The sequence below is a fragment of the Hyphomicrobiales bacterium genome (assembly GCA_016710435.1).
Lineage (GTDB): Bacteria > Pseudomonadota > Alphaproteobacteria > Rhizobiales > Aestuariivirgaceae > Aestuariivirga.
The window spans coordinates 1-44,546 of sequence record JADJVV010000010.1 but is presented as its reverse complement, the minus strand read 5'-3'; the positions used below and the strand labels follow the sequence as shown (position 1 = coordinate 44,546).

Annotated in this window: 60 protein-coding genes and 1 pseudogene; 46 read left to right on the top strand and 15 right to left on the bottom strand. The window is 58.1% G+C overall.

Annotation, left to right across the window (positions count from 1 at the left end):
* The first annotated feature begins 1,497 nt into the window (after nt 1–1,497).
* From IPM06_18285 to IPM06_18250, 8 genes are all read left to right on the top strand, one after another.
* Nucleotides 1,498–1,980 (top strand): hypothetical protein, encoded by a 483-nt coding sequence (locus IPM06_18285; protein ID MBK8772351.1) that lies wholly within the window; start codon nt 1,498–1,500, stop codon nt 1,978–1,980.
* Between the two features lie 215 nt (nt 1,981–2,195).
* Nucleotides 2,196–2,582, top strand: a complete 387-nt coding sequence (locus IPM06_18280; GenBank protein MBK8772350.1) for a hypothetical protein — start codon at nt 2,196–2,198, stop codon at nt 2,580–2,582.
* A gap of 315 nt (nt 2,583–2,897) precedes the next feature.
* Nucleotides 2,898–3,686 carry a hypothetical protein gene (locus tag IPM06_18275; protein ID MBK8772349.1) on the top strand — a complete coding sequence of 263 codons (789 nt, stop codon included), beginning with the start codon at nt 2,898–2,900 and terminating at the stop codon, nt 3,684–3,686.
* Between the two features lie 419 nt (nt 3,687–4,105).
* Entirely contained in the window at nt 4,106–4,642 is a 537-nt protein-coding gene (locus IPM06_18270) for a hypothetical protein (protein ID MBK8772348.1), read from the top strand.
* A gap of 220 nt (nt 4,643–4,862) precedes the next feature.
* Nucleotides 4,863–5,462: a hypothetical protein gene (locus IPM06_18265; protein ID MBK8772347.1), complete on the top strand. Its 600-nt coding sequence runs from the start codon at nt 4,863–4,865 to the stop codon at nt 5,460–5,462.
* A 4-nt stretch (nt 5,463–5,466) separates the two neighbouring features.
* Nucleotides 5,467–5,706, top strand: a complete 240-nt coding sequence (locus IPM06_18260) for a hypothetical protein (protein ID MBK8772346.1) — start codon at nt 5,467–5,469, stop codon at nt 5,704–5,706.
* A 383-nt stretch (nt 5,707–6,089) separates the two neighbouring features.
* Nucleotides 6,090–7,178 (top strand): hypothetical protein, encoded by a 1,089-nt coding sequence (locus IPM06_18255; GenBank protein ID MBK8772345.1) that lies wholly within the window; start codon nt 6,090–6,092, stop codon nt 7,176–7,178.
* 51 nt (nt 7,179–7,229) lie between these two features.
* Complete coding sequence (locus tag IPM06_18250; protein ID MBK8772344.1) at nt 7,230–7,511, top strand: hypothetical protein; 282 nt, start codon at nt 7,230–7,232, stop codon at nt 7,509–7,511.
* Nucleotides 7,512–7,740: 229 nt separating this feature from the next.
* Here IPM06_18250 and IPM06_18245 read toward each other — a convergent pair whose 3' ends face one another.
* The 3 genes from IPM06_18245 to IPM06_18235 are packed head-to-tail and all read right to left on the bottom strand — an operon-like array spanning nt 7,741 to nt 8,782.
* Nucleotides 7,741–8,244, bottom strand: a complete 504-nt coding sequence (locus IPM06_18245) for a hypothetical protein (GenBank protein MBK8772343.1) — start codon at nt 8,242–8,244, stop codon at nt 7,741–7,743.
* A 13-nt stretch (nt 8,245–8,257) separates the two neighbouring features.
* Entirely contained in the window at nt 8,258–8,482 is a 225-nt protein-coding gene (locus tag IPM06_18240) for a hypothetical protein (GenBank protein ID MBK8772342.1), read from the bottom strand.
* 18 nt (nt 8,483–8,500) lie between these two features.
* Complete coding sequence (locus tag IPM06_18235) at nt 8,501–8,782, bottom strand: hypothetical protein (GenBank protein MBK8772341.1); 282 nt, start codon at nt 8,780–8,782, stop codon at nt 8,501–8,503.
* Nucleotides 8,783–9,155: 373 nt separating this feature from the next.
* Here IPM06_18235 and IPM06_18230 point away from each other — a divergent pair, with 373 nt between their 5' ends.
* From IPM06_18230 to IPM06_18220, 3 genes are all read left to right on the top strand, one after another.
* Complete coding sequence (locus IPM06_18230; protein ID MBK8772340.1) at nt 9,156–9,770, top strand: recombinase family protein; 615 nt, start codon at nt 9,156–9,158, stop codon at nt 9,768–9,770.
* Nucleotides 9,771–9,916: 146 nt separating this feature from the next.
* Nucleotides 9,917–10,588: a site-specific DNA-methyltransferase gene (locus IPM06_18225; protein MBK8772339.1), complete on the top strand. Its 672-nt coding sequence runs from the start codon at nt 9,917–9,919 to the stop codon at nt 10,586–10,588.
* A 37-nt stretch (nt 10,589–10,625) separates the two neighbouring features.
* Nucleotides 10,626–10,934, top strand: a complete 309-nt coding sequence (locus tag IPM06_18220; GenBank protein MBK8772338.1) for a transposase — start codon at nt 10,626–10,628, stop codon at nt 10,932–10,934.
* 177 nt (nt 10,935–11,111) lie between these two features.
* Here IPM06_18220 and IPM06_18215 read toward each other — a convergent pair whose 3' ends face one another.
* The 9 genes from IPM06_18215 to IPM06_18175 all read right to left on the bottom strand — a co-directional run bounded on the left by IPM06_18215 (nt 11,112) and on the right by IPM06_18175 (nt 14,865).
* Complete coding sequence (locus IPM06_18215) at nt 11,112–11,477, bottom strand: HNH endonuclease (GenBank protein ID MBK8772337.1); 366 nt, start codon at nt 11,475–11,477, stop codon at nt 11,112–11,114.
* The gene (locus IPM06_18210) at nt 11,474–11,695 is read right to left on the bottom strand and encodes a hypothetical protein (protein ID MBK8772336.1); all 222 of its coding nucleotides are present in this window, start codon (nt 11,693–11,695) and stop codon (nt 11,474–11,476) included. Before IPM06_18210 ends, IPM06_18215 begins: the two co-directional genes overlap by 4 nt.
* Nucleotides 11,692–12,219 (bottom strand): hypothetical protein, encoded by a 528-nt coding sequence (locus tag IPM06_18205; GenBank protein ID MBK8772335.1) that lies wholly within the window; start codon nt 12,217–12,219, stop codon nt 11,692–11,694. Before IPM06_18205 ends, IPM06_18210 begins: the two co-directional genes overlap by 4 nt.
* Before the next feature lie 40 nt (nt 12,220–12,259).
* Nucleotides 12,260–12,982 carry an ERF family protein gene (locus IPM06_18200; GenBank protein ID MBK8772334.1) on the bottom strand — a complete coding sequence of 241 codons (723 nt, stop codon included), beginning with the start codon at nt 12,980–12,982 and terminating at the stop codon, nt 12,260–12,262.
* Between the two features lie 262 nt (nt 12,983–13,244).
* A complete protein-coding gene (locus IPM06_18195) occupies nt 13,245–13,394 on the bottom strand; it encodes a hypothetical protein (GenBank protein ID MBK8772333.1) in 150 nt (49 codons plus the stop codon).
* A gap of 201 nt (nt 13,395–13,595) precedes the next feature.
* The gene (locus IPM06_18190) at nt 13,596–13,910 is read right to left on the bottom strand and encodes a hypothetical protein (protein MBK8772332.1); all 315 of its coding nucleotides are present in this window, start codon (nt 13,908–13,910) and stop codon (nt 13,596–13,598) included.
* The gene (locus IPM06_18185) at nt 13,910–14,095 is read right to left on the bottom strand and encodes a hypothetical protein (protein MBK8772331.1); all 186 of its coding nucleotides are present in this window, start codon (nt 14,093–14,095) and stop codon (nt 13,910–13,912) included. Before IPM06_18185 ends, IPM06_18190 begins: the two co-directional genes overlap by 1 nt.
* Nucleotides 14,092–14,328: a hypothetical protein gene (locus IPM06_18180; GenBank protein ID MBK8772330.1), complete on the bottom strand. Its 237-nt coding sequence runs from the start codon at nt 14,326–14,328 to the stop codon at nt 14,092–14,094. Before IPM06_18180 ends, IPM06_18185 begins: the two co-directional genes overlap by 4 nt.
* 99 nt (nt 14,329–14,427) lie before the next feature.
* Nucleotides 14,428–14,865, bottom strand: a complete 438-nt coding sequence (locus tag IPM06_18175; protein ID MBK8772329.1) for a hypothetical protein — start codon at nt 14,863–14,865, stop codon at nt 14,428–14,430.
* Between the two features lie 508 nt (nt 14,866–15,373).
* Here IPM06_18175 and IPM06_18170 point away from each other — a divergent pair.
* From IPM06_18170 to IPM06_18125, 10 genes are all read left to right on the top strand, one after another.
* Complete coding sequence (locus IPM06_18170) at nt 15,374–15,658, top strand: hypothetical protein (GenBank protein ID MBK8772328.1); 285 nt, start codon at nt 15,374–15,376, stop codon at nt 15,656–15,658.
* Nucleotides 15,659–16,069: 411 nt separating this feature from the next.
* Nucleotides 16,070–16,786: a hypothetical protein gene (locus IPM06_18165; GenBank protein MBK8772327.1), complete on the top strand. Its 717-nt coding sequence runs from the start codon at nt 16,070–16,072 to the stop codon at nt 16,784–16,786.
* Nucleotides 16,783–17,268, top strand: coding sequence for a hypothetical protein (locus IPM06_18160; GenBank protein ID MBK8772326.1), 486 nt, complete (start codon nt 16,783–16,785; stop codon nt 17,266–17,268). Before IPM06_18165 ends, IPM06_18160 begins: the two co-directional genes overlap by 4 nt.
* Entirely contained in the window at nt 17,265–17,471 is a 207-nt protein-coding gene (locus tag IPM06_18155) for a hypothetical protein (protein ID MBK8772325.1), read from the top strand. Before IPM06_18160 ends, IPM06_18155 begins: the two co-directional genes overlap by 4 nt.
* Nucleotides 17,468–17,656 (top strand): hypothetical protein, encoded by a 189-nt coding sequence (locus IPM06_18150; protein MBK8772324.1) that lies wholly within the window; start codon nt 17,468–17,470, stop codon nt 17,654–17,656. Before IPM06_18155 ends, IPM06_18150 begins: the two co-directional genes overlap by 4 nt.
* A gap of 14 nt (nt 17,657–17,670) precedes the next feature.
* The gene (locus IPM06_18145) at nt 17,671–17,895 is read left to right on the top strand and encodes a hypothetical protein (GenBank protein MBK8772323.1); all 225 of its coding nucleotides are present in this window, start codon (nt 17,671–17,673) and stop codon (nt 17,893–17,895) included.
* A 111-nt stretch (nt 17,896–18,006) separates the two neighbouring features.
* Nucleotides 18,007–18,207 carry a DUF2158 domain-containing protein gene (locus tag IPM06_18140; GenBank protein MBK8772322.1) on the top strand — a complete coding sequence of 67 codons (201 nt, stop codon included), beginning with the start codon at nt 18,007–18,009 and terminating at the stop codon, nt 18,205–18,207.
* Entirely contained in the window at nt 18,204–18,347 is a 144-nt protein-coding gene (locus IPM06_18135; protein ID MBK8772321.1) for a hypothetical protein, read from the top strand. The genes IPM06_18140 and IPM06_18135 overlap by 4 nt, the downstream gene beginning before the upstream one ends.
* A complete protein-coding gene (locus IPM06_18130; protein ID MBK8772320.1) occupies nt 18,344–18,859 on the top strand; it encodes a hypothetical protein in 516 nt (171 codons plus the stop codon). Before IPM06_18135 ends, IPM06_18130 begins: the two co-directional genes overlap by 4 nt.
* Entirely contained in the window at nt 18,859–19,380 is a 522-nt protein-coding gene (locus tag IPM06_18125) for an HNH endonuclease (GenBank protein MBK8772319.1), read from the top strand. The genes IPM06_18130 and IPM06_18125 overlap by 1 nt, the downstream gene beginning before the upstream one ends.
* Before the next feature lie 16 nt (nt 19,381–19,396).
* Here the strand turns inward: IPM06_18125 and IPM06_18120 are convergent, their stop codons facing one another.
* Nucleotides 19,397–20,341 carry a hypothetical protein gene (locus IPM06_18120; protein ID MBK8772318.1) on the bottom strand — a complete coding sequence of 315 codons (945 nt, stop codon included), beginning with the start codon at nt 20,339–20,341 and terminating at the stop codon, nt 19,397–19,399.
* 1,020 nt (nt 20,342–21,361) lie between these two features.
* Nucleotides 21,362–21,508 (bottom strand): annotated as a pseudogene (locus tag IPM06_18115) (IS1595 family transposase).
* Nucleotides 21,509–21,859: 351 nt separating this feature from the next.
* Here IPM06_18115 and IPM06_18110 point away from each other — a divergent pair.
* The 19 genes from IPM06_18110 (at nt 21,860) to IPM06_18020 (ending at nt 39,919) form a co-directional block, all read left to right on the top strand.
* The gene (locus IPM06_18110) at nt 21,860–22,027 is read left to right on the top strand and encodes a hypothetical protein (protein ID MBK8772317.1); all 168 of its coding nucleotides are present in this window, start codon (nt 21,860–21,862) and stop codon (nt 22,025–22,027) included.
* A gap of 29 nt (nt 22,028–22,056) precedes the next feature.
* Nucleotides 22,057–23,094 carry a hypothetical protein gene (locus IPM06_18105; GenBank protein MBK8772316.1) on the top strand — a complete coding sequence of 346 codons (1,038 nt, stop codon included), beginning with the start codon at nt 22,057–22,059 and terminating at the stop codon, nt 23,092–23,094.
* Between the two features lie 3 nt (nt 23,095–23,097).
* Nucleotides 23,098–23,526: a hypothetical protein gene (locus IPM06_18100; GenBank protein MBK8772315.1), complete on the top strand. Its 429-nt coding sequence runs from the start codon at nt 23,098–23,100 to the stop codon at nt 23,524–23,526.
* On the top strand, nt 23,526–24,776 hold the full coding sequence (locus tag IPM06_18095) for a hypothetical protein (GenBank protein ID MBK8772314.1): 1,251 nt from the start codon (nt 23,526–23,528) through the stop codon (nt 24,774–24,776). The genes IPM06_18100 and IPM06_18095 overlap by 1 nt, the downstream gene beginning before the upstream one ends.
* On the top strand, nt 24,776–25,045 hold the full coding sequence (locus tag IPM06_18090) for a hypothetical protein (protein ID MBK8772313.1): 270 nt from the start codon (nt 24,776–24,778) through the stop codon (nt 25,043–25,045). Before IPM06_18095 ends, IPM06_18090 begins: the two co-directional genes overlap by 1 nt.
* Before the next feature lie 670 nt (nt 25,046–25,715).
* On the top strand, nt 25,716–26,045 hold the full coding sequence (locus tag IPM06_18085) for a hypothetical protein (GenBank protein MBK8772312.1): 330 nt from the start codon (nt 25,716–25,718) through the stop codon (nt 26,043–26,045).
* Nucleotides 26,042–26,443: a hypothetical protein gene (locus tag IPM06_18080; GenBank protein MBK8772311.1), complete on the top strand. Its 402-nt coding sequence runs from the start codon at nt 26,042–26,044 to the stop codon at nt 26,441–26,443. The genes IPM06_18085 and IPM06_18080 overlap by 4 nt, the downstream gene beginning before the upstream one ends.
* A gap of 100 nt (nt 26,444–26,543) precedes the next feature.
* Complete coding sequence (gene terL / locus IPM06_18075; GenBank protein MBK8772310.1) at nt 26,544–27,809, top strand: phage terminase large subunit; 1,266 nt, start codon at nt 26,544–26,546, stop codon at nt 27,807–27,809.
* A gap of 26 nt (nt 27,810–27,835) precedes the next feature.
* Nucleotides 27,836–29,614: a hypothetical protein gene (locus IPM06_18070; GenBank protein MBK8772309.1), complete on the top strand. Its 1,779-nt coding sequence runs from the start codon at nt 27,836–27,838 to the stop codon at nt 29,612–29,614.
* A gap of 254 nt (nt 29,615–29,868) precedes the next feature.
* Nucleotides 29,869–30,741 carry a hypothetical protein gene (locus IPM06_18065; GenBank protein ID MBK8772308.1) on the top strand — a complete coding sequence of 291 codons (873 nt, stop codon included), beginning with the start codon at nt 29,869–29,871 and terminating at the stop codon, nt 30,739–30,741.
* Between the two features lie 44 nt (nt 30,742–30,785).
* Entirely contained in the window at nt 30,786–31,910 is a 1,125-nt protein-coding gene (locus tag IPM06_18060; GenBank protein MBK8772307.1) for a DUF4043 family protein, read from the top strand.
* Between the two features lie 57 nt (nt 31,911–31,967).
* Nucleotides 31,968–32,222, top strand: a complete 255-nt coding sequence (locus tag IPM06_18055) for a hypothetical protein (GenBank protein ID MBK8772306.1) — start codon at nt 31,968–31,970, stop codon at nt 32,220–32,222.
* Nucleotides 32,161–32,514 carry a hypothetical protein gene (locus tag IPM06_18050; protein ID MBK8772305.1) on the top strand — a complete coding sequence of 118 codons (354 nt, stop codon included), beginning with the start codon at nt 32,161–32,163 and terminating at the stop codon, nt 32,512–32,514. Before IPM06_18055 ends, IPM06_18050 begins: the two co-directional genes overlap by 62 nt.
* Before the next feature lie 83 nt (nt 32,515–32,597).
* The gene (locus IPM06_18045) at nt 32,598–33,935 is read left to right on the top strand and encodes a hypothetical protein (GenBank protein MBK8772304.1); all 1,338 of its coding nucleotides are present in this window, start codon (nt 32,598–32,600) and stop codon (nt 33,933–33,935) included.
* Nucleotides 33,935–34,549 carry a hypothetical protein gene (locus IPM06_18040; GenBank protein MBK8772303.1) on the top strand — a complete coding sequence of 205 codons (615 nt, stop codon included), beginning with the start codon at nt 33,935–33,937 and terminating at the stop codon, nt 34,547–34,549. Before IPM06_18045 ends, IPM06_18040 begins: the two co-directional genes overlap by 1 nt.
* Nucleotides 34,550–34,560: 11 nt before the next feature.
* Entirely contained in the window at nt 34,561–35,196 is a 636-nt protein-coding gene (locus IPM06_18035; GenBank protein MBK8772302.1) for a hypothetical protein, read from the top strand.
* A gap of 35 nt (nt 35,197–35,231) precedes the next feature.
* A complete protein-coding gene (locus IPM06_18030; GenBank protein ID MBK8772301.1) occupies nt 35,232–36,062 on the top strand; it encodes a hypothetical protein in 831 nt (276 codons plus the stop codon).
* Nucleotides 36,063–36,065: 3 nt separating this feature from the next.
* The gene (locus IPM06_18025) at nt 36,066–37,511 is read left to right on the top strand and encodes a hypothetical protein (GenBank protein MBK8772300.1); all 1,446 of its coding nucleotides are present in this window, start codon (nt 36,066–36,068) and stop codon (nt 37,509–37,511) included.
* Nucleotides 37,511–39,919, top strand: a complete 2,409-nt coding sequence (locus IPM06_18020; protein ID MBK8772299.1) for a hypothetical protein — start codon at nt 37,511–37,513, stop codon at nt 39,917–39,919. The genes IPM06_18025 and IPM06_18020 overlap by 1 nt, the downstream gene beginning before the upstream one ends.
* On the opposite strand, the gene IPM06_18015 is transcribed toward IPM06_18020, so the two are convergent.
* On the bottom strand, nt 39,898–40,083 hold the full coding sequence (locus IPM06_18015; protein ID MBK8772298.1) for a hypothetical protein: 186 nt from the start codon (nt 40,081–40,083) through the stop codon (nt 39,898–39,900). The two genes, IPM06_18020 and IPM06_18015, sit on opposite strands and share 22 nt — an antisense overlap.
* A 31-nt stretch (nt 40,084–40,114) precedes the next feature.
* Between IPM06_18015 and IPM06_18010 the strand changes: the two genes are divergently transcribed.
* From IPM06_18010 to IPM06_17985, 6 genes are all read left to right on the top strand, one after another.
* Nucleotides 40,115–41,032: a hypothetical protein gene (locus IPM06_18010; GenBank protein MBK8772297.1), complete on the top strand. Its 918-nt coding sequence runs from the start codon at nt 40,115–40,117 to the stop codon at nt 41,030–41,032.
* Nucleotides 41,029–41,352, top strand: coding sequence for a hypothetical protein (locus IPM06_18005; GenBank protein ID MBK8772296.1), 324 nt, complete (start codon nt 41,029–41,031; stop codon nt 41,350–41,352). Before IPM06_18010 ends, IPM06_18005 begins: the two co-directional genes overlap by 4 nt.
* A complete protein-coding gene (locus IPM06_18000; protein ID MBK8772295.1) occupies nt 41,349–41,858 on the top strand; it encodes a hypothetical protein in 510 nt (169 codons plus the stop codon). The genes IPM06_18005 and IPM06_18000 overlap by 4 nt, the downstream gene beginning before the upstream one ends.
* Before the next feature lie 82 nt (nt 41,859–41,940).
* Nucleotides 41,941–42,378, top strand: a complete 438-nt coding sequence (locus tag IPM06_17995; GenBank protein ID MBK8772294.1) for a hypothetical protein — start codon at nt 41,941–41,943, stop codon at nt 42,376–42,378.
* 249 nt (nt 42,379–42,627) lie between these two features.
* Nucleotides 42,628–42,888, top strand: coding sequence for a hypothetical protein (locus tag IPM06_17990; protein ID MBK8772293.1), 261 nt, complete (start codon nt 42,628–42,630; stop codon nt 42,886–42,888).
* 410 nt (nt 42,889–43,298) lie between these two features.
* Complete coding sequence (locus IPM06_17985) at nt 43,299–43,691, top strand: hypothetical protein (GenBank protein MBK8772292.1); 393 nt, start codon at nt 43,299–43,301, stop codon at nt 43,689–43,691.
* The last annotated feature ends 855 nt before the right edge of the window (nt 43,692–44,546 follow it).

Below are 44,546 nucleotides of genomic sequence, written 5' to 3'. Positions count from 1 at the left end.
GGGGATGCCCGATCCCGAGAAGGATAGCCCGGCACAGTTCGAGGCCAAGACGAGAACGCCGTTGGGCAGTCCAAGCTGGCCTTGGCGCGCGCCGCAATTACCTGGAAGCGCACCGCCGCGATGACCGCAAATTCATTCAGACGCTGGCAAAGTCCGGATCGGATCGGCGCCATGGTGCCGCTGTCGGACAAGCGTAGGCATCATCAACCAGCGGCTTGATCAGGCGGCCTTGTGAAACAAGAGCCGCAATCCGCTCGCTCGTTCCGCAGTCTTCAAACAGCAGCTTTCGCGTCATTCAGCGGCGGGAGTTCGGAATCTGATGGATTGTCTCCGCAGATCACCACACCGCGCCATCTTGATTGACCGACCCGAAGCGGCAAGAGCTCGACGGCCCGCCGGCCTGGTCGTTGCGCCGCGAGCTCAGGCCCAGCAGCCCGCCACCGGCCAGGTTGCGGCCGAGCTGCCTGCACCGGCTGCACTGGCTCCCAGCTGCGCCGCCACGCAGACTTCGGACTGGTTCTCCGAGCTGAACGGCGTCGCCTCGCCCCAGAGCGCGCCGCCGCAGGAGGCCAGAGGGCTAAATGGCTGGTCAATCTCCGTCCGCGTCTGTCAGGACCTGGCGCCGAGGCGGGAACACGCACGGTCTTTGAGCAGTACCCGCTGAACTCGAAACCCTACGGCCAACGCCGTTATTCTCGGTGCCGACGACGCCGGTACGGGTGACGCTATTCAGAAGAACCTTGTGATCGGTTCGTGCGCCGCGAGAAGGATGCCAACGGATACGAGGTCGTCGTCACGCGCGGGCCGGATGGTCAGGAACAGCGCGGCTATGTGAATTGGGCCGGCCTCGACACGCGGGACGTGTCGAGGGCGATCTACGGCTCACTGCCCTACATCGCGACGGGCGGAGCTAGGAGCGGCGCTGAAAGGGGCCGGTGTTGGCCTTCAGGCTTGGAGGCAGTCCGCGGCCAGGTGGGGCGACTAGCCTGGGCGTGACATTGCGGCGGGCGTCCAGGGTTCGGAACAGGGCGCGTTGATCCTCTAGGCCGGCGTCATGGCCGGATTCGGTGCGGCTGGACCTGCTGCTGGGATGGCAGCAGGAGCGCTATGGCGCAAGTTCGTGACCGTGCCGGGGCTGGCTGACAAGGCGACGGGCAATCTGACGGCTAGGGGCCCCGAAGCGGGCCAAGTGGGCGGGTGTCGATCCTAATGACGTGACGCCGGATTTCGCCAAGTCGTTTGCAAAGACGTTCGCAGAAACAGGCAATCCGCAGGAGGCTGCGGTCAGAGCCGACGCCAACAAGTTCGGTATCCGGGTGTCACCGGGGCAGGCGACAAAGCGCAAAGACCTTCTTCATACCGAGGAGGCCATGTCAGGGCAAGTACGGCGACAAGGCGCGCTCTGGAAAAAGAAGCCTTTGACATTCTTCAGAAAGATGAGTTGCGCAAAGCGGCTATGGGGGCAACCTGTCGGCAAGCCAGCCGAGCATTGGGGCCATGGTCGCCCCGCATCGAAAGGCGGGCGATAGCCTGATAGGGGCCGATCCAAAACCCATTGGAGAAGATATTCAGGCTACGTTGCAAGGCGCGCGCAAATCGGCTGAGAGCTTGGAAGACGACGCTGAGGGGGCGACAAGCCTTGAGATAACGCCGGAGGCTGCCAAAGAGCTGCCGGACATTCTCAACAATAAGCTTGGCGGACGGATGATCAACGAACGGGCGAATCCGGCCGCATTCGAAATGGCCCAAGAGGTTCAGCGCATCATAGCCGGGGAGGCGCCGGAGAAGGCCGCCGATGGGTCGCGAACCGCCGACCAAGAACGTCGACCAGATGCGCCGCAATCTGTTCGAACTCTGTGCAAATCCGCGGCTAACACCGCCGACAAAGCAGCCAGCAAGGTCATTTATGAAGGGTTTAACGACTGGATCACGGTCTCGCTGAAAAGAAGCTTTTGGCTGGTGATCCGGAAGCGGCTTTGAAACTCGTCAAGGCGCGCGGGTTTACAAAGGACGTGCATGGCATCTTCGAGCCTAGGCCGCAGATGGTGCGAAGACACAGCCGCGCGGCGCATCGGGGCCATTCTTGACCCTGGCCAAAGCTGATAGCGGCGAGTCTGTCATTCAGGAGCTGTTCGGCTCGGAAAGGGTCCCGTACCATAACGCAGAACAGCGTAGCGACGCTGAAGAATATCAAGATGGCGTTGACCGGTTTTTCCAAAAGAGGAAGCCACCTGGCCTGGAACGATGTCCGGCTTGCCTGCTGGTCGCGCCTCGTGACCGGCAAGAACGGGGAAACCATGAACCCGTTGCAGTTGTCGAGCACCATGAAAGAAGCCATGACGCAGCAGCGGTCTGTGATGGCCACGTTGTTTTCGCCTGAGGAATTCACCGAAATCCGGCGGTTTGCGCGGGCCGTTGATGCCATCGCCTACAAGCCGCCGAACGCATCAGGATCGAGCTACGGCGTTGATAGTTTCGCGCGAAGCCATCGGCAGAATCACCAACCTGCTTATGACCAATCGGGCGGCCGGACCTCGTTTGCCAACGCTGCCGCGAGCAAGCTTGGGCTGGTGGATTCTTAGGGGGCTGTCGCCGCCCGCCGCGCTCTTGCACGAGGTATCAAACCATCCTGCCCCAACGTGACGCCGGCCATTACCGGCTCGGGGCAGGCGCTCTACAATGGTCAAAGAGGCGGCGGCCGATAGTCACAATACTTACAGATCAGGAAGCCGATGATCAGGCAGTCTACCGCGAAGTAATCCAGCGTTCCGTCTCTCGTACCCATTTGAGCCATAAGCCGAGCACGGCCATGGCGAGGGTCGTTGCCGTGATGACGAATACCTGTCCCCAGCGTTCCGGGTTTCCCACGTCGCAATCCATCTAGGAACGCCTAGCACATGGCCAATGCAACCGCCGTTTTCACTCCAGGTCAACGCATCTCCGACCTGTCGTCCTACGCGTCGTCTGGAGCCTACGCTGAATTCTTCGTGGCAGGCAGCACGATACCGAAGGAAGTCTTCGCCGATGCAGAACTCTCTGTATCGCTTGGGACGACGGTCTACACGGATTCGCTAGGATACCCTGTTACATCATACGGGGGAACCACAAAGACGCTCGTCTACACAAATGACAAGTCTTACAAGGTCACGATCAAGACTTCTGCCGGCGTGACGATTGCCGAGCACGACAACTGCAAGGGCGCGGTGATCGCGTCATCAGGCGGCGGCGGGTCGTTTCTCACCCAAGACGCAGCCGACGTGCGTTATACCCGCAACGCCAACGCCCTATCAGCCATAACAAACCTTGCCTCTGGCGACACGTTTGCGCATTGGAGTGCGGCGAACGCCGGAAATCGCGGCATAACATGGGCGGACTTGCAGACCGATATGCTGTCCGAATGGAGGACTGCCGGGTATGTGTTTTCGGCCGGCGCAAGGGTTCTATTCCAGGGCACTCCTCCGACAGGATGGACGCTCGAAACCGGGGCGGCCTACAACGATGCGGCGTTGAGGTTCACGACCGGCACGCCGGCGACAGGCGGCAGCGTGGCCTTCTCAACCCTGTTCGCATCACAGACATTGACCGGCACGGTTGGAAGCTCGGGGCTTTCGATCGCAAATCTTGCCGTCCATGATCACAGCGATTCCAGTGCGGCCGGGTCTGTGACTGTAGCTTGCAGGTTCTGATGTGACGATCTTGCCGAATACCGGCACGACGGGCTCTGCCGGTTCGAGCACGGGTCACGCTCATTCCCTCATCATGAACGCTTTCAACATGGCGGTGAAATACGCCAGCGTGAACATAGGGCAGAAGGCATGACGGATATGTTTCCTCCGAAAGAAAAGCTGTGCCGGTTTTCCGGTTTTGAGAAAAGCTGCCGGCAGCTTGTTGTGGACGGCAAGTGCACCGACGCTTGACCAACATTCAAGGGACACATCCACAGAGCGGGGCCCCCATGGACAAGTGGGGCTGTTGCTTCGAGCTTTCCTATCTTCTGACGCTGGAAGCCTCCGCAAGGCGCACCATGCCGCTGCCGACGTTGAACGGCTCGGCAGCATGATTTTCGATCCAGACGTGAGCGCGCGAACTCGCCAAGGCTAACGAAATGAAAACCATCGAGGCCCCGGAAACAATGACACAGATCATCACCATCAATGTTCCCGATAAGACCGTTTATGCCGATGGAACCGGCATCAGGCTTCCCGATCTCGATTGGTCTGTGTTCGATGGCGATCCGTCCACGCCTTGGGACGATGTTAACTTCGTCGAGTTCAACCCTGAGACGGGGCAGGGCTACATCGAATATCGTGAGATCATCACGCAGCCGTTCAGCCGTCCGAACATCAAGCCGGGCAATAAGCTGATCTCCAAAGCCGACTTCGAAGCCGATTACGGGTGGGTTTTGCCGGTGTTCTTTGAGGAAAAGGCGAGGCTTGAGACTGAGGCGGCCCGGCGCGCCGCTGAAATTAAAGCCGCTCCTGCACGCGAACGACCGGCGCAGCAGGGCGCGGCGCTTTCAAACGAGGAAGTAGCCGCCTTGAACGAGCGGATGGCCGCAATCGAGGCTGAGAACGCAGAAAGCAAGGCGAAGATCGACGATATGCTGAAAGCGGCGGCAAAGATCGAAAGCGGCGGGGTGTGAGATGATTCCAGCATCAATCCGAACGAACAACCCCGAAGCGATGTATCCGGGACCGAGCGCGAAAAAAGTTCGGGGCGGTAAAGATGGAGAAACTGACAAGCAAAGGACGGTGTGCATAAGATAGCTTGCTTCGATGATCCAGTGAAGGGCGCCGCCGCTCAGTTCCATTGCTTTCGTCTCCGAATTACACCGGCCGCACGATCCGCAAGGCCATCGAAAAATGGTGCGGCGGATACTATGCCTCAACCTACATCAAAGTGCTGGAAAAAACGGCGGCGTCACGGCCGACACGATGTTGACGGCCGATCTTTTGAAAAATCCACAGGTTGCCATCGCAATCGCCAAGGCCATGGCGTTGCAAGAGGCTGGCAGACCATACCCCATGACCGATGAGCAGTGGGCCGCAGCTCACGCTTTGTGCTTTGGGCCGGTTGCCACTGTTGCGGTGGCGGAACCCGCCGAACTCAAGGAAGAACCGGCAGCGTTCGCGCCGGACAACCCGCTGCCGTCGCCCAAGCCTGAAACACGGGTTGAGACGATGAAAACGCAGTCTCGAAAATGGAGCATCATAAGCTTCATCAAGAGATGGCTTGTTGGTGTCCCTGCCATCGGTCTTGCTTCAAACGAGGCGGGTCTTTCCATGCCTGACATTCCAGCCTTACAGGAGAACCTCAGTGCAGCTCAATCGATATTTTCCAGCCTTGGCAGACTGGGCATTGTGGGCTGGCTCATGGTCCTTTTTGTCGGTCTCCAACTGGTCCAGGGCTACATGGTCGAAGATGCGGCTGAAGGCCGTTCAACTCCGAGCGGGGGGGCCTAAAGGGATGTGGCTTCTGCTGCGTGGGATTCTTATGTCACGCGCCGGGGTTTTCGCCATGGCGGCGCTTGCTGCTGTTTCGTGGCTGAAGATGCACGATTATAATCTGCGAAAAGACGAACGGTCTCGCGTTGCCGCCAAAATCGAACAGAAGGCCAACGCCAATGCCGAAAAAGCTGATGCTGCCCGCAAGTCTGTTGACGCTCTCCCTGCTGACCGGCTGCGCGACAAATACTTTCGTGACTGACGCGTCGTGCAAGGTGTTCAAGCCGATCGGTGCCAGCAAGGCCGACACCGAGCCGACGAAACGGCAAGTGGTCGGCCACAACCGCGCCTATGATGCGATCTGCCCAGCGAAGGGTTAGACCATGGCAGGAACTTTCAGAGGCCACACCTTCAACGCTTTGATGCAGCCAAACGCGGTCGATGACCGGCCGCTGGCGTTCAGGTCAACGCTGGCACCGTTTGGCACCTACGCCAATCCAGACGGGTCTGAAAGCTTTGGCTTTGCATGGCCGGCGGCCGTGACGGAGCCCATCAACGCTGCTGCAGCGGCTGGCTCAGAACTCCTATACCGAAGACGGGCGGCTGGGTATCCCTGATCCGAGGCACCCGGAAAACCTGTCGGACATGGAAACGCTGCTGTGGACAGGGTTCGGGTCGAATGCCCTCAAAGGAACGGCAGGAGCTGCACTGAGGCCCCTTCAGCAGCCGACGATTCTGGAGCAGTACCACGCCGCCAACAACCTGCCGCATCCCGGCTACGGATACCTGCAAGAGCCGGTCGCATCCACAGCGGAAGACGCGCTTCGGTGGATGCGTAAAAGTGGGCCCATCATCGATGGAGAGGTACTTTCCGACACCGGCAAGCCTTCCCTCATGGGAGCGGCAGTTGCAGGTGAAAACGCACGTCCAGGCATTACAGCCTATCACGGGAGCCCTCATGATTTTGATAAGTTCTCACTCGATAAGATCGGAACTGGTGAAGGGGCTCAGGCTTATGGCCATGGGCTGTATTTTGCTGAGAATGAAGGGGTGGCGAGGAGCTATAGGGACCAACTTGGAAGCTATGACGATGCTGTCCGGTGGACAGGTGATCAGCCACCGACAGAAGTTCAACAGCGTCTTTTGTCTCAATTAAAAGGTTCAGACGTGCGTTCTGGTAGGGCAATGGATGTGCCAATGCTCAAACGAGAACTTGCCATGATGATCAGGGACGCAGAGCACGGCATGTTTCCAGATGAAAAAATGGCTGCAAAGTACCGCGCGCAATATGATGAACTTCTGCGAATGGAGCCAAATATAGAACTAGCCCCTCCCGGCCACATGTATCAAGTCCGCATTAACGCCAACCCTGAAGATTTCCTAGATTGGGATAAGCCGCTAAGACAGCAAAGTGAAAAAGCGCGCAACGCTCTTGCTGGTCGCTTTGCTGATGATCCAGTTCGCAGCCAAGATTTGCAGTACGAAGGTGGCGCGTCAACACCTTCTTATATTCTCAGAAACGCAGCAGACGCGGAGACGACTAAAGCTTTGCGCGAAGCAGGCATCCCCGGCATTAAATACCTGGATCAGACGAGCCGTACTGCTGGCGAAGGAGCTCGCAACTATGTCGTTTTCGACGATAGCCTCATTGAAATCCTGAAAAAGTACGGCCTTGCTGGAGGTGCCATCGGCGCGAGCAGTCTGTTCGATTTCAATACTGAAAACCAATTCTAGTGCTGCGTCCTTTCCTCCCCCTTTAGAGCCTTGGAGACAGGACACCGATGAATGCCGCTACAAGAAATCTTGCAGACGCAATTACAGAATACGCGCTTGCTCACCGAACTCATGAAAGAATCAGGCCAGAACACCGGCCGGATTGCGACATTGGAACGCCGGGTGGATCGAATCGAGGATCGCGAAATGCCGAGACGGCCGCTCGCTTCATGGACGCCGCGCGACTGGATGATGGCGGCGTCCGGGATCGCGATTCTGCTGGCAACGGTGTCGGAAAAGATCGGCTGGACAACGGCAGCGGGGGCTCTTCTAAAGCTCTATGGCGGGAGATGATGGCTAGTCTCTGCAACGGAACGCGGGTCTTTGCTATCTGCCTAGGATTGGTTGCTTTCATTGTGGTGATGTAAGGGTGGCCTTCCAGTTACTTCATAGCGGCCTTTTGGAAAAACGCACGCAGAGGGCGGGTGCTGCTCAAGGATGCGCTCCAGCGCCCGGTGCTGACGCTTCTCCGGGTTGAGGCGGTATTTGTAAGTGAGCAGCATCAGCGGCCTTCCCTGCTAAACTATTCTGCGACTTGCTTGCGCGTCTCAGCGCACAACTCCTCGACGTTAACGCCAGCGGCCCGCTGAGCGGGAGTTAAATCACAATCGTCAATGTCGCCGCTGATGCCCGACACGTCGCCTCTGATGCCCGACACGTCGCCTCTGAGGCCCAACACGTCGCCGCTGAGGCCCGACACGTTGCCGCTGATGCCCGACACGTCGCCTCTGAGGCCCAACACGTCGCCGCTGAGGCCCGACACGTTGCCCCAGATGCCCGACACGTTGCCCCTGAGGCCCGAAACGTCACCCCAGATGTTCGAAACTTCGCCCCAGATGTTCGACACATCGCCCCTGAGGCTCGACACGTTGCCCCAGATGTTCGAAACTTCGCCCCAGATGTTCGACACATCGCCCCTGAGGCTCGACACGTTGCCGCTGAGGCCCGCTGGAGGTCCCTCAACTTTTGAGCCGTTGGCAAAATGCCAAATGCCAACCTGTGGACGGCGTGTGAGGGATTTTTTCATCCTGCGGGCCTTTTCAGTTGAATCCTAAGATGAAGCGTTCAACCGCATCGCGGTCGCCTTTCGTTGCTGCCAACGCAGCATGAATGCCAAGGGCGCTCAGCATCCCTTTAAGTTTGGTGTCGTCGCGCTTGTCCATGTCCGACATCATCGACGTGACGCCATCCAACAGATCGCCGCGACGGACGCAATCCATTGCGCGATCCTTGCACCATTGAACGTATTGTTCGCGAGCTTCCATTCTGCGGGCCTTTCGTTGTTATTGGGCACCATCGTCTACGCGCTGCGCAGCGTTGTTTAGCTGCTCCGCCAAATAGCGTGCTTGTTCCGTGGTCAGCCGCAGCGGCGTATCCGTCATAGTCATGCAAATGTACCCGTCTGCGTCTTGGAGTGTAATGGCCTCGGCTCCGCCATTCGCGAATTGCGCGTTGGTTGTCGCGATGCCACCTACGCCATGTCTCTGCTTTACCATCTGCTGTCCTTTCAAATGACTTCGTAAACGTGCCAAACGAACGGTGCCGAGATAACGGTTGCGCGCCATTCTCGCTTCGTTGGTCCTTGGATTGGATGGCCAGTCCCGAACACCTTAAATTCTTTTGTTGCAACCGGCCTTTCCTCTGTTCAATGCTGGCAACGGATTTGTAGATCAGCCGTCTACCGTCAACCAACGTCAGTCATTGCTACGCACAAACTTGATAAGCTCTTGGCGATTTGCGTTCCGGCGCTGACCTCGTAACGGGTTGCCCCGTCATTCTTGACCCGTGCCGCCTTACCGTTGCCTGCCTATCGCGTGGTGCGCTCCCGCTGTATCTGACGTTTGCACAGCCTATATACCAAATCACGTTTGACTTGTCCAGCCTAGTGGTGGTAGATTGTGGACAAATCACACTGACGATGATTGCGGAAAAATTTGCGTGACACTGGACAATGCGAAAGGCGGACGCCTCATAGGCTACGCCAGGGTTTCAACGGTTGAGCAAAATTTGGATATGCAGATCGAGGCGCTGCGCAGGGCTGGAGTCGCTGAACGTCATTTACACGTTGAGAAGATCAGCGCGTCTGCCAAGCGCCGCCCCGTGTTCGATTGGGCTTTGAAGATACTGCGCAACGGCGACACGTTTATTGTCTGGCGTCTTGACCGGCTAGGCCGCGACGTTCGGCAAATTCACCGGACACTCGACATTATCAAAGAAAGCGGCGCGCAAGTTAAGTCACTCACGGAAAACCTAAACACTGACGATCCATACGGCGCTTTCGCTATCAACATGATGGCCAGTCTCGCACAGCTAGAGCGCGATCAGGTTATACTGAGAACGCGGGCGGGTGTTGAGGCGGCCAAGCGCAGGGGGCAACGGTTTGGAGTGCTTCCCAAGTTGAACACTGAGCAGCAAGCACAGTGCAAAAGATGGAAGCAAGAGGGCATGACGGTGCGAGAAATCCGCTCGGAAGTGCTAAAAAAGAAATGGGTTAAAAAGATTTCAACCGGCGCGATTGGCAACTACGTCAAAGCCAAAAAGCGCAAGACATAAATGGAGGCACGACGTGCGCACAAAAGAACGTGTCCGTTGATTTGCACCGCGTCCGGGCAATCTAAACCAGCCACAAAACGAGGTCTGCGGTGCGCAAGGAAGTGATTGGCGATTGCGAGCTTTACCTGGGTGATTGCCGGGAGGTAATGCCGTCCATTACTGGCGTAGAAGCCGTCGTGATGGACCCGCCGTATGGAATTAACTTCAAATGGGCAGAGGCCGAGAGGAAGGGCCGCAAGTCCGGCTTGGCGTGGGGCGCAGGCACGCAGGATCGCCAGCCCAAATGGCAGAATATCGCCGGGGATACTGAGGCGTTCGACCCGACGCCGTGGCTCGGCTTCGATCAGGTCATCATCTGGGGCGCCAACAACTACGCGGACCTTCCTGCTGCACGGCGCTGGCTCGTGTGGGACAAGCGGCGCGAGACCACTCCTGACGACCACGGTGACGCCGAGCTGGCGTGGACCAACCTGGATGGCGTGATCCGCATCCATCGGCAGCTTTGGCGCGGGATCGTTCGGGAGGGCGAAGAGAACGTCGCCATCGCCGAGAAGTACCACCCGACCCAGAAGCCGGTGGCCCTTATGCGCTGGTGCGTAGGGATGACGACCGGCAGCGTCTTGGACCCATTCATGGGCTCCGGGACGACAGGCGTTGCGTGCGCACGGATGGGCCGCCGCTTTACCGGCATTGAGATCAACGAGGGCTACTTCGACATAGCCTGCCGCCGCATCGAGCAGGCGGGCAAGCAGCCCGATCTCTTCGTTGAGCCGCTTCCACCTAAGCCCGAGCAACTTTCGCTCCTGGCGGCGGAGTGAGCCATGAAGAACGCAATCTGGCTCACCGGCTACGGCGATATGGAACGCCAGCGACCGGGCCGACGCAGAACGGCGGTTTGACGAGTGGCGCAGCACCATCCCGGAACCCGTCGAAAGAGAGTTCGGGAAGGTGGCGCGGATGATGGAACGCTGGCGCACGGAGGTATTTGCCTATTTCGAGTGCGGCATTACCAACGCCGTTACCGAGAACCGCAATAGCCTCATCAAAACGATTTACCGAAATGGGCGCGGATACACCTTCGACGTTATTCGCGCCAAGGCGCTTCTGGCGCCGCCGCTTCCAAACACCACCAGGGAGTGCCCGATGTGCAAACTGCAACCGTAACTTACCCCATCCTGCATCGATCACAAAAGCTTGGACACAATGTCTGAACCTCATGCCCCTGCATCCATCCATCAATCATTGGAAGAATGGAAAACGTCATCCACGCCGATATTAAAACGGCAACAGGCGTTCCAAGGATGATGGCTTTGGTGCTCAAGTCGAGATTGGTCCACATCCTCATGATTCGTCCCTCGGCACTCGTGTTCCGTCGAATTTCAGCTTCCACTTGGTATTCCATCCCCGTTTCCGTTTCATAGATCTTGACAGCAGATGCTTTGTCGCTGATCGGCGTTGCTTGCCGGCCTGTGCGTGATCGGAGGCATCCTTTGAAGGCTTGCACCACATGCAGGTGATGCCGAGATTGTCCCAATCGTTGGTGCCGCCGCACTCAAGTGCGATGATGTGCTCGACTATCCAGTCATCACTAGGGCCAAGCTTTCGTCCGCACTCCCGGCAGCACCCGTGACGCTCAAGAAACAGCTTCGCCGCCTGCTGTTCTGATAGGCGGATGCGGCTATCGTGATGCCAGGGTGAACGGGTCATAGTTTCCGAGCCTCACGAATGGCTTTTCTGATGTTGGTTCGCAGCGAAAGCGTGTTCCTGGCACAGGAAAAGACCTTCGAGAGGCTGACGACGATATTGATCGCGATGCCGCCGACGTGGCCTATTAAGCGCGCGTGAGGATCGCCAGCAATGACCTTGGCATCTGAGATACCAAGCTCCGAAGCGATGCGTTCGGTTTCACGTATTTCCTTTCTCATGCTGCCCTCTCTGTCTGTTTCAATACTTCATCAGGGTCCAGCCCAGTTTCTGCTTTGTAAACCTCTTCAACTTCGTCGTTGAGCTTATTGAATTCCGCCGGCCCTAACTTGTCGAAGGCGATGGACTTCGCTTTGAACACCCGAACCAAGCCGCCTTCCGGGTGAGGACGTATGAAAGCAAACGCTCCGGCTGCCTTCACCGCTGCTTCCACCATCAATGCCGCCAGCTTGGTCAGCGCCGGCTGGTCTTCGGCAAACTCAACCGGTACGTCCGTCGTCTCGCGGTGGCCGGCTTTGACCAAAGCCCACTTGCGAAGGTGCTCTTCGCTCTCCGGCTGGAATTCCGCCGTCTCCGGCCAATGGTGCTTCATTGCTCGAAGCACTCCGAAGAACCGGCGCAACTGCGCCAGGCTCCGGGGCTTGCCTTTCACCGGGTCAAGATCGCATTGACAGTGCGGGCACTTCATCTTTCCAAATCCGTTTGCGAATGAAGAAGTATTGCCGATGCCGTCGAGATCGGCCACGCCAAGCCGAGAACGCCTATGAAGATCATGAGACGGGGGATCATTCGAGCGTTTCCTCTAATGCTGAAATTTTGTCGATGAAGTAGTCCTTTGTGATTTGAGGAACGCCAGCGTTCGTCATCATGTGGGCATTCTCAGCGCGGACCTTCTGCAACTGCTTTGCGCTCTTGCAGCCATCAATGGCCGACTTAAAAGCATCAGCCCAGGTCTTGATCGCAACATCCGTCATGGCTTCGGCATTGCGAACCGCTTTTGGCTTGTGGTCAGGCTCATGCGGTGTTGCCTCATCACTGTCATCCTCAAGTGTGGACATCATCAGCGTCTTGGTCAGGATATTCTTGACGGCGTTGGTGTAGGCTTTCGAATGGGCCTTGTCGTTGTCGTCGGTACCAGAACCCCAACCGCCAGTTTCGAAGACGCTATCATTATCGACGCAAGCAAATGCTGCATTGACGTAGACACTCGTCATATTTCCGCTGACCACAACACCATCCTTGGTCTGACGAGGCAGAAACACCAATCCATTGTCAATCAGCGCCCGCTTGCCGAACGTCACAATTTGAGCAGACGAAACACCCTTGAACGAGAATTCCTTGCCGCTCTTCTTCGAAATGCCCTTAATCGTCATGTCCTGCGTGATCGTCTTCACGTCGTCTTGGGCTCTGGCGATGCGGATATAGACGCTATCATCAGGCTTCCATTTCTGAGTGCCTGCCGCGCCATCAGCCATTTCCATTCGTCCATCGGGACTGGTCGCAGCCACAGAGATAGCTCCGCCACTTCCATCTGGTCGCGCCACGTTCGTCCCGTCATTTCGAGCACGAACGCCTCCGGCTCTGTCAGTTCCCCAGTCTCCCAGTCTAGTGTCTGGCTGAGCCATATCCGCGCCGGTAGCCATTCTTTGCTTCTCCGCTCTTTTCGCACCTTGTAAAAGCCGCATTGGGGCTCGTCTGACCTATGGTGATCGCCAGTTTCAATTGCGTTGCGCCACCATGCTAGTTGCTCTGCCAGTGGCGTTGGCCGTCTCATTTCCTGACCGGCTCTCTGACGATCGCGGCAATCTTCACCGCTAGGACTTCGGCTTCCTTCGGGCTCACCCGTTTCAGATTGCGAAACAGAAGCTCAATGTTCTGCGCCGTCTGATGAGACCCGCTGACACTTGCCGTCATAGCCATTACTTCACCTCACTCCTGCTCTTGACATGAGCACTGCAATTGCAATTGTGATCAGAATCACGAACGCTGTCGCCGCCATGTCGCCCCAACTCATTTTTGAAAACCCAACGCAACGCCAAAACGTAAACCGCAACTATCGGAACAGTGATCAGAACGGATGCCAGATCACCGGAGATTTGAACGCCAAAGGCGTCTATGGTGTTAGGCATCCCTGATAGCCTTCTCGAAGTCGCGAACGCCCTCGAAGACGCCTGAGTTTTTCAGATCAGCAATCAACTCGCGGCGCGCAATGTCTCTATCCTCGACAGCATCGTCATAGGCCTGCTTCGCCAAACCCAACGCGCCTTCGGTGTCCACGACGCGGTTGTTCGCGGAGATGAACCGAGCCTTCAGACGTTCGATTTTTTCGACCACTGGAAACGTCTCCACGTTGTCAGCCGGCTGCGTCCTCTCGGCATTGCGCATCGCGCGGCGAAGGTCGATATTCGCTTTGACGTTTTCAACAAACCCAGCCATCAGTCGTCCCTTTCGATCTGGTCTCTCACGAGCCGGCGGAACCCTAAAACGTCCATGGCCAGAGTTCGCATCCGTTTGAATACGGGGTCAGTTTCTTCTTTTTCCACGATGTCCTCCGGCGAGACTTCATCCGCCGCTATGGCGCGCTCCATGGCCTTGAAGGCGTTGATGAGGCTGCCGCTCAAGGCCGCTGCTCCTGCGATGGGCCTTGGTCGCGCTCTTGCCGGACATTCTCCCAACATTCCCGTTCATAGATTTCCATGGACGCATAGGCCTCTTTCAGAATGGCTTGCAGCGTATGGTCGGCATCGCGTGAGGCCGTATCGGGGAGTGTCCCGCTCCAAATGGCCTCGCGGATTTCTTCGGCCTTCTCGGCTACATTTTGCAGCCAGCCTGAAATATCGATGATGTCTTTCATGGCATCCTCATCTGATCGGGCCGGGGCGAGCTGCCCTCTGATTGCTCTAGCCCCGGCCCCTCACACGACAGCCCCCGCTGCCATGACTGAATTAAAGGCTTAGCCATCGCCATAGCCATAGCCAGCGCCATCGCCATCGCCAGCGCCATAGCCAGCGCCAGCGCCAGCGCCATCGCCATAGCCATAGCCATAGCCATAGCCAGCGCCATAGCCATAGCCATAGCCATAGCCATAGCCATAGCCAGCGCCATAGCCATAGCCATCGCCAGCGCCAGCGCCAGCGCCATCGCCATCGCCATCGCCATCGCCATCGCCATCGCCATCGCCATAGCCATAGCCATAGCCAGCGCCAGCGCCATCGCCATCGCCATCGCCATCGCCATCGCCATCGCCATAGCCATAGCCATAGCCAGCGCCAGCGCCAGCGCCAGCGCCAGCGCCATCGCCAGCGCCATAGCCATAGCCAGCGCCATAGCCAGCGCCATCGCCAGCGCCATAGCCATAGCCAGCGCCATAGCCATTATCCACGATAGACATTCGCGGCCTCCCAAAGCTCGACGGCGGCTGGGCTGACTTCGGCGACCGACGTAATTTTGCGAAGCTCGATTTCCTCGACGCGGGCACCAATGCGGGCGCCTTTCGCGGGACCCTCTGCGGCTAGACCGCCAAATCCGCCGTTTGTTGACGGCCAATAGATGCAGTTTCGAGCACGCTTCAGAATGATCGTGTCGCCCTTTGTGTCGGCGGCGTAGCCAAAAACACGCCGCGATATTCGGTTGTGACAAGCACTGGACGTTCGGTCATGGTTCCTCACCGCTGAATTGAAAGGAAAGCGGCGGGGAGTGACGCCCCACGGGAGTAGGTGTTTTAGACCCGCCGCTATCAGATGATCGGTGGAGGTTTGTTGCGTGGCCCCGTGTCGTCTGATGCACAGACCATAGCTACGCTTTGCCGTATCTGTCAATACCTTTTTTACGTCTTGGCGTAGGTTGTGAATAAGCAGTGTGCAAATGCCACAGGCGCCGATGCAACGCATCGTCGTAGCTTGACGCTGTACGTCAAAGCGTTTATGGTTGACGGTATGGACGAAATTACATTTCAGATCAGGCGGGTGCAGCGATTCGTCGACGGGCAGAGCGTCACGAAGACCAAGCTTGCCTTGACGGCGGGGCTTCCAATCACGACTCTGATCGGTATGGAAAGCCTCGATTGGAACCCGCGTTCGAGCACTCTGAGGGCTCTCGTGAGAGCTATCGACAAGCTCGAATCAGACGCCGCCAAAAAAAAGGCGCGTGATGAATTGAGGCTGCAGCAAGAGGCCGCCGCCTAGCGTTCCTGGTAGCGTCACAGCGTGTTTTCGCCGCCAGCGCATGACCGCCTGGCGACCGGGGTTCCTTGCAACCTTTGTCCTGAGGGGAAGCACGGACTCTTACGGCCACACCCTGCCCCGGTCGCCGCGCCGTACTGCGTGAACCTGCCCTTTGGGCGTTTCCTTCAACTTCCGGGGCATGGGGATGCCCCGGCTTTTTCAAAGGCGCGAGAGCGGTGCCACGCCTTTGAAAACGAAAACGCTCCCACCGGGGCACAGTGAGAGCGTTTCCAACACGGTTTGAGCTTGATCGGCTCTTGCAGACGCTACTGACCAGAACGCGAAACGGGTGTCGAGTACGCAACTCACAAATCAGGACGCCACGATGACCTGCATAGCAGACAGGTCCGGCAAAATTATGACGAGGACGGCATGACTCGCTGGTTCAGGTTCTATGACGAAGCGCTTGATGACCCCAAAGTTCAACGCCTCTCTCCGCAGCTTTTCAAGACGTGGGTGAACCTGCTTTGCCTCGCATCGAAGTCTGACGGAAAGTTGCCAAGCGACGATGACTTGGCGTTCCGGTTGCGCGTCTCAGTTCAGGACGCTGCCCAGCAAATTCAAGACCTGATCCTTACCGGCTTGATCGATATCGAGCCGAACGGTTCGCGCGTTCCGCATGGTTGGCAAGCCCGCCAATACGCCTCCGACAGCAGCGCAGAGCGCATGAGAAAGCACCGCAAAAACAAAAGCAAAAACAATGGTGACGTCACATGTGACGTCACAGTGACGCCGCAGATCAGAACAGAACAGAATAGAATAGAATCTATAGGTCTTCCATCTTCCACTTCTGCCGCGCGCGAAGTGGAAGACCAAAATGGTTTTAATAATTTTTTTGGGATGAAGGATGACCGGAAGAAAGAAAAGATCGTTCGCAGAGCCGAAGGGCTAGGTCTCAACGTCGAAGAATTGGCCGACGCTTGCAACAGGCACAAGCCGCGAAATCGCCCGGCTTACTTCACCTCGCTGTGCATTCAGCAGATCGCAAGGAAGCTGCCAGGGGCAAGTGAGGACCTGATCAGATCGGCCCTATGGGACAAGGGGGACGACGCCTATGCGGCACTGATCCAGCTCATGGTGGCGGCATGAGGCCACCGATCATCACCAACGTGGACCGCGAATGGGCCATGGCACAAATGCCCTCCTGGTGCCAGCGCGGCGATCTGGATGAGCTTTGTGGCGAAATCGTCGATGATGGCGGTTGGCTGGACCGTGAAGAGGTTTTCGACGGTGAGCGTCAGAAGCCAAATTGGTCAGCATTCGTTGCCGAAGAGATTGAAAAATTTGAGCAGCACTATGCCGGCGAACAGCGCTCTCCAGACGAGTGGTCTTCGATATGGCGGAAAGGATGGTGGCCAAAGGTGTCCCCCCGCAAACGGTTTCCGAAGTCAGCGCCGAAGGAATTTCATCCCTTTTACCGCAAAGGCACGCAAGGATTTGCCATCGCGCTTCGTCTTGCAACAGACGACGAGCGCCGCATGTGGGTCAGGTTCGGCGTGGCTCAGATAAAGCCCGATGATCCCCGCGTGAAGACGATTGAGAGCGCAATCAAACGTGAGGCAGCAGAATGACAACCGTCAACCTGTCCGATCTTGAAGCCGCTGTTCGCCTTGCCAAAGACCAGGGCAAAGCAAAAATCGAGCTGCATCTGTTCGTCGTTGCAAACCTCCTCGCTGAGTACCGAAGACTGACAGACGGCTCATCGCAGTTTGAAAAGGATGCCAGAGCGTTTTTGAGGAAGAAAAACCGGGACAGGATGGAGATCAGACCATGAAATTTTTGCTCATCATCTACCTCCTTTCCTCCGGCTACTACCAAGAGCGCCACGTCTCAGAAGAAAGCTGCGAGGATACCTTGAAACTTACGCACGTTCTCTATGGCAACGACCTTTGGTCAGGAACGTGCGTTGGTCCTGATGACGAGATCACCATGCAAATTTCAGCGGAAATCGACCCATGAGCGAACAGCGAGACATGAGCGGCGTGCTCTTCAAGAACGCCGATAAGAAACAGGACAACCATCCTGACTACGAAGGCCGCTGCACCATCCACGGCAAAGAGTTTTGGATGAAGGCGTGGATCAAGGACGGCGCGAAAGGCAAGTTCATGTCGTTCGCCTTCAAACCGAAAGAGGCCACCAATGGAAAGCAGCAGCCCAAGCAAGAAGCCTTCGGAGTCCCCGACGAAATTCCGTTCTGACCGGCTCTGTGTCGAGTGCAAGTTCTGTTCAGCCTTTGGGCGGTGTCAGAAGGCGCTAAGCGATCGGTACTCAGAAATCGTCATAGGCAAACAAGCGTGCAGGGATTTCAGATGAGCGATACCAAAGTCACTTCAATTTCAGGCAAGCGAGACAGCATAGCCGAGGGCTCAATCGTCAATCTCAAGACGGGCGGTCCTGACATGGTTGTGAAGGCCAGGACGGCAAATGATGCCTATGTCTGCTGGCACAACAACGAGGGCGACATGCTGAAGGATTGGGTTCCGATTGTTTGCCTGAAGGTGAAGGGATGACCGGCCACAAAATCCACGTCGGCAAGTCTTTCAAGGTCAAGGACGGGAAGCTGATCAAGGTCCATCAGTTTCGCGATGCGTCTCACGCCATAAGGGCAAAGACTTCGAAGAAGCAGAAGCCGATCAGGAGAACGCCTTGAGCTTCATCGCCATCACCGCGAAGCACTGCCACTTGAGAAAGGTTCGCCACCGGCTCCGCTGCAAGGGCTTCACCGCATATCTGCCAGCGATCGTCCACAAGCGCATCGTCAACAAAGGCGGCAAGCCCTGCCACAAGCGCCGCGTCGTGCCTCTGATGAGCTACATCCTGGTCCAGGTCCCTTCCCATGGCTTCGATACGTGGCTTCACGACGTGCTCGAAACCGACGATGTGCGCGGCTATCTGAAATCAGGGGACAAGCCCGCAACGGTCTCGCTTGGCACGCTGCTCAGCTTTAAGATCGACGTGGCAAAAATGGTGTTTGAGATGGAAGCCCAAAGGCACAAGATGAAACTGAAGCGCGGCGCGAAGTACGCCATTAAATCAGGCTCGCTCGCCGGCAAGGCTGGCACTGTGAAATGGATTAGAGGCAAGAAAGCCGGGCTCGAAGCGAAGTTGTTTGGGTCGGTTCGGGTGATCGAAGTGGCGGCGGATAATTTGGAAGCGGCGTGATGGGATGGAAAAGATCACAGATCACCATTGAGGAAGTGAACAGGATGGTCTCGTATTGCCCTGTGACAGGCAAGCTGTTCTGGAAAATCAACAAGCAGAACTCTGGTGGAATAGGCTCTGAGTGCGGTCGTACCAATAGCGCTGGCTACCGCCGCGTAGTACTTCACGGCTGTGAGCTTAAAGCACATCAGGTTGTCTGGATGCTTCACCACGGGGAATGGCCATCAGGGATTGTGGACCATGCAAACAGCAACAAATCTGACAACCGCATAGAGAATCTCAGGCTCGCGACCAAGGCGCAAAATGCTGCCAACCGGAAATCTAATAGCAACAATACGACCGGAGTTTCCGGAGTTACGTTCCACAAGCCGACTAGGAAGTGGGTTGCAAGGATTGGCTTAAACATGAAGCGCATCCACATTGGGAGTTTTGAAAAGAAAGATGATGCTGTGAAGGCGTACATGGCAGTGTCAGCGAATTATCGCGGGGAGTTCTGCCCAACGAATAAAGGGGGGATTTGACTCCCCCCTAAGACCGTTAGTGCGCGTGGTTCATGGAGATGGCAACATGCCGTCCTGTTCGAACTCTGGAAACAATTCCCAGCGACTGAGCTTTCGACACTCGGCGGCTAGCCTCTGCCTTTCCAACGCCCATCAGGTCCGCCAGTTCGTCGTTGGTAAGTTTCCGGCCGCTAGAAAGAGCGGCGCGGAGAGCTTTGAGTTCATAGTCATCGATGGGTCCGCCTTGGACAAGGTGAATACCACGGAAACTTTTTCCCCCGCCACCGGAGGAATTGTTTCTGGAGTCAGAGTTTCCAGCGGAAACTTCAGAAACAGTTGTTTCCTTATTCATGAAAGAGAAAGCAAACAAAGCCCAGATCGCAACCAGGAAACCCAACGGCTGGAATGCCGGGCGCCAGTTGCGAACCGTGTCAACTGCGAACACCCCGCCCGTCATGTCCGCGAAGCGCTGCGAGACGGGATCTGCAACTGGTGTCGGCGCCTGCGTCGAAAGCTCCGACAAAAGGCCATCGATGCGCGCCTGAATGCCGACCGCTGCCGACTGCCACGTTTTGCAGGTGGGGCCGCAACCGCCGCGACGGCTCTCGCCCTTCATGTTATTTTCGGCGTCTATCAGCCTCGCCCGCTCACGCACGAGTTCCGCCTCCAGCAATCGCCGTCCCTCGGTTTGGGACTGAGCGGCTGCGATCTTGGTATCGAGCTGCCCGCCGGTACGTTCGAGCACGCCGGAGAAGACGAAGCCAACAAGGAACAGGCAGGACAGCAGAATTGCAGTTCGGAGCCCATTGGAAGCGTCCTTGAGAACTAGGGGTAGGAAGGCGAGCGCCGCAGTGGCGGCCGGGATGACGGCGACTTGAGGCGTGAAGGTATAACCGGCGGCGTCCACAAGTAGCCAGGTCTCGACGGCCCAGAGAGCCAAGGCAAGTGCTAGTGCAACGATCTTTTTGATGGTAAGGTTCATGTGCAAGTCCTTTCGATCTTAGCGGGTTGGGTGGATTGGCAGATGAAGGGCCGGGGGCTGTTGAAGCAGCTTTCCCGGCCCGGTTTGTTTTCAGTCGTCGTAGGCCATCAGGATCAAAGCGGCGCCGATGGCGAGCGGGGTGAGATACGCAAGAAACACGATACCCAGATTGAAGTAGTTGGTCATGGCGTGTCTTTCTCCTAGCGGGTTGGAGCATACTTAACGTAGCACAGTGTAATACATCAGTCAACACCCCCCTTGACTTTTTTATGTGGTCTGTTGTATTACAGACGCATGGCAAACACACCCGTCACGTCGCTGCGTATCCCGGAAGACCTCAAGGAATGGGCGCGAAAGCAGGCCCAGACCGAAAACCGAAGCCTCGGCAACTGGATTGTGAGGCTGATACAAGACAGAAAAGCAGCGGAGAAAAAACGCAAATGACACCGGAATGGGCAGTCGGCGGAGATCCAATCGATTGCTATGTTCTTGATACTAAACAGCGCGTTATTGCGCTCCGCTCAGCCAGCAAGTCGTCCGCACCCATCGGCAGGGTGATGGAGAACTTATGTGCAGAACTCTTTGGACGCGGCATGTCACCTAAATAGCATCTAAAAAGATGCTTGATAAGCTCCGCAAATCACTGCACGTTACCTGCACATGAAAAAGGGGCTGGACCTTTCGGCCCAACCCCTCCCGTCAAGTAGCTCACTTCTTCAGATCACTTCCTGATCGTCTCGACCGTCGTCGTGCTAGGACGACGGATCGCGACATCGACCGGGATGAACTGCCCATTACGGGCATCACGGCCGATCTTCTGCGTCTTAGGCATGGGATTTCTCCATTTGCCAAGCAGGGGTCGAAGCCACCCTCTCCGAGAACAACACCACGTTGCCCCGCCGTTTCAGGGTCGCCGTGTGCTTCGGATCGCAAATGCAAGAATAGACGATTCGTGGTCCGAGTGGTGTGGCCGGTCAAGCGCGGCCACGGCGCTTTCTCGCTCTTTCCTCAACCGCCGCATCAGGCCCGATCAGTCGTTCGATAGGTCAACCGCTTGCCTTGGGCGCCCTTGACCATTTTGGCGGCCCGGCTTTCGTCGTCAACGCCGATGGCAACCCGGTTGTTGTAGCGAAAATCGAACTCCGCCAGATAGCGGTGCAGGTGCTTTGCTCGGGAAGAAATCGCCGCCGCCTTGGCGTCGTTGCCAAAGAATCACACCGAACCAAACGATAGTCCCAAGTAATTGACCGCAAGGCGCAAATCAGATAGCGCCGATACCAATAGTACACGGCTAAGGCACAGAGTTTGCCCTAAGGGACAGCGCAGCTAGTTATGATGCAGGCGCGTCCCGCCTCAACTCGATTTCACGTCGAGTGTAGGCGTGTGCCCGCAATTCCAATCCCCAAGCTGCCGATTGACCTAGGACCGTGGCGCGACACATGAGCCGCCAGGCCAACCATCCGCACACATTGGCAGCTTGGGGCCCTGCTTAGCACATCTGCTCTGAACGGAGCCTGAATGAACCTCAATCCTGATCAGATCATTGGCCAGCTTCGCCCGCTGCTACAACTCGCGGCCCTGGTTCTCATCGTCATCGCGCTCAGCAAATTCGCCGGGTTTAATATCCCGCTTTCCGGCGCCTGGTGGGAATACGGCTTCGCCGGCTTCCTCGCAAAGAACATCTGACCCGCATCCTCAACCCTCGGAGGACTCCCATGGAAGATACCGCAAGCAACGGAATTTCCGGCGCCCTTGGCCGCCTCGGCCGCCGCGCCGCCGGCGCCGTATCCAACCCCGAACGTTGGGCTCTCCAGCTCGTCCTGTTTGCCGGCGTCATCACCATCCTCAAGAAAAACGCCACCCCCGATCTGTGGGCCTATGCCATGTGGTTCGGCGTGGCCCTCGGCATTGCCGCCCTGCTTTACGAAATGACCGCTTCGCGTGGCTTGATCCGGGCCTATTGGGAGGGCCGCGCCGGAGCGATGCTGTGGTGCGCCGTGATCTGGGCCGTCGCGTTCGGCTTCTCGATCAACAACTGGATGGGCGCCGCGGCTGAGAACCAAGCCGAAAAGACCAACGTCCACAAGACTGCCTTCCTGCAGTCCGACAGCGTGCAGAAGTCGGTTAAGGACCTGGAACGGCAGCTCGCCCGCTTGGAAGCCAAGCACGATTGGTCCAAGAATGTGGACGCCCCGGAGGCCTATGACGATCGTATCAAGGCAGCCGAAGCCGATGCAACCTATGAAGCGACCCGCAACGGCTGCAAGTCAAAGTGCATCAAGAAACAGCAGCTTGCCGCCAGCCTCAAGGCTGAACGCGCGATCGCCATTGACCGCGCCACCACGGCCGAAGAGATCAACGGCGTCAAGGCCAAGCTGGAAGAGGCCCGCAAGGTTGCCTCTAGCACCAAGGTTGAGACATCGGAAGCCCGCAATGATCTCCTGATCCTGACCAAATACGCCGGTATGACCGAAGAATCTGCGCAGATTTTCAACGGCCTGTTCTCGATCATCGTTGTGTCGATTCTGCTCAGCTTCGGATCGATGCACGCCGAGCTTGAAGAGCTTCGCAAGCATGGCCCCCGCAAGCCGTTCGGCATCCTGACCAACCTTTGGCGCAAGTTCTATCGGGTCTGGAAGGGCACCGGACCCCCCGGCGTCAAGATCATCGAAAACACCACGATTGAATACAAGACGGATCGCCCCCTTGCCGCTGGCTTCGCTGGCGTTGGCCGCAAGTATGGGGTCGTCTGAGGCATGTCAAAGGGCGACACATTCGAAAACGACTGGCTGAAACTTATTTTCCAGGGAACAGCCATCGCCAACATTGCCGACAACGCCGCTGCGTCGCCGCTGACAAGCCTCTATGTGTCGCTTCACACGGCAGATCCAGGTGAGGCCGGATCGCAGACCACAAACGAAACGACATATACAAGCTACGCCCGTGTCGCTGTTGCCAGGACTGCCGGCGGCTGGACAGTCACAGGAAATAGCGTTTCTCCGGTTGCGACCATAAATTTCCCAGCCTGCACCGGGGGTACAGCAACGATCACTCATGCCGCAGTCGGGACGGCCGCGAGCGGCGCCGGCAAGCTGCTCTATTCTGGTGCCTTGAGCCCGAATATTGCGGTATCGACCGGCGTCACGCCGCAAATCGCAACGACTTCAACGATCACTGAAGACTGATGGCTCTTGTCGCCTTTGACCGGGTTTTAGACCTTACGACAGCGACGGGAACGGGGCCTTACACCGTTGCCGGTTCGGCAATTTCTGACAGCTCTGGCTATTACCGGCCATTCAACACCGTATGTGCGGTTGCCGACACGTTCTACGGTTACATGTACAACGACGGCGCCAACGAGTGGCAGTCTGGTCTGTTCACCTATTCCGCCGCTGATCAGATCACGCTCACCACGCTTAGCCAATCGAGCACGGGAAGCGCTGTTTCGTTCACGGCGGGCACCAAATACATTGCCCTAGGCCCCATTGCGTCGTTCGTCCCGTCGCTTGCGAAGCCTTTATCGCAATTTCCGGCCACGTCGAGCGCCGAACTTCGCAGCGTGCTCTCAGATGAAACTGGAACCGGGCTTGCTTACTTTCAGGGCGGTGATCTTGGCACACCATCGGCCGGTGTGCTGACCAACGCCACGGGGCTTCCGGTCGGGACGGGCATTTCCGGTCTCGGAACGGGCGTCGCCACGTTTCTAGCAACGCCATCCAGTGCCAACCTGAGCGCGGCCCTGACAGACGAAACCGGGTTCCAGACCGGCGCCAAGGCGATGTTCTCCGCCGGGCCTACACTTGATGCGGGAACCACGGCTGTCCCGGCACTCAATTTCACGAGCGGCACGAACTTGACGACGGCCACTGCGGGGGCCTGGGAGTATAACGGCACAACGCCGTTTTTTACACCGAGCGGGACGCAGCGCGGCCTTGTCCCGGCGGTGCAGTTCTTCCGCTTGAACGCCAGCCTCGCCGGAACCAACGGCACGGGCACGCAGAACGTGTTCGGCAAGAGCGCTACGGTCTCGGGTTCGACGGTTTACAGATTCAATGCGCTCATCACTCTGAACAAAACGGCAGGCACAACCTCGCACACGCTCACATTCTCGATTGGTGGGTCCGCGGTCTTCAATACCAGCAACTGGGGTGGAATTATCACTTCCAACGCCAGCGCTCTGCCGACCGCATTGGCCTTGGTCGGTAGGTCGACATCGAGCTCACTGACTGCGACTGCGGCGATTACAACCGCAACGTGGAACATCACGCTACAGGTATCCGGCACCATCAGCGTCGCGACGGGTGGAACATTCAATCTCAACTACGCGCTCTCCGCGGCGCCGGGCGGAGCCTACTCGACAATTCTCGGTAGCTGCATCGAGCTTTGGCCTGTCGGTGCGCCGGGCGCCGATATCAACGTGGGGACATGGGCCTGATGGCACTTCTGATTGAAAAGCAGACACCCTTCGGCATTCCGGCGACCTATTGGCGGATCATCTCGGCTCAGATCGATTTTGGCCGCAACGACATGAAGGTGTTCATGGCCGGATATGCCAGTGAGGTCGCCCGTGAATCTGGCGCTGTTCCGATTACGCAAGAGCAGATCAGTTTCGACATTGCCAGCCTCGGGCCCGATCAGGTGCGCGGCGTTGTCTATGACGTTGTGAAACAGTTGGAAGAGTGGTCGGGAGCATCTGACGCCTGATGTTCGCGGCCCGGCCGTTTGCATCGCAGCCCTACAGCTCGCGGCGTGTAGCGGCCAGCGTTAATCCGTCTTTCCTCGGGGTCACGGGAACCGGCGTCGCAACTTTTGTCGGCGCGGCATTGTTCAACGCCGCCCTGTCGAGTTCGGGCGCTTCTGCCGCAAATCTGGTAGGGCGTTCTCAAGCCCTTTCCGTAGTCTCAACGGCTGGTGTCGGCTCTTTCACTGCGGTTGGATCGGCGCGGTTTACCAGCACGCTCACAGCAAGCGGGACCGGGACATTCACGGGTACGGCGTCAGCTCTTTCTCGGGCGGCACTGACAGCGGCCGGGACAAGCACCAGCTCTTTGGACGCTGCGTCCCTCTTCACGGCAGACCTAACATCCGCTGGCCTGGCATCCGCATCGTTCGATGCGACAGCGCTGAGCACCTCTGTCTTAAGGTCCGAAGGGGTAGGAACAGCAACATTTTATGGCGGCACCTACAGGGCTACATACCTTTCAAGCGGTTCGGTATCTGGCGGAGCGAACCTCTCGGGAACGTTATCCGCCTCAGCCCTTGGAACGGGGAGCACAACCGGGGTTAGTGTCATCTTGGGAAGCTCATCCATGTCCAAGATGCTTCGCGGCTCATCCGGCAGCGCGTCCAGTAAGATAACAGGAACGACAAAGCCATGATAACGCCGGGCATCAACAGAATAGGGACGACGCTCAGGCTTAACGTCGTGTTCCAGGATTCGGCCGGCGCCAACATTGACCCTGAAAGCGTCGTTGCACAGACCTGCAATCCATCAGGTGGAACGCTAACCTACACCTACGGATCAAGCGACGAACTTGGAACGACCGGAACTGGCCAATATTACCTGGATATGACGCCAACAGAGGGCGGGCGCTGGTTTATCAGGTGGCTCGGGACAAGCCTAGCAAATACCGTCGCCATTGAAGACGATTTCATCGTCCAGACATCGCCGTTCGTGGCCTCAGCACTAGGGGATTATGCGTGACGCCGACAACGAAAGGAAGCGGAGCAGCGCTGCTAACAGCAATGGATCAGCAACTCTCAGCTAAGAAAAAAGTCGGAAAGCCTTTCGAGAAGGGCAAAAGCGGAAATCCATCAGGACGGCCCAAAGTCGTTCAGGAAATTCGAACGATGGCGCGCACCCACGGTGCCGAAGCGTTCAAGCGCGTTCTGGAATTGATGCGCAGCGAGGACGAGCGCGTGTCGTTCTCAGCAGCCCAGGAAGTTCTGAACCGGGGTTACGGGAAGCCAACTCAAAATCTAGACGTTACCGTCGAGAAGAGGGATGTTGCAGACCTTAGCGACGACGAACTTGTTTCCATCCTCACAGGAGGCGGCTCAGGAGCTTCTGACGAGGAGGAAGGCGAGACGGTCACTCATTGACTTCACATGCTACACGAACAAGGCCTATCAGCCTGCGGCGCATCACAGACTGATTGCTGAAAAGCTGGAGGCCGTCGAACGCGGGGAAATCGATCGGCTGATGATCAACATGCCGCCGCGGCATGGAAAGTCTGAGCTGGGCTCGCGCCGGTTTCCGGCTTGGTTTCTCGGGAGAAACCCTGCGGCAACGATCATGAGTGCGTCCTACAACCTCGACAAGGCCGAAGAGTTCGGCGGCGAGGTGCGTGACATCGTTCGGGGGCATCACTACCGAAACCTATTCCCCGAAGTGCAGCTCAAGGAGGACACGCGTGCCAAGGGGTTCTGGCGAACCGAGCAAGGCGGGTTCTACATCTCGGCGGGTGTGGGCACGGCACTAACCGGGCGCGGCACTGTTGGCCCCATCGTTCTGATTGATGACCCGTTGAAGGATAGAGCCGAAGCCGACAGCGAGCGGCACCGCGAGAACGTCAAGCAATGGTATTCGTCAGTTATTCTGTCCCGCTTTCCCAAGGCGGTTATTGTCGTCCAGACCCGCTGGCACGAAGACGATCTGACCGGCTGGCTCCAATCCGAACAGGCCCGCGGCGGTGACGAGTGGACAATTCTCGAACTCCCCGCGATCAGCCCAAGCGGCGAGGCGCTATGGCCTGATTTCTACCCTATCGAGGCGCTGGAGCGCGTGAGGCGTGCCACGCTTCCTCGCGACTGGTCGGCGCTCTATCAGCAGCGGCCGGCACCCGATGAGGGTGTTTACTTCAAGCGGGACTGGTTCCGCTGGTTTCAGGAGCGCCCGAATCATCTCAGGGTCTACGGTGCGTCCGACTATGCCGTCACGGATGGCGACGGAGATTGGACGGTGCACGTCATCATCGGTGTGGACCCTGACGACAACATCTATGTACTCGATCTGTGGCGCGGGCAGACGACATCCGATCAGTGGGTCCAGGCCGTCATTGACATGATGCGAGACCACAAGCCGCTGATGTGGGTCGAGGAACAGGGCCAGATCATCAAGTCGATCGGTCCATTCCTTGAAAAGCGCATGAGGGAAGAGCGGGTCTATTGCCGGCGCGAGCAGGTGTCGAGCGCAGCCGACAAGCCAACCCGAAGCCGGTCAATTCAGGCCAGAACGTCAATGGGCAAGGTCTATCTGCCCGAGAAAGCCGATTGGGTGAACGACTTCGTGCAAGAGCTTCTGACATTCCCGGCCGGCCGGCACGATGACCAGGTTGACGCCTTCGGACTCATTGGCCGGATGCTGGACGAGCTGGTGAAGGGTGTGGCGCCGAAGCCCAAAGGCCTGTTGCGGCCACGCAGCGATTACAGATCATCTCAGACGGAGGAACAATCTTGGAGAGCGTAGGAGCTACAACCGCCGCGCCTCCCGATATGAGGCTTGCCGACAAGCGCCGGAAATTCCGTGCCTTCGAGACCAATAAGCAGGCCGAACAGACTGAGGCCCAGGAAGGCCGGCGCTATTATCACGGCAAGCAATGGACCGAAGCCGAGAAGGCCCGCCTGACCAAGCGCCGGCAACCTATCGTCACGGATAATAGGATTTCGCGGAAGGTCGATTTTCTTGTCGGCATTGAGCAGCGGATGCGGCGCGATCCGAAGTGCTATGGCCGAACGCCCCAGCACGACCAGCAGGCCGATCTGGCCACAGCCTCGGTGCGGTTTGTCTGCGACCTCAACCGATGGGAAAACATCGGCTCGAACGGCGCCCACGACGGCATGGTGTCGGGCTACGGCGTGGCATGGGTTGGAGTTGAAACCAAGCGCGGTCAACCTGAAGTCTCGCTCAAGGCCATAGACCCTGACCGTTTTTTCTATGATCCTCGCTCGACAAAGGCAGATTTCTCTGATGCCCGGTATATGGGCATTCACCTTTGGGTGGACATTGATGAGGCAGAGGAGATTTGGCCGGACAAGGCGAAGATGCTGCGAGATCTGGTCAACACGGACGGCGATCTGACCGCCTTCAAGGCGGAAGAGGACCGCGCGACGCAATGGGCTGATTTTGAACATTGCCGGGTTCGGGTTGTGGAATTTTGGGAGAAGAGGCGTGGGCAGTGGGAATACGTGAAGTTCTGCGGTGACATCGTGCTCGAAGGCGGGCCCTCGCCGTTCAAGGACGAAAACGGGGAGCCGGATTGTCCCTATGTGGCATGGAGCCCGTATATCGATGAGAAGGGCGTCCGCTACGGCCTCGTTCGCAACATGAAGCCGATGCAGGATGAGATCAATCATCGCCGGTCCAAGTTCCTGTATCTGCTCAATTCGCAGAAGCTTTTCGTCCGGCGCGGGTCTGTTGATGACATCGATGAGCTGAAATCAGAGGTCGCCAAGCCCGACGCCGTGATCGAGCATGATGGCGAATGGGGCAAGGATACCGGCATTATCGATGGCTCCAAGGAGCTGCAAGGCCAGGCCGAATTGCTGGAGCAGGCCCAATCTGCGCTAGAGAATTTGGGTCCGAACCCTGGCCTTGTCGGTAAGGGCGGTGGGGTTGCCGATCAGTCTGGACGTGCGATTCTTGCCCAGCGCGATAGCGGCATGACGGAGTTGTCGCCAGTCTTCGAACGGCTTCGGGACTGGAAATTGAGAGTTTACCGCAAGATTTGGGGCCGTATCCGTCAGGCCTGGACGGGCGAGCGTTGGGTGCGCGTGACGGATGACCCGCGCTCGGCGCAATTCGTTGGTGTCAATACTTATGATCTGGACCCGAACACAGGCGAGTTCGTCGTTGCAAATACCATCGCCGAACTCGACGTTGATCTTATCCTTGAGGAAGGCCCCGACACCCTCACGATGTCGGAAGAGCTTCTGCAACGTCTTTCGGAAATCGCACAGGCTCCGCCGCAGATGTGGGCCATGATGATTGAGCTATCGAACGTGCCGAACAAGGAACGGTTGCTTGAAATGGTGCAGCAGGCTTTGGCGCCTCCGCCGATGCCGGCACCTCCGGCGCCGGACCCGATGCAGCAGGCTTTGGCACAAATCCAGGTGGAAGGCGCTGCGGCCGACGTGGACCACAAGAAGGCACAGACCGCCAAGGCCTATTCAGATGTCGAGACAAACCGCGCCAATGCCGCGGCGAAGCTCATTCAGGCTGAGATGCAACGTAATCAGCCAAGGCCGGCCGGTGCGTCTTACGCTCTCGTGTGAGATCGAACAGCCTGACGTGTTCAAGGGTTCCCCAAAGGGAAAAGATCAGAATTTCGCCCGTGTCTTCATCGGTGACGGTGTAGACGCCGGGCATGTACCGGGTTCGCAGGTTCATACGCAACTCGCACCAAAGCGTGGCTTCGCCGGCCTAAGCGGCGTTCCGGGTCATCAGCCCGTTATCTGATGTTCTAGCGCATCGCCGTGGCGACACAACGGCGTTTCTCGTGACCGGCAACTATATAGCGGAGGGTGATATGACGACCGGTAACACGGACGAGAAGTCCGTTATTGATGACGTGTTCGTGACCAGCAGCGACATGGGGGCCGATTCCGCCGCCCCCGGTTCTTCGCCGGAAGTGCCGGCACCTGAAGCCAAGGCTCCTGATCCGGAGCCGAAAGCCGAAGAGATCGTCAAGGCAGACGACGTGCCCGACGATGATGGACAGCCCCAAGGACGCGATCCCAAGACCGGCCGCTTCGTGCCCGTGACTGAGCTTGTAGCCGAACGCAAGAAGCTGAAAGAAGCCCGCGATACCGAATTCAAGCTGCGCACCGAAGCTGAGGCCAACGCCAAGGTTTACCGTGAGCAGGTTGAGCAGTTGCAGCGGCAGTTTCAGCAGATTCAGAGGCAGCAACAGCAGCCTCAGCAACAGGCGGTAGAACCGCCAGACCCATACCTTGAACCTGAAAAGTTCGCCCAATATCAGCAGCAGATGATCGACCAGCGTTTGCTCGATCATCACGTTAACACCTCCGAGCTTCTGACTCGTCAGAAGTACGGCGATGAGATCGTGAATGCTGCGCTGCAAGCCGCATATCAGGCTGGAATTTCCGAACGGTTCGTCAGAACTCGTCACCCGTTCGAAGCCCTGGTGGCATGGCACAAAAAGCAGCAGATCGATGCTGAGGTCGGGACTGATCTTGAGGCGTTCAAGAAGCGGGTTGCTGAGGACGCCGTGCAGAAAGCCCTTGCCGGGCTGAAAGCTGGCCAGCCGCTCGGACAAGCTCAAACACCGCAAAAGTTCCCCTCAACCCTGGCCGATCAGACACAGGCTGGAGACCAGGGGGCTTTGCTCACCGAGAGAGCCGCAGCAGATAGCGTGTTCGCCCACAGGCGGAGCGCGTGACGGCTTCTCATCATCAAAGCTCATCATGAGAAGGTCTTAACACCATGGCATCTACGACAGTCTTGAGCGGCCTGGAGCTGATCAAGTGGCAGCGCGACTTCATGCGCGAATACGTTCGTGATTCAGGCTTCAAGCCCTACATGGGCAACGAGCTGACGAACATCATCTGCGTCAAGAACGATCTCGAAAGCGACGGCTATACGATCAGAATCCCTCTCGTTGGCCGCCTGAAAGGCAATGGCGTATCGGGCAACAGCACGTTGTCCGGCAGCGAGGAAGCGATGGACCAATACTACCAGGATGTGACGTGGGAATACTACCGCAACGCCATCACCTGGACCAAGAAGGAAGCCGAAAAGATCGGTCCGCGTCTTCTTGAGGAAGCCCGTCCGCTGCTCAAGGAATGGGCCTCCGAACTCATCAAGTATCAGCTCATCGACACCTTCCACAAGATGGACGGGGTAAAGTATTCGGCGGCGACTGCCGGCAACCGCAACACCTGGCTCACGAACAATTCCGACCGCGTTCTGTTCGGCAAGCTCAAGTCCAACGCGTCGTCCAACGTCATGGCGACGGCGCTCGCCACGCTGGACACGACTGACGACAAGATGACGGCGGACACCGTGACCTTGGGCAAGCGCATCGCCAAAACGGCAAACCCGCACATCACGCCGTTCAAGTCGAACACGTCAGGGCGGGAATACTTTGTCCTTTTCGCGCACCCGCGCAACTTCCGGGACCTCAAGAAAGACACCACGATCGCGGCAGCCAACCGTGAAGCTCGGGCTCGTGAAGGCTCCGGCATGGACCAGAACCCGATTTTCCAGGACGGTGATCTCATCTATGACGGCGTGATCATCCGCGAAATTCCGGAATTCGAGGCCGGACGGGTATCGGGCGTCAATGCCGAAACCACGCTCGTCAACGCCGGCTCCGGCGGCACGACTGACGTTGGCGTGTCGTTCCTGTGCGGACAGCAGGCCTTGGCATTTGCCAACAAGCAAATGCCCAAGCCGACCGACAAGACCGAAACCGACTATGGCTTTGTTGTCGGCAAGGGCGTCGAGCTGGCTCACGGCATTGAGAAGCTCACTTGGGCTAACGGCTCGGGTACGCGCAAGGACAACGGCATGGTGACGATCTACTGCGCCGCCGCTCCCGACGCGTGATAGCTGAGACGAAACGAGCGGGGGCTTAAAACGGCCCCCGCTTTTCATGGAGGATCAATGGCAGAGTTCAAATATACCGGCGAAAGCCCCAATGGCCCGTTTGAGATGTTTGGCCACACTTGGGAAAATGGCACCGTCAACATCGTGACGGATGAAACGGCGGTTCGGAAACTGTCTGGAAACTGTTTCTTTGAGCGGATCGAAACGGAAGCGCCCACAGTGAAGCGCGGACGCAAGAAGGATAAGGACCATGGCGACGCGGACACTCCTGCAACTGTCTCACGCGGTGATGGAGAAGCTGGCGCTGATTGACGCCAATTCGAGCCCGGGCGCGCCGCATCACCAGATGATCGTGGATCGCTATAGCGAGCTGATGGAAGAGCTGAGAGGCGACGGCATCGGATATTGGGATGATGCAGCCATCCCGCTTCTGGTGTTCGGCCCGGTCTGCGACCTTGTTGCGCTTCACGTTGGGCCTGCTTTCGGTAAGCCGATCGTCAATGTCACGAATATTGAAGACGCAGAGGTGCCGATCAAGAGGCGGATCAAACGCCATACCAAGAAGCACGCATCAGGTCTTGAGCCCGAGCAAGTGGACTACTGATGGCACTCGTTCCGATCAATCTCGCCACCCAATCCAATCCAGCAAGGTTCAAGGCCGAAGGATCGGCACGGCTCATCAATGCCGTGGCCGAAGATACCGGCGACGATGCCAAAGCGGCATGGACCGTTTATGCCCCGGCAGGGCTCGACATCTGGAATACGGTGACGGCCTCTGGCACTGGAGGTGTCAAGGCGATGTTGGAAACGGACGATTACCTCTATGTTGTAGCCGGCCGCAAGGTATCGGCAATCGATCTGTTCGGGGTGGTGACACTCGTCACGACGCTGCCTTCTGATGGCCAGGCCTTCCTGGCAAGAAACCGGAGGTCTCCGACGCCGGAGGTTTGTTTGGTATCTGATGGCGTGGGCTACATCATCACCGGCACGTCGATTGCGACCATCACGGACCCAGACCTTCCGCCGCCGATATCCGTGTCTGTGTTGGACGGGTACTTTCTGTTTCCGACCACGTTTGACCGGGTGTTCATCTCGAATGAGGATAACGGCTCGGTCATCACTGCGACGGATTTCGGCAAGGCGCAGAAGGCGCCGGATAACACACTCTATGTGCTTGGCGGCGAGCGCGACGCTATGATCTTCGGCGAGACAACCGTTGAATGGTGGTCGGATAGCCCGGACGGCACGGGCAACTTTCCGTTCGTGCCTGTGGCCTCGATCAATCTTGGCTGCATGGGCGCCAAGACCGTGGTCCAGCTTGATCGCATCGTGGCTTGGATTGCCAATGACGGCACGGTCAGAATCCAGGACGGCTATTCGGCGCGGCGGATTTCAGGCTATGCGCAAGAGCGCATGATTGGCGCTGTTGCCGATAAGGCCACGATCCTCGGGTTTGGCTGGAATGAGCCCAGCACGGGCCACGCCTTTCTATGCTGGACCTGCGATGACTGGACCATCGTCTATGACATCGGCACGGCGCGGTGGCATGAACGCAAAAGCTATGGCCGCGTTAACTGGCGCGGGTGCTGTGCCGCCCGCTGGCAGGGCATGACGCTGCTCGGTGATTATACCGATGGCCGGCTGTATTCCATCAATGAGCGCGTCGCGACCGAAGGCGGAGAACCGATCCTGATGGAGGTTATTCCACCCATCATTCACATGGCGCCGCACGGGTTTGTTATCAACGGCGTGTTCGTGGACGTGATGGCGGGGGTTGGCGAGGGCGTGCTGAGCGAAGACGCAGACCCGCACCTGATGCTTTCAACCTCGATTGACGGGGGCAAGACATTCGGGCCGGAGCGCCGTATTGCACTGGGGTCCAGAGGCCAGCGGTTGAAGCGGGTCAAGGATTACCGATTCGGCATGTTCGGTCCCGGCGGATGCACGCTTCGGTTGGCGATTTCTGCCAGCGTTGATCGAGCGATTTCCGGCATTGCCATTGATGCTGAAAAGCTGGTGGCCTGATGGTCAATATTCCTGAATGGTCGGTTCCGCTCATCAGGACCAAGGATGGCCAGGGGCTCCAGATGGAAAAGCCCTGGTATCAGTTGTTCTCCGGCATCGTCGGCAGCGCCAATGGCCTGCTCAATGCGACCGGCGACGCCGGAACGATGCCGGGGAACTTCACCGGAGCCGCGGCGGCCGATGCGCGGCATACGAACACGGCGGTTAAGACCTGGCTGGCGATTTCGGCGTCCAATGTTTCCGGGCTTGCCGCAGTTGCCACGGCCGGAACCTATGCCAGTTTGACCGGCACATGGAGTTTCGTTGACAGCCTTTCGGGCTTCATTTTAGTTCCGGCCAATCAGGATTACATCATTGGTCTCAGTATGCCGTTTGCGTTTACGGCTAATACCATGACGACGATTGCGACGGGTGGAACCTGTACGCTGGTAACGAAGAAGAACACGACTGCAATCACGGGTCTGAGCAATGCGGTGTCTACGTCTCAGGTTACATCGACGGCGACGGCCGGTAACGTCTTTGCCGTTGGCGATGATGTGCGGCTGACGATCTCGTCTAATTCTGCGTGCGTTAATCTAGCGTTCTGCCTGAAGTTCACGCGGACACTGCCATAATGGCGATGTGCGTGATTATCGGGAAGCCAAAGCCGTCAATTGTCTACACGGACGGCGCCGTCGATGGGACGAGCACGGCGACGCATACCTATACGGGGATTTCGCTGGGGACGGCCGCGGCGGGGCGGGCCATTCTTGTCGGTGTGGCTGGTGGGGCTTCCACGACGGCGGTCACGGTTGCGGGCGTTGCGGCAACGCAAATCGTCGCCAGCTCCGGCTTTGCCAACATCTCGATCTGGCTTGCCGTGGTGGAGGCAGGAACGTCGGGAACGGTTGTTGTCACGCAATCGGCGGCGGACTTCAACATCTTCATCGGTGTTGCCGCCGCCTACAATCTTGAGAGCACGGCGGCCATTGATACGGCGGCGGCCCAAAGCAACACTTCAAACGTGCTCACCGTGTCCACGAATACCGTTTCAAATGGCGTGGCGTTCGGCGTGACGTTTCTGTCGACGCCTGACGCCGGCGCCAACGCGACGTGGTCCGGGTTGACGGAAAACGCTCAGATCGGCGGCGGAAGTCCTCTGTCGTGTTTGAGCATTGCGTCACTCGACACCACAACAACCGAAACGCCGCGCGGGATCACCGCGACCTGGAACCAGACCGCGACCTATTCGAAGGCGGCCGTTGCCGCGTCGTTTTCATAAAGAGGGACTGAGCAATGGGCTTCTTCGGATCATTCATGGGGACCGATCAGCGCAAGGACGCGAAACGGGGCTATGCCGATTCCACGTCGATGCTGGAAAGCGGCTACGGCGCGGCGCGCGGCAATCTCAGCCAGGGCTTCAACAAAGCCGAAACGGCCTATGGGCAGGCGCGCGGTGATGTGACCGGCGGCTATGGCAACGCGCTTTCGGCACTCCAGCGCGGCACCAGCCAGGCCGTTGGAGCGCTCCAGCCGTTTGCCCAGAGCGGGCAGCAGGCCAACACGCTCTATGGAAACGCTCTCGGCCTCAACGGCGGGGCGGCGCAGCAGACATTCATGCGCGATTATGCCGGCGGCGATCCGTTCCGGGCCTCGAATGCCGAGTTTGCCACCAACGCCCTAATGCAGGCTTTGAACGCGCGGGGGCTCAGCGGGTCAGGCTATGCCGCCAACGCGGTTGCATCCGAGAACCTGAAGCGTGGCTCTCAGGACTATGAGAGCTATATGAACCGGCTTGGCGGAATGCAGCAGCAGGGCCTAGGCGTGGCGCAGAACATCTCCGGGCTTTACGCCGATCAGGGCGCGAAGGCGGCTCAGTACGGCTACAATCAGGGCTCTGACCTCGCCAATATTCAGGGCCAGAGAGCGGCGACGGGCTACAACTACGGCGGCGCTCTGGCCGGTCTTGACACAGATCTTGCCACAACCAAGGCCGGAAACCGGGTCAACCTTGGCAATGCGCTGGCGGCCAGCCGCAGCATCGGCCCCAACAATCTGCTGCAGCTCGGAGGCCTGGCCTTGAAGGCCTATAATCCGGGCGGGTTTGGTGGTGGCGGGTACACCGGCTCGATCGCAGGGGGGGCGTAATCGATGCCTCAGCTTCCGGCAATTCAGATCGAGCCGCGCAACGCGCTTCTGGACTTTTCCCCGATCAGCAACGCGATCGACTCCAACCGGCGCAATGCGCTGATGCAGAGGGAAGACGCGCGCCAGAATGAAGAGCTGACGCTTCGCAAGGATCAGATGCAGTACCAGCGCGGGCGCGACCAGAAGCTGGACGCGCGTCAAGAGCTGGAATGGTACGGCAAGGCGGCCATGGCCGTCGATCAGATGCAGGACGGGCCTCAGCGTCAGGCGGCGTGGCAACGCGTCGTGGCACGCCATGGCGCCGATGGGCTGACGCCGGAAGAGCTCGACCACAAGTCTGGCCCGAAACTGATGGCCGCTCAGGCCGGGCAGTTTCTCGATCCTCTGGAGCAGCAGACCAAGCAGCTTCGCGTTCAAGCGTTGCAATCCGATCTGTCGAATGCCCCGCTTGAACGCCGGTATAAAGAAGCTCAGATCAAGGCTCTTGAGGACAAGAGCAACGATCCTATCGAGCAGCTTTTGATCGAGCGGCTCCGCGGCGGGGGCCGGCCTGCTGTGCCTCAGCCCCCGTCCCAGCAGCCGATGCTGCAGCCTCAGTCCTTCAACGGTGCCGTGCCGATGCCCGGCGTGCAGCTCATCTCCGATGAGGCACAGCCGCTTGTGCCGGCGGCCCCCACCGCGGAAGCCCCGCGGCAGTATTCGACGCCGTACGGGAAAATGACCAGGGAAGAGGCGGAAAGCCTTGCCGGCCCGATGCTGCTCAACCCGAAGTATTCAGCGGCGGGCAAGGCCATTCTCGATTCCATTCAGGGCGGCGGGGAAGGCGCGCTTGGCAAGGCCGGTGAAAACGCCGTTGATGAAAAAGCGATCGGCATGATCGACCTCGCCGGCCGGCTCGATAGCATCGCGCAAGGCTTCAAACCGGAGTACCAGACCTATGAGACGGCGGCGAAGATGTACGGCCTGTCATGGCAGGATAGTTTCGAGGCCACCCGCAAAAACATGAAGCCGGAGGACCGGCAGAAGCTTGCGGACTACACGTCGTTCAAACAGAACGCGACCAACAACCTGTCCGAATACATCAAGTACATTACCGGCGCGGCGATGGGCATTCAGGAAGAAGGCCGCATCCGCAAGGGGATGCCCGATCCCGAGAAGGATAGCCCGGCACAGTTCGAGGCCAAGATGAGGAACGCCGTTGGGCAGTCCAAGCTGGCCTTGGCGCGCTACAATTACCTGAAGCGTAACGGCTATGATGACCGCACCATTCAGACGCTGGCAAAGTCCGACCGGATCGGCGCCATGGTGCCGCTGTCGGACATGCAGGGCATCATCAACCAGCGGCTTGATCAGGCGGCTCAGGAGATGAAGAGCCGCAATCCGTCGCTCGACCCGCAGTCCTTGAAACAGCAGCTTCGCGTCATTCAGCGGCGGGAGTTCGGAATCTGATGGATTGGTTCTCGCAGATCAACGACACCGCGCCATTCGATTGGACCGACCCGAAGCGCAAGAGCCCGGACGGCCCGCCGGCCTGGTCGTTGCGCCGCGAGCCTCAGGCCCAGCAGCCTCAAGCCACCGGCCAGGTTGCGGCCGAGCCGCGGCCTGCACCGGCCGCACCGGCTCCCGCCGCGCCGCCGCAGACTTCGGACTGGTTCTCCGAGCTGAACGGCGTCGCCTCGCCCCAGAGCGCGCCGCAGGAGGGCCAGAAAGAGGGCTGGGGGGAATGGCTGGTCAATTCCGTCCGCGGCCGTCAGGACCCAAGGGAGGCGGGAACACGCACGGTCTTTGAGCAGTACCCGAAGGAACTCGGAAACCCTACGGCCAACGCCGCTATCTTCGGTGCCGACGACGCCGGCATGGGTGACGTTATTCAGAAGAACCTTGGTGATCGGTTCGTCCGCCGCGAGAAGGATGCCAACGGATACGAGGTCGTCGTCACGCGCGGGCCGGATGGTCAGGAACAGCGCGGCTATGTGAACCGGCCCGGCCTCGACACGCAGGACGTGTCGAGGGCGATCTACGGCTCACTGCCCTACATCGCGACGGGCGGAGCCACTGGAGCGGCGCTGAAAGGGGCCGGTGTTGGCCTTCAGGCTTTGGGGCAGGCCGCGGCTAGTGGGGCGACTAGCCTGGGCGGTGACATTGCGGCGGGCGTCCAGGGTTCGGAACAGGGCGTTGATCCCCTCAAGGCCGGCGTCATGGCCGGATTCGGTGCGGCTGGACCCGTTGCCGGGATGGCAGCAGGAGCGCTATGGCGCAAGTTCGTGACCGTGCCGGGGCTGGTTGACAAGGCGACGGGCAATCTGACGGCTAGGGGCCTCGAAGCGGCCAAGCGGGCGGGTGTCGATCCTAATGACGTGACGCCGGATTTCGCCAAGTCGTTTGCAAAGACGTTCGCAGAAACAGGCAATCCGCAGGAGGCTGCGGTCAGAGCCGACGCCAACAAGTTCGGTATCCGGGTGTCACCGGGGCAGGCGACAAAGCGCAAAGACCTTCTTCATACCGAGGAGGCCATGCTGTGGGGCAAGTACGGCGACAAGGCGCGCTCTGAAAAAGAAGCCTTTGACATTCTTCAGAAAGATGAGTTGCGCAAAGCGGCTATGGGGGGCAACCCGTCGGCAAGCCAGCCGAGCATTGGGGCCATGGTCGCCCCGCATCGAAAGGCGGGCGATAGCCTGATAGGGGCCGATCCAAAACCCATTGGAGAAGATATTCAGGCTGCGTTGCAAGGCGCGCGCAAATCGGCTGAGAGCTTGGAAGACGACGCTTGGAGGGGGGCGACAAGCCTTGAGATAACGCCAGAGGCTGCCAAAGAGCTGCCGGACATTCTCAACAATAAGCTTGGCGGACGGATGATCAATGAACGGGCGAATCCGGCCGCATTCGAAATGGCCCAAGAGGTTCAGCGCATCATAGCCGGGGAGGCGCCGGAGAAGGCCGCTGGATGGGTCGCGAACTCGCCGACCAAGAACGTCGATCAGATGCGCCGCAATCTGTTCGAACTCTACAAATCCGCAGATAACACCGCCGACAAAGCAGCCAGCAAGGCCATTTATGAAGGGTTTAACGACTGGATCACGGTCTCCGCCGAAAAGAAGCTTTTGGCTGGTGATCCGGAAGCGGCTTTGAAACTCGTCAAGGCGCGCGGGTTTACAAAGGACGTGCATAGCATCTTCGAGCCTCAAGCCGCAGATGGTGCGAAGACAGCCGCCGCGCGGCGCATCGGGGCCATTCTTGACCCTGCCAAGGTCGATAGCGGCGAGTCTGTCATTCAGGAGTTGTTCGGCTCGAAAGGGTCTCGTACCATAACGCAGAACAGCGTTGCGACGCTGAAGAATATCAAGACGGCGTTTGACCGGTTTCTTCCAAAAGAGGAAGCCACCCAAGCCTGGAACGATGTCCGGCTTGCCTATTGGTCGCGCCTCGTGACCGGCAAGAACGGGGAAACCATGAACCCGTTGCAGTTGTCGAGCACCATGAAAGAAGCCATGACGCAGCAGCGGTCTGTGATGGCCACGTTGTTTTCGCCTGAGGAATTCACGGAAATCCGGCGGTTTGCGCGGGCCGTTGATGCCATCGCCTACAAGCCGCCGAACGCATCAGGATCAAGCTACGGCGTTGATAGTTTCGCGCGTGAAGCCATCGGCAGAATCACCAATTCGCTCATGACCAATCGGGCGGCCGGACTCGTCATTAACGCTGCCGCGAGCAAGCTTGGGCTGGTGGATTCCTATGGGGCTGTCGTGGCCCGTCGCGCTCTTGCACGAGGCATCAAACCATCCCGCCCCAACGTGACGCCGGCCATTACCGGCTCGGGGCAGGCGCTCTACAATGGTCAAAGAGGCGGCGGCCGATAGTCCCAATACTTCCAGATCAGGAAGCCGATGATCAGGCAGTATACCGCGAAGTAATCCAAGCGTTCCGTCTCTCGTACCCATTTGAGCCATAAGCCGAGCACGGCCATGGCGAGGGTCGTTGCCGTGATGACGAATACCTGTCCCCAGCGTTCCGGGTTTTTCACGTTCCATCCTTGACATTAGGAACGCCTGCACATGGCCAACGCTACAGCGGTCTTCGCACCCGGTCAAAGACTGGTCGATACCTCCGGGACTCCCTATTCCGGCGCGACCGTCCAATTCCGGGAAGCCGGGACCGATACGCCCAAAAGCGTGTTCGCCGACGCCGATCTCACCGTGTCCCTGGGGTCGACCGTCTACACCGATTCCGCAGGCTATCCTGTCACGTCGCTTGGCGGAAGCACAAAGACGCTCGTCTACACAAATGACGAGTCTTACAAGGTCACGATCAAGACTTCTGCCGGCGTGACGATTGCCGAGCACGACAACTGCAAGGGCGCGGTGATCGCGTCATCAGGCGGCGGCGGGTCGTTTCTCACCCAAGACGCAGCCGACGTGCGTTATACCCGCAACGCCAACGCCCTATCAGCCATAACAAACCTTGCCTCTGGCGACACGTTTGCGCATTGGAGTGCGGCGAACGCCGGAAATCGCGGCATAACATGGGCGGACTTGCAGACCGATATGCTGTCGAATGGAGGACTGCCGGGTATGTTTTCGGCCGGCGCAAGGGTTCTATTCCAGGGCACTCCTCCGACAGGATGGACGCTCGAAACCGGGGCGGCCTACAACGATGCGGCGTTGAGGTTCACGACCGGCACGCCGGCGACAGGCGGCAGCGTGGCCTTCTCAACCCTGTTCGCATCACAGACATTGACCGGCACGGTTGGAAGCTCGGGGCTTTCGATCGCAAATCTTGCCGTCCATGATCACAGCGATTCCAGTGCGGCCGGGTCTGTGACTGTAGCTGCAGGTTCTGATGTGACGATCAAGCCGAATACCGGCACGACGGGCTCTGCCGGTTCGAGCACGGGTCACGCTCATTCCCTCATCATGAACGCTTTCAACATGGCGGTGAAATACGCCAGCGTGAACATAGGGCAGAAGGCATGACGGATATGTTTCCTCCGAAAGAAAAGCTGTGCCGGTTTTCCGGTTTTGAGAAAAGCTGCCGGCAGCTTGTTGTGGACGGCAAGTGCACCGACGCTTGGACCAACATTCAAGGGACACATCCACAGAGCGGGGCCCCCATGGACAAGTGGGGCTGTTGCTTCGAGCTTTCCTATCTTCTGACGCTTGAAGCCTCCCGCAAGGCGCACCATGCCGCTGCCGACGTTGAACGGCTCGGCAGCATGATTTTCGATCCAGACGTGAGAGCGCGCGAACTCGCCAAGGCTAACGAAATGAAAACCATCGAGGCCCCGAAACAATGACACAGATCATCACCATCAATGTTCCCGATAAGACCGTTTATGCCGATGGAACCGGCATCAGGCTTCCCGATCTCGATTGGTCTGTGTTCGATGGCGATCCGTCCACGCCTTGGGACGATGTTAACTTCGTCGAGTTCAACCCTGAGACGGGGCAGGGCTACATCGAATATCGTGAGATCATCACGCAGCCGTTCAGCCGTCCGAACATCAAGCCGGGCAATAAGCTGATCTCCAAAGCCGACTTCGAAGCCGATTACGGGTGGGTTTTGCCGGTGTTCTTTGAGGAAAAGGCGAGGCTTGAGACTGAGGCGGCCCGGCGCGCCGTGAAATTAAAGCCGCTCCCTGCACGCGAACGACCGGCGCAGCAGGGCGCGGCGCTTTCAAACGAGGAAGTAGCCGCCTTGAACGAGCGGATGGCCGCAATCGAGGCTGAGAACGCAGAAAGCAAGGCGAAGATCGACGATATGCTGAAAGCGGCGGCAAAGATCGAAAGCGGCGGGGTGTGAGATGATTCCAGCATCAATCCGAACGAACAACCCCGGAGCGATGTATCCGGGACCGAGCGCGAAAAAGTTCGGGGCGGTAAAGATGGAGAAACTGACAAGCAAGGACGGTGTGCATAAGATAGCTTGCTTCGATGATCCAGTGAAGGGCGCCGCCGCTCAGTTCCATTTGCTTTCGTCTCCGAATTACACCGGCCGCACGATCCGCAAGGCCATCGAAAAATGGTGCGGCGGATACTATGCCTCAACCTACATCAAAGTGCTGGAAAAAAACGGCGGCGTCACGGCCGACACGATGTTGACGGCCGATCTTTTGAAAAATCCACAGGTTGCCATCGCAATCGCCAAGGCCATGGCGTTGCAAGAGGCTGGCAGACCATACCCCATGACCGATGAGCAGTGGGCCGCAGCTCGCGCTTTGTGCTTGGGGCGGTTGCCACTGTTGCGGTGGCGGAACCCGCCGAACTCAAGGAAGAACCGGCAGCGTTCGCCCGGACAACCCGCTGCCGTCGCCCAAGCCTGAAACACGGGTTGAGACGATGAAAACGCAGTCTCGAAAATGGAGCATCATAAGCTTCATCAAGAGATGGCTTGTTGGTGTCCCTGCCCTCGGTCTTGCTTCAAAACGAGGCGGGTCTTTCCATGCCCTGACATTCCAGCCTTACAGGAGAACCTCAGTGCAGCTCAATCCGGTATTTTCCAGCCTTGGCAGACTGGGCGTTGTGGGCTGGCTCATGGTCCTTTTGTCGGTCTCCAACTGGTCCAGGGCTACATGGTCGAAGATGCGGCTGAAGGCCGTTCAACTCCGAGCGGGGGCCTAAAGGGATGTGGCTTCTGCTGCGTGGGATTCTTATGTCACGCGCCGGGTTTTTCGCCATGGCGGCGCTTGCTGCTGTTTCTGTGGCTGAAGATGCACGATTATAATCTGCGAAAAGACGAACGGTCTCGCGTTGCCGCCAAAATCGAACAGAAGGCCAACGCCAATGCCGAAAAGCTGATGCTGCCCGCAAGTCTGTTGACGCTCTCCTGCTGACCGGCTGCGCGACAAATACTTTCGTGACTGACGCGTCGTGCAAGGTGTTTCAAGCCGATCGGTGCCAGCAAAGGCCGACACCGAGCCGACGAAACGGCAAGTGGTCGGCACAACCGCGCCTATGATGCGATCTGCCCAGCGAAGGGTTAGACCATGGCAGGAACTTTCAGAGGCCACACCTTCAACGCTTTGATGCAGCCAAACGCGGTCGATGACCGGCCGCTGGCGTTCAGGTCAACACTGGCACCGTTTGGCACCTACGCCAATCCAGACCGGTCTGAAAGCTTTGGCTTTGCATGGCCGGCGGCCGTGACGGAGCCCATCAACGCTGCAGCGGCTGGCTCAGAACTCCTATACCGAAGACCGGCGGCTGGGTATCCCTGATCCGAGGCACCGAAAACCTGTCGGACATGGAAACGCTGCTGTGGACAGGGTTCGGGTCGAATGCCCTCAAAGGAACGGCAGGAGCTGCACTGGGGCCCCTTCAGCAGCCGACGATTCTGGAGCAGTACTACGCCGCCAACAACCTGCCGCATCCCGGCTACGGATACCTGCAAGAGCCGGTCGCATCCACAGCGGAAGACGCGCTTCGGTGGGTGCGTGAAAGTGGGCCCATCATCGATGGAGAGCTCCTTTCCGACACCGCAGCCTTCCTCATGGGAGCGGCAGTTGCAGGTGAAAACGCACGTCCAGGCATTACAGCCTATCACGGGAGCCCTCATGATTTTGATAAGTTCTCACTCGATAAGATCGGAACTGGTGAAGGGGGCTCAGGCTTATGGCCATGGGCTGTATTTTGCTGAGAATGAAGGGGTGGCGAGGAGCTATAGGGACCAACTTGGAAGCTATGACGATGCTGTCCGGTGGACAGGTGATCAGCCACCGACAGAAGTTCAACAGCGTCTTTTGTCTCAATTAAAAGGTTCAGACGTGCGTTCTGGTAGGTAAATGGATGTGCCAATGCTCAAACGAGAACTTGCCATGATGATCAGGGACGCAGAGCACGGCATGTTTCAGATGAAAAATGGCTGCAAAGTACCGCGCGCAATATGATGAACTTCTGCGAAATCGGAGGCCAAATATAGAACTAGCCCCTCCCGGCCACATGTATCAAGTCCGCATTAACGCCAACCCTGAAGATTTCCTAGATTGGGATAAGCCGCTAAGACAGCAAAGTGAAAAAGCGCGCAACGCTCTTGCTGGTCGCTTTGCTGATGGTCCAGTTCGCAGCCAAGATTTGCAGTACGAAGGTGGCGTCGCAACACCTTCTTATATTCTCAGGAAACGCAGTAGACGCGGAGACGACTAAAGCTTTGCGCGAAGCAGGCATCCCCGGCATTAAATACCTGGGATCAGACGAGCGGCACTGCTGGCGGAAGGAGCTCTGTGACTATGTCGTTTTTCGACGATAGCCTCATTGAAATCCTGAAAAGTACGGCCTTGCTGGAGGTGCCATCGGCGCGAGCAGTCTGTTTCGGATTTCAATACTGAAAAACCAATTCTAGTGCCGTCCCTCCTCCCTTTAGAGCCTTGGAGACAGGACACCGATGAATGCCGCTACAAGAAATCTTGCAGACGGCAATTACAGAATACGCGCTTACTCACTGAACTCCATGAAAGAATCAGGCCAGAACACCGGCCGGATTGCGACATTGGAA

What these genes read in the sequence shown, in the direction of transcription:
- IPM06_18175 (MBK8772329.1), bottom strand. Translation starts at nt 14,865, where the DNA reads ATGTCTATCGTGGATAATGGCTATGGCGCTGGCTATGGCTATGGCGCT.
- IPM06_17990 (MBK8772293.1), top strand. Translation starts at nt 42,628, where the DNA reads ATGGTCGAAGATGCGGCTGAAGGCCGTTCAACTCCGAGCGGGGGCCTA.
- IPM06_18125 (MBK8772319.1), top strand. Translation starts at nt 18,859, where the DNA reads ATGGGATGGAAAAGATCACAGATCACCATTGAGGAAGTGAACAGGATG.
- IPM06_18025 (MBK8772300.1), top strand. Translation starts at nt 36,066, where the DNA reads ATGCCTCAGCTTCCGGCAATTCAGATCGAGCCGCGCAACGCGCTTCTG.
- IPM06_18040 (MBK8772303.1), top strand. Translation starts at nt 33,935, where the DNA reads ATGGTCAATATTCCTGAATGGTCGGTTCCGCTCATCAGGACCAAGGAT.
- IPM06_18195 (MBK8772333.1), bottom strand. Translation starts at nt 13,394, where the DNA reads ATGGCTATGACGGCAAGTGTCAGCGGGTCTCATCAGACGGCGCAGAAC.
- IPM06_18270 (MBK8772348.1), top strand. Translation starts at nt 4,106, where the DNA reads ATGAAAACCATCGAGGCCCCGGAAACAATGACACAGATCATCACCATC.
- IPM06_18085 (MBK8772312.1), top strand. Translation starts at nt 25,716, where the DNA reads ATGATAACGCCGGGCATCAACAGAATAGGGACGACGCTCAGGCTTAAC.
- IPM06_18160 (MBK8772326.1), top strand. Translation starts at nt 16,783, where the DNA reads ATGAGGCCACCGATCATCACCAACGTGGACCGCGAATGGGCCATGGCA.
- IPM06_18050 (MBK8772305.1), top strand. Translation starts at nt 32,161, where the DNA reads ATGGCGACGCGGACACTCCTGCAACTGTCTCACGCGGTGATGGAGAAG.
- IPM06_18250 (MBK8772344.1), top strand. Translation starts at nt 7,230, where the DNA reads ATGCCGCTACAAGAAATCTTGCAGACGCAATTACAGAATACGCGCTTG.
- IPM06_18145 (MBK8772323.1), top strand. Translation starts at nt 17,671, where the DNA reads ATGAGCGGCGTGCTCTTCAAGAACGCCGATAAGAAACAGGACAACCAT.
- IPM06_18005 (MBK8772296.1), top strand. Translation starts at nt 41,029, where the DNA reads ATGACGGATATGTTTCCTCCGAAAGAAAAGCTGTGCCGGTTTTCCGGT.
- IPM06_18070 (MBK8772309.1), top strand. Translation starts at nt 27,836, where the DNA reads ATGAGGCTTGCCGACAAGCGCCGGAAATTCCGTGCCTTCGAGACCAAT.
- IPM06_18105 (MBK8772316.1), top strand. Translation starts at nt 22,057, where the DNA reads ATGGAAGATACCGCAAGCAACGGAATTTCCGGCGCCCTTGGCCGCCTC.
- IPM06_18165 (MBK8772327.1), top strand. Translation starts at nt 16,070, where the DNA reads ATGACTCGCTGGTTCAGGTTCTATGACGAAGCGCTTGATGACCCCAAA.
- IPM06_18010 (MBK8772297.1), top strand. Translation starts at nt 40,115, where the DNA reads ATGGCCAACGCTACAGCGGTCTTCGCACCCGGTCAAAGACTGGTCGAT.
- IPM06_18095 (MBK8772314.1), top strand. Translation starts at nt 23,526, where the DNA reads ATGGCTCTTGTCGCCTTTGACCGGGTTTTAGACCTTACGACAGCGACG.
- IPM06_18000 (MBK8772295.1), top strand. Translation starts at nt 41,349, where the DNA reads ATGACACAGATCATCACCATCAATGTTCCCGATAAGACCGTTTATGCC.
- IPM06_18030 (MBK8772301.1), top strand. Translation starts at nt 35,232, where the DNA reads ATGGGGACCGATCAGCGCAAGGACGCGAAACGGGGCTATGCCGATTCC.
- IPM06_18180 (MBK8772330.1), bottom strand. Translation starts at nt 14,328, where the DNA reads ATGAAAGACATCATCGATATTTCAGGCTGGCTGCAAAATGTAGCCGAG.
- IPM06_18055 (MBK8772306.1), top strand. Translation starts at nt 31,968, where the DNA reads ATGGCAGAGTTCAAATATACCGGCGAAAGCCCCAATGGCCCGTTTGAG.
- IPM06_18020 (MBK8772299.1), top strand. Translation starts at nt 37,511, where the DNA reads ATGGATTGGTTCTCGCAGATCAACGACACCGCGCCATTCGATTGGACC.
- IPM06_18060 (MBK8772307.1), top strand. Translation starts at nt 30,786, where the DNA reads ATGGCATCTACGACAGTCTTGAGCGGCCTGGAGCTGATCAAGTGGCAG.
- IPM06_18210 (MBK8772336.1), bottom strand. Translation starts at nt 11,695, where the DNA reads ATGAGAAAGGAAATACGTGAAACCGAACGCATCGCTTCGGAGCTTGGT.
- IPM06_18285 (MBK8772351.1), top strand. Translation starts at nt 1,498, where the DNA reads ATGGTCGCCCCGCATCGAAAGGCGGGCGATAGCCTGATAGGGGCCGAT.
- IPM06_18120 (MBK8772318.1), bottom strand. Translation starts at nt 20,341, where the DNA reads ATGAACCTTACCATCAAAAAGATCGTTGCACTAGCACTTGCCTTGGCT.
- IPM06_17995 (MBK8772294.1), top strand. Translation starts at nt 41,941, where the DNA reads ATGGAGAAACTGACAAGCAAGGACGGTGTGCATAAGATAGCTTGCTTC.
- IPM06_18255 (MBK8772345.1), top strand. Translation starts at nt 6,090, where the DNA reads ATGGAAACGCTGCTGTGGACAGGGTTCGGGTCGAATGCCCTCAAAGGA.
- IPM06_17985 (MBK8772292.1), top strand. Translation starts at nt 43,299, where the DNA reads ATGGAAACGCTGCTGTGGACAGGGTTCGGGTCGAATGCCCTCAAAGGA.
- IPM06_18275 (MBK8772349.1), top strand. Translation starts at nt 2,898, where the DNA reads ATGGCCAATGCAACCGCCGTTTTCACTCCAGGTCAACGCATCTCCGAC.
- terL (MBK8772310.1), top strand. Translation starts at nt 26,544, where the DNA reads ATGATCAACATGCCGCCGCGGCATGGAAAGTCTGAGCTGGGCTCGCGC.
- IPM06_18150 (MBK8772324.1), top strand. Translation starts at nt 17,468, where the DNA reads ATGAAATTTTTGCTCATCATCTACCTCCTTTCCTCCGGCTACTACCAA.
- IPM06_18280 (MBK8772350.1), top strand. Translation starts at nt 2,196, where the DNA reads ATGGCGTTGACCGGTTTTTCCAAAAGAGGAAGCCACCTGGCCTGGAAC.
- IPM06_18265 (MBK8772347.1), top strand. Translation starts at nt 4,863, where the DNA reads ATGGTGCGGCGGATACTATGCCTCAACCTACATCAAAGTGCTGGAAAA.
- IPM06_18240 (MBK8772342.1), bottom strand. Translation starts at nt 8,482, where the DNA reads ATGGAAGCTCGCGAACAATACGTTCAATGGTGCAAGGATCGCGCAATG.
- IPM06_18135 (MBK8772321.1), top strand. Translation starts at nt 18,204, where the DNA reads ATGACCGGCCACAAAATCCACGTCGGCAAGTCTTTCAAGGTCAAGGAC.
- IPM06_18090 (MBK8772313.1), top strand. Translation starts at nt 24,776, where the DNA reads ATGGCACTTCTGATTGAAAAGCAGACACCCTTCGGCATTCCGGCGACC.
- IPM06_18155 (MBK8772325.1), top strand. Translation starts at nt 17,265, where the DNA reads ATGACAACCGTCAACCTGTCCGATCTTGAAGCCGCTGTTCGCCTTGCC.
- IPM06_18190 (MBK8772332.1), bottom strand. Translation starts at nt 13,910, where the DNA reads ATGGCTGGGTTTGTTGAAAACGTCAAAGCGAATATCGACCTTCGCCGC.
- IPM06_18260 (MBK8772346.1), top strand. Translation starts at nt 5,467, where the DNA reads ATGTGGCTTCTGCTGCGTGGGATTCTTATGTCACGCGCCGGGGTTTTC.
- IPM06_18215 (MBK8772337.1), bottom strand. Translation starts at nt 11,477, where the DNA reads ATGACCCGTTCACCCTGGCATCACGATAGCCGCATCCGCCTATCAGAA.
- IPM06_18225 (MBK8772339.1), top strand. Translation starts at nt 9,917, where the DNA reads ATGCCGTCCATTACTGGCGTAGAAGCCGTCGTGATGGACCCGCCGTAT.
- IPM06_18235 (MBK8772341.1), bottom strand. Translation starts at nt 8,782, where the DNA reads ATGGCGCGCAACCGTTATCTCGGCACCGTTCGTTTGGCACGTTTACGA.
- IPM06_18065 (MBK8772308.1), top strand. Translation starts at nt 29,869, where the DNA reads ATGACGACCGGTAACACGGACGAGAAGTCCGTTATTGATGACGTGTTC.
- IPM06_18100 (MBK8772315.1), top strand. Translation starts at nt 23,098, where the DNA reads ATGTCAAAGGGCGACACATTCGAAAACGACTGGCTGAAACTTATTTTC.
- IPM06_18110 (MBK8772317.1), top strand. Translation starts at nt 21,860, where the DNA reads ATGAACCTCAATCCTGATCAGATCATTGGCCAGCTTCGCCCGCTGCTA.
- IPM06_18140 (MBK8772322.1), top strand. Translation starts at nt 18,007, where the DNA reads ATGAGCGATACCAAAGTCACTTCAATTTCAGGCAAGCGAGACAGCATA.
- IPM06_18245 (MBK8772343.1), bottom strand. Translation starts at nt 8,244, where the DNA reads ATGAAAAAATCCCTCACACGCCGTCCACAGGTTGGCATTTGGCATTTT.